General features: G+C 60.9%; 49 protein-coding genes and 2 tRNA genes (1 of these 51 cut by a window edge). 33 read left to right on the forward strand and 18 right to left on the reverse strand.

Annotated features, from left to right (window positions below):
* Positions 1-91: 91 nt before the first annotated feature.
* Positions 92-179 (reverse strand) — tRNA-Ser (locus HMPREF2605_RS01200).
* Between the two features lie 125 nt (positions 180-304).
* Between HMPREF2605_RS01200 and HMPREF2605_RS01205 the strand changes: the two genes are divergently transcribed.
* The 3 genes from HMPREF2605_RS01205 (at position 305) to HMPREF2605_RS01215 (ending at position 3,197) form a co-directional block, all read left to right on the forward strand.
* Positions 305-1,315, forward strand: coding sequence for an NAD(P)H-quinone oxidoreductase (locus HMPREF2605_RS01205; RefSeq protein WP_049340389.1), 1,011 nt, complete (start codon positions 305-307; stop codon positions 1,313-1,315).
* Between the two features lie 248 nt (positions 1,316-1,563).
* On the forward strand, positions 1,564-2,103 hold the full coding sequence (locus tag HMPREF2605_RS01210; protein WP_049353202.1) for a hypothetical protein: 540 nt from the start codon (positions 1,564-1,566) through the stop codon (positions 2,101-2,103).
* Between the two features lie 218 nt (positions 2,104-2,321).
* Entirely contained in the window at positions 2,322-3,197 is an 876-nt protein-coding gene (locus HMPREF2605_RS01215) for an HpcH/HpaI aldolase/citrate lyase family protein (RefSeq protein WP_005504437.1), read from the forward strand.
* Between the two features lie 112 nt (positions 3,198-3,309).
* On the opposite strand, the gene HMPREF2605_RS01220 is transcribed toward HMPREF2605_RS01215, so the two are convergent.
* Together HMPREF2605_RS01220 and HMPREF2605_RS01225 are read right to left on the reverse strand one after the other, a co-directional pair.
* Positions 3,310-3,576: a hypothetical protein gene (locus HMPREF2605_RS01220; protein ID WP_070846706.1), complete on the reverse strand. Its 267-nt coding sequence runs from the start codon at positions 3,574-3,576 to the stop codon at positions 3,310-3,312.
* Between the two features lie 88 nt (positions 3,577-3,664).
* A tRNA-Thr gene (locus HMPREF2605_RS01225) sits at positions 3,665-3,739 on the reverse strand.
* 324 nt (positions 3,740-4,063) lie between these two features.
* On the opposite strand from HMPREF2605_RS01225, the gene HMPREF2605_RS01230 reads away from it, so the two are divergent.
* Both HMPREF2605_RS01230 and HMPREF2605_RS01235 read left to right on the forward strand, forming a co-directional pair.
* Positions 4,064-4,819 carry a DsbA family protein gene (locus HMPREF2605_RS01230; RefSeq protein ID WP_070846707.1) on the forward strand — a complete coding sequence of 252 codons (756 nt, stop codon included), beginning with the start codon at positions 4,064-4,066 and terminating at the stop codon, positions 4,817-4,819.
* Positions 4,819-5,607: a spermidine synthase gene (locus tag HMPREF2605_RS01235; protein ID WP_070846708.1), complete on the forward strand. Its 789-nt coding sequence runs from the start codon at positions 4,819-4,821 to the stop codon at positions 5,605-5,607. Before HMPREF2605_RS01230 ends, HMPREF2605_RS01235 begins: the two co-directional genes overlap by 1 nt.
* A 102-nt stretch (positions 5,608-5,709) precedes the next feature.
* Here the strand turns inward: HMPREF2605_RS01235 and HMPREF2605_RS01240 are convergent, their stop codons facing one another.
* Together HMPREF2605_RS01240 and HMPREF2605_RS01245 are read right to left on the reverse strand one after the other, a co-directional pair.
* The gene (locus tag HMPREF2605_RS01240; RefSeq protein ID WP_070846709.1) at positions 5,710-6,684 is read right to left on the reverse strand and encodes an EamA family transporter; all 975 of its coding nucleotides are present in this window, start codon (positions 6,682-6,684) and stop codon (positions 5,710-5,712) included.
* A gap of 185 nt (positions 6,685-6,869) precedes the next feature.
* Positions 6,870-7,931: an EamA family transporter gene (locus HMPREF2605_RS01245; protein ID WP_012902817.1), complete on the reverse strand. Its 1,062-nt coding sequence runs from the start codon at positions 7,929-7,931 to the stop codon at positions 6,870-6,872.
* Between the two features lie 271 nt (positions 7,932-8,202).
* Here HMPREF2605_RS01245 and HMPREF2605_RS01250 point away from each other — a divergent pair, with 271 nt between their 5' ends.
* Positions 8,203-9,084 (forward strand): hypothetical protein, encoded by an 882-nt coding sequence (locus tag HMPREF2605_RS01250; protein WP_049346152.1) that lies wholly within the window; start codon positions 8,203-8,205, stop codon positions 9,082-9,084.
* Positions 9,085-9,193: 109 nt separating this feature from the next.
* On the opposite strand, the gene purB is transcribed toward HMPREF2605_RS01250, so the two are convergent.
* The gene (purB, locus tag HMPREF2605_RS01255; RefSeq protein WP_049353985.1) at positions 9,194-10,627 is read right to left on the reverse strand and encodes an adenylosuccinate lyase; all 1,434 of its coding nucleotides are present in this window, start codon (positions 10,625-10,627) and stop codon (positions 9,194-9,196) included.
* 251 nt (positions 10,628-10,878) lie between these two features.
* On the opposite strand from purB, the gene HMPREF2605_RS01260 reads away from it, so the two are divergent.
* The 6 genes from HMPREF2605_RS01260 (at position 10,879) to HMPREF2605_RS01285 (ending at position 19,363) form a co-directional block, all read left to right on the forward strand.
* Positions 10,879-11,472: an ABC transporter substrate-binding protein gene (locus HMPREF2605_RS01260; protein ID WP_070846710.1), complete on the forward strand. Its 594-nt coding sequence runs from the start codon at positions 10,879-10,881 to the stop codon at positions 11,470-11,472.
* Positions 11,473-11,486: 14 nt separating this feature from the next.
* Positions 11,487-13,859 (forward strand): extensin, encoded by a 2,373-nt coding sequence (locus tag HMPREF2605_RS01265; RefSeq protein WP_070630038.1) that lies wholly within the window; start codon positions 11,487-11,489, stop codon positions 13,857-13,859.
* A gap of 232 nt (positions 13,860-14,091) precedes the next feature.
* On the forward strand, positions 14,092-15,219 hold the full coding sequence (locus HMPREF2605_RS01270; RefSeq protein WP_070630037.1) for a histidinol-phosphate transaminase: 1,128 nt from the start codon (positions 14,092-14,094) through the stop codon (positions 15,217-15,219).
* A gap of 413 nt (positions 15,220-15,632) precedes the next feature.
* Positions 15,633-16,799, forward strand: a complete 1,167-nt coding sequence (locus tag HMPREF2605_RS01275) for a thiamine pyrophosphate-dependent enzyme (protein ID WP_070846711.1) — start codon at positions 15,633-15,635, stop codon at positions 16,797-16,799.
* A gap of 2 nt (positions 16,800-16,801) precedes the next feature.
* Positions 16,802-17,788, forward strand: coding sequence for an alpha-ketoacid dehydrogenase subunit beta (locus HMPREF2605_RS01280; protein WP_049327015.1), 987 nt, complete (start codon positions 16,802-16,804; stop codon positions 17,786-17,788).
* A 99-nt stretch (positions 17,789-17,887) separates the two neighbouring features.
* Complete coding sequence (locus tag HMPREF2605_RS01285; protein ID WP_012902826.1) at positions 17,888-19,363, forward strand: dihydrolipoamide acetyltransferase family protein; 1,476 nt, start codon at positions 17,888-17,890, stop codon at positions 19,361-19,363.
* A gap of 154 nt (positions 19,364-19,517) precedes the next feature.
* Here HMPREF2605_RS01285 and HMPREF2605_RS01290 read toward each other — a convergent pair whose 3' ends face one another.
* From HMPREF2605_RS01290 to HMPREF2605_RS09460, 3 genes are read right to left on the reverse strand one after another with little or no spacing between them, the layout of a single operon-like run.
* On the reverse strand, positions 19,518-20,642 hold the full coding sequence (locus tag HMPREF2605_RS01290; protein ID WP_070846712.1) for a hypothetical protein: 1,125 nt from the start codon (positions 20,640-20,642) through the stop codon (positions 19,518-19,520).
* A gap of 33 nt (positions 20,643-20,675) precedes the next feature.
* Entirely contained in the window at positions 20,676-21,338 is a 663-nt protein-coding gene (locus HMPREF2605_RS01295; protein ID WP_070846713.1) for a sugar O-acetyltransferase, read from the reverse strand.
* On the reverse strand, positions 21,338-21,487 hold the full coding sequence (locus HMPREF2605_RS09460) for a hypothetical protein (protein WP_005504480.1): 150 nt from the start codon (positions 21,485-21,487) through the stop codon (positions 21,338-21,340). The genes HMPREF2605_RS01295 and HMPREF2605_RS09460 overlap by 1 nt, the downstream gene beginning before the upstream one ends.
* Before the next feature lie 147 nt (positions 21,488-21,634).
* Here HMPREF2605_RS09460 and HMPREF2605_RS01300 point away from each other — a divergent pair, with 147 nt between their 5' ends.
* From HMPREF2605_RS01300 to HMPREF2605_RS01315, 4 genes are all read left to right on the forward strand, one after another.
* Positions 21,635-23,413, forward strand: coding sequence for a long-chain-fatty-acid--CoA ligase (locus HMPREF2605_RS01300; protein WP_080974858.1), 1,779 nt, complete (start codon positions 21,635-21,637; stop codon positions 23,411-23,413).
* 328 nt (positions 23,414-23,741) lie between these two features.
* On the forward strand, positions 23,742-24,623 hold the full coding sequence (locus HMPREF2605_RS01305; RefSeq protein WP_070846714.1) for a MetQ/NlpA family ABC transporter substrate-binding protein: 882 nt from the start codon (positions 23,742-23,744) through the stop codon (positions 24,621-24,623).
* A gap of 145 nt (positions 24,624-24,768) precedes the next feature.
* Positions 24,769-25,824: a methionine ABC transporter ATP-binding protein gene (locus tag HMPREF2605_RS01310; RefSeq protein WP_070846715.1), complete on the forward strand. Its 1,056-nt coding sequence runs from the start codon at positions 24,769-24,771 to the stop codon at positions 25,822-25,824.
* Positions 25,825-26,520, forward strand: a complete 696-nt coding sequence (locus HMPREF2605_RS01315; protein WP_070832128.1) for a methionine ABC transporter permease — start codon at positions 25,825-25,827, stop codon at positions 26,518-26,520.
* A gap of 108 nt (positions 26,521-26,628) precedes the next feature.
* On the opposite strand, the gene HMPREF2605_RS01320 is transcribed toward HMPREF2605_RS01315, so the two are convergent.
* From HMPREF2605_RS01320 to HMPREF2605_RS01330, 3 genes are all read right to left on the reverse strand, one after another.
* Positions 26,629-27,393, reverse strand: coding sequence for an HAD family hydrolase (locus tag HMPREF2605_RS01320; protein ID WP_070846716.1), 765 nt, complete (start codon positions 27,391-27,393; stop codon positions 26,629-26,631).
* Positions 27,394-27,568: 175 nt separating this feature from the next.
* On the reverse strand, positions 27,569-28,987 hold the full coding sequence (locus HMPREF2605_RS01325; RefSeq protein ID WP_070846717.1) for an FtsX-like permease family protein: 1,419 nt from the start codon (positions 28,985-28,987) through the stop codon (positions 27,569-27,571).
* Positions 28,987-29,967: an ABC transporter ATP-binding protein gene (locus HMPREF2605_RS01330; RefSeq protein WP_083324841.1), complete on the reverse strand. Its 981-nt coding sequence runs from the start codon at positions 29,965-29,967 to the stop codon at positions 28,987-28,989. The genes HMPREF2605_RS01325 and HMPREF2605_RS01330 overlap by 1 nt, the downstream gene beginning before the upstream one ends.
* Before the next feature lie 265 nt (positions 29,968-30,232).
* Here HMPREF2605_RS01330 and HMPREF2605_RS01335 point away from each other — a divergent pair, with 265 nt between their 5' ends.
* From HMPREF2605_RS01335 to HMPREF2605_RS01370, 8 genes are all read left to right on the forward strand, one after another.
* Complete coding sequence (locus tag HMPREF2605_RS01335; RefSeq protein ID WP_070846718.1) at positions 30,233-31,522, forward strand: histidine phosphatase family protein; 1,290 nt, start codon at positions 30,233-30,235, stop codon at positions 31,520-31,522.
* Positions 31,512-31,976: a VanZ family protein gene (locus tag HMPREF2605_RS01340; protein WP_070604178.1), complete on the forward strand. Its 465-nt coding sequence runs from the start codon at positions 31,512-31,514 to the stop codon at positions 31,974-31,976. Before HMPREF2605_RS01335 ends, HMPREF2605_RS01340 begins: the two co-directional genes overlap by 11 nt.
* A gap of 400 nt (positions 31,977-32,376) precedes the next feature.
* Positions 32,377-33,168, forward strand: coding sequence for a DeoR/GlpR family DNA-binding transcription regulator (locus tag HMPREF2605_RS01345; protein ID WP_049357323.1), 792 nt, complete (start codon positions 32,377-32,379; stop codon positions 33,166-33,168).
* Complete coding sequence (locus HMPREF2605_RS01350) at positions 33,168-34,118, forward strand: 1-phosphofructokinase family hexose kinase (protein WP_070593162.1); 951 nt, start codon at positions 33,168-33,170, stop codon at positions 34,116-34,118. The genes HMPREF2605_RS01345 and HMPREF2605_RS01350 overlap by 1 nt, the downstream gene beginning before the upstream one ends.
* 191 nt (positions 34,119-34,309) lie before the next feature.
* On the forward strand, positions 34,310-36,316 hold the full coding sequence (locus HMPREF2605_RS01355) for a PTS fructose transporter subunit IIABC (RefSeq protein WP_070846719.1): 2,007 nt from the start codon (positions 34,310-34,312) through the stop codon (positions 36,314-36,316).
* 99 nt (positions 36,317-36,415) lie between these two features.
* Positions 36,416-38,110 (forward strand): phosphoenolpyruvate--protein phosphotransferase, encoded by a 1,695-nt coding sequence (gene ptsP / locus HMPREF2605_RS01360; protein WP_070633682.1) that lies wholly within the window; start codon positions 36,416-36,418, stop codon positions 38,108-38,110.
* 233 nt (positions 38,111-38,343) lie between these two features.
* Positions 38,344-38,622: an HPr family phosphocarrier protein gene (locus HMPREF2605_RS01365; protein WP_005504506.1), complete on the forward strand. Its 279-nt coding sequence runs from the start codon at positions 38,344-38,346 to the stop codon at positions 38,620-38,622.
* Positions 38,623-39,029: 407 nt separating this feature from the next.
* Positions 39,030-41,168, forward strand: a complete 2,139-nt coding sequence (locus HMPREF2605_RS01370; protein WP_070846720.1) for a threonine/serine exporter family protein — start codon at positions 39,030-39,032, stop codon at positions 41,166-41,168.
* A gap of 152 nt (positions 41,169-41,320) precedes the next feature.
* Here HMPREF2605_RS01370 and HMPREF2605_RS01375 read toward each other — a convergent pair whose 3' ends face one another.
* Positions 41,321-41,992, reverse strand: a complete 672-nt coding sequence (locus HMPREF2605_RS01375; RefSeq protein ID WP_070642327.1) for a uracil-DNA glycosylase — start codon at positions 41,990-41,992, stop codon at positions 41,321-41,323.
* A 204-nt stretch (positions 41,993-42,196) separates the two neighbouring features.
* Between HMPREF2605_RS01375 and HMPREF2605_RS01380 the strand changes: the two genes are divergently transcribed.
* From HMPREF2605_RS01380 to rlmC, 4 genes are all read left to right on the forward strand, one after another.
* The gene (locus HMPREF2605_RS01380) at positions 42,197-42,520 is read left to right on the forward strand and encodes a DUF3263 domain-containing protein (protein WP_070633685.1); all 324 of its coding nucleotides are present in this window, start codon (positions 42,197-42,199) and stop codon (positions 42,518-42,520) included.
* Between the two features lie 261 nt (positions 42,521-42,781).
* Complete coding sequence (locus tag HMPREF2605_RS01385; RefSeq protein ID WP_049357314.1) at positions 42,782-43,372, forward strand: LytR C-terminal domain-containing protein; 591 nt, start codon at positions 42,782-42,784, stop codon at positions 43,370-43,372.
* A gap of 425 nt (positions 43,373-43,797) precedes the next feature.
* Positions 43,798-45,420, forward strand: a complete 1,623-nt coding sequence (groL, locus tag HMPREF2605_RS01390; RefSeq protein ID WP_049346117.1) for a chaperonin GroEL — start codon at positions 43,798-43,800, stop codon at positions 45,418-45,420.
* Between the two features lie 208 nt (positions 45,421-45,628).
* Positions 45,629-46,762, forward strand: coding sequence for a 23S rRNA (uracil(747)-C(5))-methyltransferase RlmC (gene rlmC / locus HMPREF2605_RS01395; protein WP_049346116.1), 1,134 nt, complete (start codon positions 45,629-45,631; stop codon positions 46,760-46,762).
* A gap of 204 nt (positions 46,763-46,966) precedes the next feature.
* Here the strand turns inward: rlmC and HMPREF2605_RS01400 are convergent, their stop codons facing one another.
* Positions 46,967-48,328, reverse strand: a complete 1,362-nt coding sequence (locus HMPREF2605_RS01400; RefSeq protein ID WP_246824527.1) for an MFS transporter — start codon at positions 48,326-48,328, stop codon at positions 46,967-46,969.
* Positions 48,329-48,540: 212 nt separating this feature from the next.
* The gene (locus HMPREF2605_RS01405) at positions 48,541-49,068 is read right to left on the reverse strand and encodes a mycothiol transferase (RefSeq protein WP_070846721.1); all 528 of its coding nucleotides are present in this window, start codon (positions 49,066-49,068) and stop codon (positions 48,541-48,543) included.
* 194 nt (positions 49,069-49,262) lie between these two features.
* Between HMPREF2605_RS01405 and HMPREF2605_RS01410 the strand changes: the two genes are divergently transcribed.
* The 4 genes from HMPREF2605_RS01410 to HMPREF2605_RS01425 all read left to right on the forward strand — a co-directional run bounded on the left by HMPREF2605_RS01410 (position 49,263) and on the right by HMPREF2605_RS01425 (position 53,611).
* Positions 49,263-50,672 (forward strand): FAD-dependent oxidoreductase, encoded by a 1,410-nt coding sequence (locus HMPREF2605_RS01410; RefSeq protein WP_070846722.1) that lies wholly within the window; start codon positions 49,263-49,265, stop codon positions 50,670-50,672.
* Positions 50,673-50,978: 306 nt separating this feature from the next.
* The gene (locus tag HMPREF2605_RS01415) at positions 50,979-51,680 is read left to right on the forward strand and encodes an isochorismatase family protein (RefSeq protein WP_070846723.1); all 702 of its coding nucleotides are present in this window, start codon (positions 50,979-50,981) and stop codon (positions 51,678-51,680) included.
* Positions 51,677-52,444 (forward strand): SDR family oxidoreductase, encoded by a 768-nt coding sequence (locus tag HMPREF2605_RS01420; RefSeq protein WP_049347200.1) that lies wholly within the window; start codon positions 51,677-51,679, stop codon positions 52,442-52,444. Before HMPREF2605_RS01415 ends, HMPREF2605_RS01420 begins: the two co-directional genes overlap by 4 nt.
* 63 nt (positions 52,445-52,507) lie before the next feature.
* Positions 52,508-53,611, forward strand: a complete 1,104-nt coding sequence (locus HMPREF2605_RS01425) for an isochorismate synthase (RefSeq protein WP_070846724.1) — start codon at positions 52,508-52,510, stop codon at positions 53,609-53,611.
* A gap of 120 nt (positions 53,612-53,731) precedes the next feature.
* Here the strand turns inward: HMPREF2605_RS01425 and HMPREF2605_RS01430 are convergent, their stop codons facing one another.
* Positions 53,732-54,718 (reverse strand): 4'-phosphopantetheinyl transferase family protein, encoded by a 987-nt coding sequence (locus HMPREF2605_RS01430; RefSeq protein ID WP_070846725.1) that lies wholly within the window; start codon positions 54,716-54,718, stop codon positions 53,732-53,734.
* Positions 54,719-54,893: 175 nt separating this feature from the next.
* Here HMPREF2605_RS01430 and HMPREF2605_RS01435 point away from each other — a divergent pair, with 175 nt between their 5' ends.
* Positions 54,894-56,294: an RNase H family protein gene (locus HMPREF2605_RS01435; protein WP_070846726.1), complete on the forward strand. Its 1,401-nt coding sequence runs from the start codon at positions 54,894-54,896 to the stop codon at positions 56,292-56,294.
* A 219-nt stretch (positions 56,295-56,513) separates the two neighbouring features.
* On the opposite strand, the gene HMPREF2605_RS01440 is transcribed toward HMPREF2605_RS01435, so the two are convergent.
* Complete coding sequence (locus HMPREF2605_RS01440) at positions 56,514-56,804, reverse strand: WXG100 family type VII secretion target (RefSeq protein ID WP_005504526.1); 291 nt, start codon at positions 56,802-56,804, stop codon at positions 56,514-56,516.
* Between the two features lie 301 nt (positions 56,805-57,105).
* A protein-coding gene (locus HMPREF2605_RS01445; RefSeq protein WP_070846727.1) for a sensor histidine kinase crosses the window boundary here: on the reverse strand, positions 57,106-57,480 show its end. 1,125 nt of this gene lie beyond the right edge of the window; the window shows 375 of its 1,500 coding nt (coding positions 1,126-1,500); its start codon lies off the right edge, out of view — the gene reads right to left on this strand; the stop codon is at positions 57,106-57,108.

Consider the following 57,480-nt stretch of genomic DNA (forward strand, 5'->3'; position numbering starts at 1 on the left):
GTAACTCAAAACGGCGTATGCAAAGAGCCCCGTTCCTCAATACGAGGAACGGGGCTCTTTGCGCTCCACACGTGGAGCAGAAGCTAAAACGCGGATGGTAAGGGATTTGAACCCTTGAGACGGGGTCACCGCCTACTGGTTTTCAAGACCAGCTCCTTCGGCCGCTCGGACAACCATCCATACGCACCAGAGACCGGCATTTTATGGCAATACCGTGCCGCAGGGCACTACGAGATTATCTCATGCGATAAGCTTTCTGTAAATCGCGCACCAACGATGGTGCTTCCGGCAATGAGGAGGACTCATGAGAGCAATTATTGAGAACAGTCACGGCGGACCTGAGGCTCTGACAATCAGCGAAGTCCCCGCCCCCGTACCCCGATCCCACGAAGTTCTCGTCCGTGTTCACGCCGCCGGAATCAACCGCGCCGACGCCCTGCAGCGCCGCGGATTCTACCCGCCGCCCGCCGGCGCGAGCGCCATCTACGGCCTCGAAGTAGCCGGCGTCATTGAAGCGGTCGGTGAAGGCGCCTCCGTGGAGAACTGCGGCACCCCCGTCATGGCGCTCCTCGCTGGAGGCGGCTACGCCGACTACGTGACCGTACCGGTCGACCACGTGCTGCCCGTACCCGAACAGCTGAGTTTTGCCGAAGCCGCCGGTATTCCCGAAGTCGCGGCAACCGTCTACTCGAACCTGGTTCTCACCTGTGGTATGAGCATGAACCCCGCCGAAAACCTCAAGGAAGACGGTGAACCCGCGGTGGTGCTCGTGCACGGTGGTACCGGCGGTATCGGTGTGCACGCTATTCAGCTGGCGCTCGCCGTAGGTACCCGCGTGTTTGCAACCGTGGGAACCGAGGAAAAAGCAGAATATGTGCGCTTACTAGGTGCGGAACCCATTATTTATACAGAACATTCGTTCCGTGAAGTTCTGCTGGCTGAAACTGGCGGACGCGGCGCTGACTACATCCTCGACGTCGTGGGCGGAAAGTACCTGGACGACAATCTGCACACCCTCGCCGACGGCGGGCACCTGTGCATTATCGGTCTGATGGGCGGCGCCAAAGCAGAAGTGAACCTGGGGTATATGCTCTCCCGCCGCCTGTCGGTGCACGCTACGAGCCTGCGTACCCGTTCGGATCATCAGAAGGCTGAGATTCTGCGAGGTGTACGCGAACACGTGCTGCCGCTGATTGAATCCGGCAGGATTGGCGTGGGTCTGGACCGTATCTTCGACATGGAGGAGGCGGCTGCCGCCCACGAATACTTCGACTCCGGTCAGCATCGCGGCAAGATTGTGCTGCGCATGGTCTAGAAATCGCTGCGCCCCTGCGGTGCTATTTTAGGCCGGTGCCATTTTAGACTGGCGCTGCGGGGAGCGTCGCGTGAGCGGCGTGAAGAAAATCTGGGTTTGAAATAAACAGTTGACTGCTGACATCTCGTCACTAAAGGAGATTTAGGGTAACCTAAGTATAGGGAGGTTTGCGGGTCGCCGCAGAGCCCATCACCGGCAGCCTCCACCGACCAACAAACACGGCACACACACCACGCAGAGGAGGACATATGGGACTTAAAAGCTACCTGCAATCGCGCCGCGACGACGCCGAACTCGGCAAAGGCATCTGGCGCCGATCCCACGACCGGTTCATTCGCGGTATCGACCGCTTCCACCAGGTCCTCGAACGCTTGGCGGCAACCGATTCGTCCACCTCCATGATTGAGCTCATCGTGCCGGACGCAAACGAGCTCGCCGACCTCATCCCGCGCGTGCGTGCAGTCGCTATGGAAGCGCACCGCCTCGCCCCCAGCGACGGCGATATTCCCGCCTCCCCATTCGGCACCTACTCCGACCTGAACCGCGCCCTCTCCAAGGCGGGCAACGCCGTGGCACTCTGCGCCGAAGCGCTCGCCATGGCACGCTGCTTCGGTAATTGTGCGAGTGCATGCGACCGCCAGGTGAGCGTGCACCGCCGCGTGGAAACCGTCATCCAGCACATTGAAGACGCTGAGCGTCTGATTCAGCGCGCCCAGAAGGAAGCCGCCGGCAAGCTGACCTTCGACGATGGAATCCCCGTGGGCCGCACCCAGCTGATTGAGGCATAACACAGGGCCTAAATTGCGGTCAACAGGCGGGTTAGTTTGATGTGCACCTCAACAGGCGATACGCTTAAAGAAGAGGTGTAGGACACTTCTTATGCGGTTCCGTCACAATGGAGGTGACGACACAATGCGATGGTACGCGCGGAAGAACCGCAGGCTTTTTCCTGCCCCTCTACGGCACAACCCAATGCATATACAATTCACGGAAGAAGTCACACACCATGTTTGAATTCCACCGCAATGAGCGTGCGCGTCAGCTGCGCCCCAGCCTCTCACGCTCCTGGCTCCTCGTGCGCGCCAACTCCTCCGAAGAAGTCTTTGAAGAGGCCTTCGAATCCGAGGCCGACTCCATCATTATCGACCTCGAAGACGGCTGCCCCGCCGAAGAGAAGGACGCCGCTCGCGAACAGGTCGTCCGTATGCTCAACTCCGGCGTCGTCGCATGGGTGCGAATCAACGCCATCACCACCGAACACTGGTGGAAGGACGTCAAGGCCCTCAAGAACGTGAAGGGTCTGCGAGGCGTCATGCTCGCCACCGCAGAGCACGCTACCGACATTGACCGTACCGCAGCCGAGCTACCCCCCGGAACCCCCATCATCGCGCTGATTGAGTCCGCGCTCGGCGTGCACCACTCGGTGGATATTGCTCGCGCAATCGGCACTTTCCGCCTCGCATTCGGCGCAGGCGACTACCGCCGCGACACCGGCTCCTCCGCAACCCCCATGGCGCTCGCCTACGTGCGTTCGCAACTGGTGATTGCCTCCACCCTGGGCGGTCTGCCCGGCCCCATCGACGGCCCGACCCTCGGCGCATACGGCGCTGACCTCTCCAAGGCATGCGGCTACGCGAACGACCACGGCATGACCGGTAAGATCACCCTCGACATTCGCCAGGCTGAGACCATCAACGCGGCATTCTCCCCGAGCGAGCTCGAAATCGAAGAAGCACACCAGATGCTCGACGTGCCCCTCGACGGCCCCCGCGACGGCTCCTACCTGCCGCGCTACCTGCGTGCAAAGAAGGTCAAGGAACTCGCCAAGGTCTACGGCCTGTGGGGCAAGACCGACAGCGACTTCCAGCGCGCATCCAAGTAAGGCGCTGGTCTAAAGTACACACGTAAAAAGCCGCGCATCCGACCCCCGAGCGGGGAATCGGATGCGCGGCTTTCGTATGCCCTCAAAATGGCGGCGCGCCGTAGCTTAGCTGCTAGTTACGGGGCGACTTGCCGCCCGTTAACGCATGAGCACACACATACGAAGTCACCAAAGAAATCACAATCGGCACCAGGAACGAGGTGTCATCCTCATACACGGAACGGTAGAAGAACCACACCGCCAGGGAAACCACCAGCGCCAGCACGTACACCAGCGCAAAACGCATCGTGGGGCTCATCGAACGCGAAGAACCCGCAACGGTATGACCAGCCTGCGAACGGTTCTGCAAACGCTGAGTATTTGAGGAGTGAGAAGACATGAGAATCTCCTAAAAATCGACGGTGACATCTCGAAGATGCTAAAAACCGCCGCAACACACCGGAAACCGGCACGCGTTACGGCGGATGTGGAGCCCCCAGTGGGATTCGAACCCACGACCTTTTCTTTACGAGGGAAATGCTCTACCCCTGAGCTATAGAGGCACATATGCTGTCATCCGTAGCCGCCCGAAAGCAACTGACGAACAGTGCATACCCCGCAATAGTACCAAAAAGGCGGGGGAGAGGCTAATTACTTTCAACACCGCGACCGCAGCTGAGAGCAGGTGACAGGGTGCCTATGGCGTGCACTGCATTCACCCCGCAAACCCGCCCGCAGATAGGGAATGTTCAGGGCAGAGGCATACAATAAACCCTATACCCATGGCGGCTGACAGCGCCTCACCGCGCCCAACAACCGCTGGCACATCAACCACAGATGTATCTCAACCACAGACCAGCCCGCCACCCATAGAGAGAGGAACCACCATGACTTCACCCCTCAACCGCCGCACCCTTCTGCTGGGCGTAGTGCCCGCCGCCGCCCTGGGACTGAGCGCATGCGGTTCCAGCTCCTCCCAGTCTTCTTCGACTGCATCGGCATCTGCGAGCGCCTCGGCAAGTGGTTCGGCGAGCGCATCCGCGAGCGCTTCGGCATCCGCTGCCCCCTCGGGCTCGGCTACTGCTTCTGCAACCGCTGACGACGGCTACGTCGGCTACCGCTTCAACCGCGAAGTACCCGGCGCAGGCACCGCAACCCTGTACACCGACTACCAGTGCCCCTACTGCGCCAAGGCAGAACCCAAGTTCGAAGAAGCCGCCAAGAAGCTCGACGGCGTGCTGAACGTGACCGTGCGCCACATGCCGCTGAACATGCACGTCAACGCCGTACCCGCCGCCCTCGCAGTGGAAGCAGCCGAGGCGCAGGGCAAGCACCTCGAAATGGCGAACAAGCTCTTCGCCACCCAGAACGACTGGAAGGGCATCAGCGAACGCGACAAGCTGCGCACCCTCTTCAACGACTACGCCAAGGAACTGGGCCTGAACACCGAAGAATTCGACAAGGTCCTGCTCGCTTCCGATACCGTCAAGCCCATCCAGCGCGACTACGATCACGCCGTGAAGATTGGCGTGAAGGGCACCCCCACCTTCGTCGTGAACGACAAGGTCGTTGAGGGCCTGGATTCCTCCTCTTCGGTGGATGATTTGGTCAGCACCTTCAAGCGTGAAGCTGGCGTGAAGTAGTGGCGCACATTCAGCTCTCCGGCGGCCAGCGCGCCGAAATCCACCCGGACGGGTTCAGCGACCACGGCTACGTTCTCGAAATCGGTGGCGCTGAGCAGTCCCACGTGGATATTGCGGACCCCGGCTACGTGTTCTACGAGTACCTGCGCCGCATCGCAAACACGGTGGATGCGCTCGCGCCCGCCGGCGAACCCATTACCGCCGCACACCTGGGCGCCGGTGCGTTGACCCTCGTGCGCTATATTCAGGCGACCCGCCCCGGCTCCCGCCAGGTTGCCGTGGACATTGAGCCCGAGCTCATGGGCTTCGTAACGGACCGCCTGCCGCTGCCCGCCGGCACCGACTGCCAGCTCGTGGTGGGGGATGCCCGCGAGCAGCTGGAGAACCTGCCCGAACTGCTGGGTGTGCCCGGTTTCGACGCGATTATCCTCGATATTTTCACCGGCATGGACGCGCCCGCGCACCTGGCGAACCGCGACTTCTACCGCGAACTCAAGGACGCCCTGAGCGAGCGCGGCATGGTCGCCATCAACGTGGGCGACGACGCGGGTCTGCCCTTCTTCCAGCTGCAGGCAACCGCCATGCTCGAAGTCTTCGACCACGTGTGGTGCCTGTGCGAGAGCTCCATGCTCAGCGGGCAGAACGAAGGCAACCTCGTGCTGGTTGGCACCGCCCGCGAGCTGGACGAGGACACCCAGGACCGGCTGTACGCCCTGGGCCCGCATCCGGCGGAGGTGCTCACCACCGATGAGCTGCGCGACCTGCTGGACGAGCTGGCTGAGAGCTAAAACTGAAACATAAAACCGTTGAGACGGGTACCAACCAGGTACCCGCCTCAACGGTTTTGTTTATGGGTTTTCTATATGCCTCGCGCCGGCAGAATTTAGGTTTTACTCGGGTAGCGGCACGGGAACAGGATCCTCGCCGTCATCCTTCTGCTTGGGGGAGCCGCTCTGCGCGGTGGTCAGCGTAATGCCCACACTCGCGGTCATCAGCAGGCAGATCGCCAGCCAACGAATCGGGCCGGTCTCCTGATTCAGCAACGCCCAACCGGCAATCGCCGCAATAGCGGGCTCCATACTCATCAGCACGCTAAACACCTGCTGCGGCAGGTTGCGCAGCGCCATCAACTCCGCGCTATAGGGAATCACCGAAGCGAACATTGCGGTACCAAAAATCATGAGGAGCAGCATCGGATCCTGCGCCGCATTCCACAGCGGCTGAGGCGCCGGAACAACCGCCGCCACCGGGGCAATAAACGCGGCACCAACAAGCATCGCAACCGCCAGGCCGCTCGCACCCGGAACCAGGGCACCCACCTTCGCGCTCGAGCGAATATACAGCGCCCAGAACACGCCAGCAATCAGCGCGAACGTCAGACCCAGGTAGTCGGTATCCTTGCCGACCGCCGCCTCGTAGCCGAGCACCAGCATGCCCGCCAGGGCGCAGAGCACCCATACCGCGTCGCGGAGCCTGCGCGTCAGCATAGACGCCAAAGCCAGCGGCCCCAAGAACTCCACCGCAACCGCCAAACCAATCGGGATGCGGTCAATCGCGCAATAGAAGAAGCCGTTCATCAGACCAAACGTCATACCGAAAATGATGACGGCATGCCACTGCTCCTTCGACCACGACAGCGCACCCGGCGGCATTTCGCCGCCGCGGCGGGTATGCCAACGCGCCGCCAACCACACGGCGCTACCCACCACAATGGAAGCAATCGCCAGGCGGCTGACACTAATAGCCAGAGCGCCAAACAGCGGGAAAAGAGTAATCGCGAACGCGGCACCGAACTGCAGCGATGAGCAGGACATCAGCACAAACATAATGCCCAGTGCGGGGCGTTGAGATGAAGTATGCGGCATGATTCTCCTTCCTGCGCCTCACAAGGCGGTACTTCTCCACGTGTGCATGCTGTGCCGCTACGGGGCAGAACGAACGCTCCAATAGCGCCGTTTAAAGAGCGCGCCCCCCGGGCAACACGAGATACTATCCTACTCGTTACCCGGGGGGGGGCTAGAAGCCGTTGACACGGCTACAGTTCAGTAGATTAGAGGCCCTTCGCCTCACGGTCAGCCTTAATCTGTTCAGCCGACGGAATCGTAATAGAGTTAGTCGCCATCTGCGCAATATCCACCGCGTGCGCATCCACCGCACCCGGCAGGTAATGGTCCGCATCCTCCAGCGTGCCGTCCTCCTGCGCCTTCTTCTGCGCACGAGCGTGAGAAATCGAAATACCGATACTCGCCGCCACCAGCAGAGCAATAGCAACCCAACGAACCAGGCCGGTAGCTTCACCAAGCATCACAATACCCACAGCCGCCGCAATCGCAGGCTCCAGGGACAGCACCACGCTATAAATGTGCGCGGGCAGCAGACGCAGCGAAGAAACCTCACCCAGCGCCGGCAGGGCAGAAGCCAGCAGACCCATCAGGCAGCCAATAGCCAGCAGGTGCACATCCTGGGTGACCTTCAACAGGTTATTGCCGCTTATCAGGAACGGGAACGGCAGAACCAGCAGGGTAGAGACAACGTTACCCACGACCATGCCGCCCATACCCGGAATCAGAGCGCCAACCTTCTCAGTCGCCAGAATATAGGCGGCACGAGAAATAGCGGTCAGGATTGCGAAAACCACACCCATCAACGCGAAATCTTCAGGCTTCGCCTGGGACTCAGCAGTCAGAATCGCCATGCCCGTAAATGACAGAGCAATCCACACCAGGTCCAGCTTACGGCGCGACATAACCGTCGCCAGCACCAGCGGACCCATAAACTCAATAGCCACCGCAATTGCTAGCGGAACCTGCTCAATAGCCACATAGAAGAAGGCATTCGCACCGGTCAGGGCGACACCGAGGACAATGACCGCCATCCACTGCTGACGGGTCCACGAACGAATCTGCGGGCGGAAGAACACCCACAGCAGGATAGAAGATGTCAGCAGGCGCAGAGCGACCACGCCCCAGGGGCCCAAATCGCCCATGAGCTGCTTGGCAAGAGCCGCACCGAACTGCGCCGAAATAATCGCGCCGGTCGCGTACGCAACACCCAGCCCCTGAGTCGCCAGGGGAGAACGCGCAGCATTGGGCGTATGGGTGGAAGAAGTCATAGTATTCCTTAGGATTCAGAAGAGGTATTAGCCGCTATCTGTCATCAGGCGCAACCCGAATCTCCGTGAAGCAGGTCACGCACTATGCAAACAATGAATAGTGTGTAATCTACGACAATTTTACGCGCTTTAAAATTGGGCGCAAATAAAGACCAAAACACCCTAACAAGCGATCAAAAACCTCCACGCCCTCGGTGAAATTTCACCCCCCAAACCCCACCACAGGCCCCATATTCAGGAAAAATTCACCAAGCCGTGATTTACTGAGAGCATGCTTGACCCGAAGAAGTCTCTATTCGATGAAGACGGCAACCCCCGTCCCGCACTGACCACCACCCTCGACAACGTACTGCGCATGCAACGACCGCTCGCGCTGTCCATCGTCAAAAAACTGCGTGAAGCACACCCCGACGAAACCCCCGAACAAATCCACAAGCGCCTCGACCGCACCTACCTGCGTGACATCACCGCCATCGGCGGCGTCACCGGCGCATCCGCATTCGTGCCCGGCGTCGGCACCGTCACCTCCATGAGCCTGTCCGCGCTCGCAGTCGGCGGCTACCTCGAACGCACCGCACTCTACGCCCAGGCAGTCGCAGAACTGCACGGCGTGCACGTACACGACCCCGAAACCGCCCGCTCCATGGTCATGGCAATCATGCTCGGCGAAGAAGGCTCCCAGCTCATGAACACCGTGCTGCTGCAGACCGGCAAGGCAGGCGGTGTCTCCAACAAGTGGGGCATGCTGCTCGGCAACTCCTCCAGCGGCAAGATGTTCAGCGTCGAACGTACCATCCGAAACATGTTCATCCGCCGCTTCCTCACCCGCCAGACCGGTGCACTGCTCGGCCGTGCCCTGCCCTTCGGCGTGGGCGCAGTCGTTGGCGGTGGCGCGAACCTGACCCTCGGCAAGGACGTCGTGCGCAACACCCGCCGAGCCTTCGGCGACGCGCCCGCCTACTTCCCCGCAGAGCTCATGATTACCCCGCGTGCACCGCGCGTACAGGGCGGCGAAGGTTCGGACGGCTCCTCCGGCGTGGCTGGCTCCCTGCTCAAGGGCGTCAAGGACGCAGGTAAGGCTGTAGGCAAGGTCTTCACCCGCGACAAGGGCAACGACACCGAAACCGGTCACCACCGCATGCTCGGCCGCTAAAATCCTAGCCGGTCATAAAACCGGAACATAGCGAAGACCCAACACGCTAAAGACCCCGAATCCCTGAATGCAGGGACCCGGGGTCTTTTGTTTATATCTTTGCTACGGACTAAGCGTTCTTCGCATGGTCCAGCAGCTGAGCCGCAATACCGTTATAGGTGTGCGGAGTCAGAGCCGACAGACGCGCCTCAGCCTTGGGGGAGAGGCCCAGAGTAGCCACAAACTCCTTCAGACGAGCAGCATCCACGCGGTGACCGCGAGTCAGCTCCTTCAGACGCTCATACGGGTTCTCCATGCCGGGAACACCTGCGATAGCCTCAGCGCGCATCACCATCTGGATCGCCTCAGCCAGAACCTCCCAGTTCGCATCCAGATCAGCGGAAATAACCTCGGTCGCAATATCCAGACGCTCAAGGCCCTTCACCACATTGGAGATAGCCAGCACCGAGTGACCAAACGCCACACCAATATTGCGCTGCGCCGAGGAGTCAGTCAGGTCACGCTGCCAACGAGAAGTCACCAGGGTCGAACCCAGCGAATCCAGCAGAGCGTTAGAGAGCTCCAGGTTAGCCTCCGCATTCTCAAAGCGAATCGGGTTCACCTTGTGCGGCATAGTCGACGAACCGGTCGCACCAGCCACCGGAATCTGACGGAAGAAACCAATCGAAATGTAGCTCCACACATCGGTGCAGAGGTTGTGCAGCACACGGTTGAAGTGCGCGATATCCGAGTACAGCTCGGCCTGCCAGTCGTGCGACTCAATCTGGGTGGTCAGCGGGTTCCAGGTCAGGCCCAGGTGCTCCACAAAACCACGAGAAACAGCCTGCCAATCAGCGTCAGGAACCGACGCATAGTGAGCAGCGTAAGTGCCGGTCGCACCGTTAATCTTGCCGAGGAACTCGGTAGCAGCAGCGTGCTTCACCTGACGCTTCAGACGGTAGGCGAGAACACCCAACTCCTTACCCAGGGTGGAGGGAGTTGCAGGCTGACCGTGAGTGCGGCACAGCATCGGCACGTCGCGGCCTTCCTCAGCCAGCTTCAGCAGAACCTCAACCAGGTTCTCAGCAGCCGGAACCCACACGTTCTCAACAGCGTCCTTGATGCCCAACGCGTAGGCGAGGTTGTTAATGTCCTCGGAGGTGCAGCCGAAGTGAACCAGCGGCACCAGGTGACCCAGGCCCAGGCCCTCCAGGCGGCGACCAATGTAGTACTCAACCGCCTTCACGTCGTGAACGGTGACTGCCTCAATCTCAGCCAGCTCCGCCACAGAATCAGCGTTGAAATCGGTCACGATGGCGCGCAGGCCCTTCTTCTGCTCCTCGCTCAGCGGGGACAGACCCGGCAGCACCTCGTGCTCGCACAGGTAAATGAACCACTCAACCTCAACGTGGATGCGGTCGCGGTTCAGCGCCGCCTCAGAGAGGTAGTTGGTCAGGGGCGCGGTCACGGAAGCGTAGCGTCCGTCCAGGGGGCCCAGCGCAAGTTCGCCGGTGCCCAGGTCAATACGGCCAGAAGGCAAGAAGGTGTTATTGGTGTGAGACATAACTCTATTTTTGCATGAATTCGCCGAAAAAAAGAGGCGGGCAGAGCATATGGACGTGATGGGTGGCTGGGTTAGTTGCAGAAATATGACAAAACGAGGGGGTGCGGAGGGGGCATTTTTTGGGTTTTGAGGGGCAAAAACGTGCGAATTCTTCGAAACAAGCCTGAGTTATCCACAGGTTGGCGTACTCCGCCTGCACGGTCACCGCGGCAGATTTAGCCTAAAACAAACCCGCCGTGAAAGGACACACTATGAGCACCCTCGTCGACACCGCACCGCCTCCCGCACCCCAGCTGCCCCGCATCGAACCAACCGATATCCTCCGCGCAGCAGGACACATGGGCATCGGCACCGCCGCCGGCCACGCCCTCGCCACTCAGCTCATGGCAGCAGCCGCCCTCGCCCGCGCCAAAGGCGCAGAACTCGCTCACAGGATGCGCACCGAAGCCCAAGAAATCCGCACCGCACACCAACGCGCCAACGAACTCAACGGCGACCGCTGGGCATCCGAAGCCGGACGCGCCTACCGGCGACAACTCGAAGAGCACCGCGAAAAAATCCGCCACCAAGCCGAACAAGCCGAAGGCACCGCCGCCATGATCGCCGCCGCCGGAGAAGAACTCGCCAACGACCTCACCGGCAAAGCGCAGGCAATCAAAGTCGCCGCCTCCGCCGTAGATAACCTACTCGGCAAACTTGCCGACGGTGCCGCCGACGCCCTGGAAAAACTCAACCCCGGCGAAATCATCGCCCGCTCAGGCGTGCAAAAAGCCCAGTCAGCGCTCGATTCACTCATGCACGTGAACCTGCCCGACGGGCTGAGCTCGCTCATCCGAACCCACTAACCTCAGGAGAAACCATGCTTACCGGACCCACCGTTGCACCCATCGGTGACCTCTCCGGGCCCGTAGACCCCACTGGGCCTGGTGTGCTTACTGGGGGTACCATCAGCGTTACCCTCGAAGAAATGCCCGCCATCGCCGACGGGCTCGACACCGTCAGCCGCACCTGCGCCGACCGAACCATGCCGATTCTCGGCATCGCCGCCGAAACCCGGCTCTTCCTCGGCATCAACGGACGCGCCCAGCAGGCTGCTGGCCTCTGCGCCGGCCTCGCTACAGACCTCGGCGGAAGCGCGCTAAAGTTCGGTGCCACCGCAGCAGCCGTCCGCGCCGCCCACAGCTCCTACCTGCAGACCGAAAATATTGTCGCAGGCTGGTTTGAGTTCACAGGTAAGACGCACGGTGGAAAGCTACCCGACGGGCGCAGTAGCCAGGACTACATCCGCGGACTTATCGCAAGAGGATACGGAAATATCACCTATTTCGTTAAGCTCACCATTCCCGAGCTTGGGTATTTCGCGGCCTCTCGGACATTGCCTTTTTCGCCTCTAACCGCTCTCGCCCTCTTCGGCGTAGCCGCCTACTTCGACGCCAAATGGAACCCCGAGATTGCGCGTCCGCGTATTGCTAGCAGATTCTCCGCTATGACGGGACTGTCCCAGGAATTCATTGAGAAAGTACTGGAAAAGAATGGAGTTGGCATTGTAGGTCCCCTCCATGGCCCGGAGGCCGATAAGAGGGCGTATAGCGTGTCTACCACCTCAGCTGAAAAATACGGTGTTGCTGCACATCGTGGCGAGAAAAGCCAGCTCTCTGTAGGCGTCAGTTCGGACCGTCTGCAGGTGGCTGCCAAGGCACAGGACCAGGAGTTCGAACGTTCCCAGCAAGATGCGAGTAGGGGCGAGCGCGGTGCAGTGCTTGTTACCGTCATGTACGAAGCAGGACATGAAGGCGACCCAGCCCATGCACTGTATGTGGTGAGTATTCCGGGTACTAATTTTGCCTCATGGGGCGGTTCTCCCATTGATCCGGCAGGCGCTATGCGTGAAACGTTAGGTGAAGATACTCTGAAGAATCCCGCCTACCAGATGGTTTTGCAGGCCCTGCGTGATGCAGGGGCACCTCAGGGCGCACGCGTGTACATGGAGGGTTTCAGCCAGGGCGCCATGATTGCCTACAACATGGCTAATAGTCTCGAGGTTGCCAAAGAAATCAACATTATGGGTATCTATGCTCAAGGTACTCCGCTGCGGGGTTTGCCCGCCAAACGCCGTGGTTTCGCCGTGGACTACGTGGAAGGAGAAGGAGACTGGGTTCCTGACTCTGCATGGCGAGAAGATGGATGGCGTCCTGACGACCGTGATACGCCAATCACAGTCCAGAATCCTGAACATGATGGTGGAAAATATCGAGAAACCCTAGAACGCGAAGGATATAGTGGAGCGGTATTTGGTGGCATGCGTGCGGCAATGGACGGCAAAGAGTATGTGCTGGGGGAACAGAAGGTTACCTCGGGCTCTGCCATGCCAGACGGGTACAGCTCGGCTGAGCGAAAGGGCGTAACACTCGCACGTCTCGGAACTTACATAGACCAAGCCCATAAATCTGGAGTTAAGTTTGACGAGAAGGGTATAGACGAAGCGATTGAACAAGGAACGGGCGGTAAGTTTAAGGGCCTTCAAGATATTAGAGATCGGGTGGAACGGGTACAGCAAACAGCAGAATATGTAGGGGGGAAGTTCAGCGGGACACTCCCTGCCGTCATCGAGGGCGTCCAAAAGACCATCCCTCACCCCGAGCCGACTCCGCAGGAATCTCAGAACCCGCAGCCTGCATGGCCCGAAATGCCTGTGCCGCAGATGCCCAAGGTGCCCCTCCTGCAGGGATACAACCCGCAGCATCTGCCGCCCGCCATCAATATGCCGAGCGACCTGAGCCGCCCCGAGCCTGCCCCCATCAAGATGCCCGGGGACCTGAGTCGTCCGGAGCCTGGGCCCATCAAGATGCCCGATCGAATCGAGGCAGAGGGACAGCTACCCCCTGCAGGTCTGATTCCGCCGGACATTCTGCCCAAACCTGCAGATCTGCATACGCACATCGAAAAGGCTGTTACTCAGCCATTCATCGAGCAATTGCAGCTCCCTAGTGTGGGTTCTGCTCTCAAGAATCCTCCAATCTTCCAATCCGGACAGGGCGGAGATTACGACGGCGGTGAGTCGCTCATCCCCACTCTGCCGGACCTGAAACCTGCGCCCATGCTCCCGCCCAAGAGCATTGACCCGGGATTCCTCGCACCAACTCCGCCCGAGAATATCGATCCCGGGTTCCGCGCACCAGGCCCTCCCGAGGACCTGACTCCCCTCGAGGAGCGTGAACCCCTGATGGTCTAAAAGCCCAATCTCAAGAACCAATCTTGACGGCTCGGTGGAGGGTGGAGGGGACGAGTAGAGTAGAGAAGAGAAGAGGGGCGCCGCCGGTCCAATACCCGGCGGCGCCCCTCCATCTATGCGTACAGCGCTCGCGGCTAGTCTCTGCTACCTGCACAGGTACAGCTTGCTCGCGACCTGCTCTCCAGGTGAGAAGCGTTAGCCTCCGAGCCGCCCGCAGGCACATACTGGAAGCATGAGCCAGTCAGCTGAACACGCCAACATCCCGGTCCGCCCCGTCTTCAACACCCTGCCCAGCTACGCGGCAGGCAAGCCGCCCGCACCCGTTGAAGGCCTCACCCAGTACAAGCTCTCCTCCAACGAGAACCCGCTGGGCCCCGTACCCGAGGTTGCGCGCGTCCTCGCAGAATTTGCGACCGCGCACCGCTACCCCGACCCGCTCTCCACCGCCCTGCGACAGAAGCTCTCCGCACGACTGGGTGTGGACGCTGACGACATCGTCACCGGTGCCGGTAGTCTCGGCGCGCTCAACCAGATTCTCAAAACCTTCGCCGGCGTAAACGCCGACGGCGTTCAGGACGAAGTCATCTACGCCTGGCGTTCCTTCGAGGCGTACCCGATCCTTGTCGGCATCATGGGCGCTCGCAGCGTGCAGGTGCCGAACCTGCCCGACGGCTCGCACGACCTGGACGCCATGGCCGCCGCCATCACCGAGCGCACCCGCCTGATTCTGGTCTGCACCCCCAACAACCCGACCGGTCCCGCCGTCACCGAAAGCCAGATTCGTGCGTTCCTGGCGAAGGTGCCCTCCCACATTCCCGTGGTGATTGATGAGGCGTACTTCGAATTCTGCGCTGCCTCCACCGTGCAGGAGGGTGAAGAGCCTCCGCTGAACGGCCTGGATATCTACTGTGACTACGAGAACGTCATCATTCTGCGCACCTTCTCCAAGGCGCAGGGCCTGGCGGGTCTACGCGTGGGCTACTCGATTTCGCATCCGCAGATTACGCAGCACCTGCGCGTGGCGGCGACCCCGTTCGCGGTGACGGCGCTGGCGGAGGCGGCGGCTATCGCCTCCATCGAGCATGAGGATGCGGTGATGGAGCGCGTGAGCCACCTGGTGTCTGAGCGTGAGCGCGTGACCGCCCGCCTGTGCGAGCTGGGCTACGAGTTCCCGAGCACTTACGCGAACTTTGTGTGGCTGCCCCTGGGGGAGCGTACGGGTGAGTTTGTGCAGCTGATGGCTGAGCACGCGCTGTCGGTGCGTGCGTTCGGTACCGAGGGCGTGCGCGTGAGCATCGGTGAGGTGGAGGCGAACGACCGTTTCCTCTCGCTATGCGAGGTCTTCGCGAAGGGTCTCTAGAGCCTCTGGTAAAGGGGAGTGGGTGAGCACCTGACCCTAATTCAACCCTAATTGAACAATGTACTATTTTCCCTAGTCGAGGTTCGTTTAGGCTTTTCAAATGGTTCTCGCGTGGGAAAAATGGCGGCTCGAAAAAGCGCTTAATGGCTAAATTAAACCTCCCATATATTCCTGAAAAAGAATATATGGGAGGTTTAATTTAATGATGTTCAAATAGTGAATGACAGGGCACAATACACTGCGTTATCAGCGTAACTGCCGCGAGATAAAGCCGGAAAGAGTAGACTGGTAACTATATATGCCCAGACCCTCACAGGCCTACCGGAACAGCTCAAACCCTGCACCATCAGGTGAACGTTGAGACTAAAACCCAAGCCGCTGAGGGCCAAGCCCTCGTCACGTGTGGAGGTTAGATGCACGAGAACGACAAGTACCCGGGAGTGCCCGAACGCATCCAGCTCATGGATGAAAACGGCACCGTACACGAACACCCCACCTACAGCCGGTACATCGAAGACGTCAACGCAGACACCCTGCGCGAGGCATACCGCCTCATGTACACCACCCGCCGATTCGACGACGAGGCAACCGCCCTGCAGCGCCAGGGCCAGCTCGCCCTCTGGGTGCCCAGCCGAGGCCAGGAAGCCGCACAGGTCGGCTCCGCACTCGCCTACGCACCCAACGACTACATCTTCCCCTCCTACCGCGAGCACGCCGTCGCCTTGACGCGTGGCGTGGACTTCCGCGACCTGATCACCATCTTCCGCGGCTCCACCACCCACGGCTGGGACATGAAGGCACACAACTTCCACACCTACACCAAGGTGCTTGCGGCCCAGACCCTGCACGCAGTCGGCTACGCCATGGGTCTGAACTTCGACGCCGACATCGAGGCTGAAACCGGCACCCGTCGCACCGGTCAGGGTCAGGCAACCGACCCTGCCGAAGATACCCAGAAGCCCGCCGTGGCGGTCTACTTTGGTGACGGCTCCTCCACCGAGGGTGACGCACACGAATCCATGGTTTTCGCCGCCTCCTATAACGCGCCGGTGCTCTTCTTCGTGCAGAACAACCGCTGGGCTATCTCCGTGCCCTTCGAGGTGCAGTCCCGCGTTCCGGTGTCCACCCGCGCCGCAGGCTACGGCTTCGAGGGTATTCGCGTTGACGGCAACGACGTTCTCGCCGTACTGGCTGCAACCCGCTACGCCATGGAGAAGATCCGTGCCGGTGAAGGCCCCGTGCTGATTGAAGCTGAGACCTACCGCCTCGGCCCGCACACCACCGCGGACGACCCCACCAAGTACCGCACCGATGCCGACCTGGAAGGTCCCCTGCGCCGCGACCCCATGCTTCGCCTGGAGAAGCACCTGCGCGAGCAGGGTTACGCCGATGATGCCTTCTTTGAAGAGGTTGCAGAATCTGCGCAGCAGGTCGCGAACGGCGTGCGTGAGGCAGTGCTGAACTCCGAGGTTGCCGACTTTGAGTATTTCTTCGACCGCGTCTATGCGCAGGAGCATCAGCAGGTGGAAGACGACCGCGAGTTCTACCGTAACTACGTTGCAGGCTTTGAAGAGGAGTAAGCATGAGCGAGAAAATTGAACGTTTGACCCTCGCCAAGGCGATTACCCGCGGCCTGGAAGACGCCATGGAAGCCGACCGCACCGTCGTCATGCTCGGTGAGGATATCGGCAAGCTTGGTGGCGTGTACCGTGTGACCGAGGGCCTGCAGGCGCGCTTCGGCAACCGCCGCGTCATGGATGCGCCCCTGGGAGAGTCCGGCATTATCGGCACCTCCATCGGTATGGCCCTGCGTGGCTACCGCCCCGTGCCGGAGATTCAGTTCGACGGCTTCGTGTTCCCCGCCTACAACCAAATTACGAGCCAGCTGGCGAAGATTCACAACCGCACCGATAAGCAGTACACGGTGCCGGTGACCATCCGCATTCCGTACGGTGGCGTGATTGGTTCGGTGGAGCACCACTCCGAGTCCCCGGAGGCGCTGTTCGCCCACACCGCGGGTCTGCGTATTGTGACCCCCTCGACTCCGCACGAGGCGTACTGGATGACCCGCAAGGCGATTGAGTGCCCCGACCCGGTCATTATTTTTGAGCCGAAGCGCCGCTACTGGCTCAAGGGTGAAGTGGACTTTAGCGACACCTCCTTTGATCCGTTTAGCGCCCAGGTGGTGCGTGAGGGTACGGACGCGACCATCGTTGCGTACGGTCCGCTGGTGCCGGTTGCTCTGGCTGCTGCAGAGGCTGCCGTGGAGGATGGCCGCTCGATTGAGGTCATTGACCTGCGCTCGATTTCGCCGCTGGACGTGCCGACCGTTGCCGCTTCGGTGGCGAAGACTGGCCGCCTAATTGTCGCGCACGAGGCGCCGACCTTCGGTGGCATGGGCGGTGAGTTGGCTGCGGCGATTACGGAGCGTTGCTTCTACAGCCTGCAGGCGCCGGTGATTCGTGTGGGCGGCTACTACATGCCGTACCCGGTGTCCCGCGTTGAGGAAGAGTACGTGCCCGATATTGACCGTATTCTTGAGGCGGTTGACCGCGCTTTTGACTACTAGGCATTCCCTGATCTGACGTATCAGCGTGTTGCGCTATGGCGGGTTGCGAGCCCGCACAGAATATTCCGTATAGGGTATATGCCCTAGTGAGAGGTAAAAATGTCCCAGATTTTCCCGCTCCCTGACGTGGGCGAAGGCCTGACCGAAGCAGAAATCCTCAGCTGGAAGGTGGCAGTCGGTACCGAGGTCGCCATCAACGACGTCCTCGTCGAAATTGAAACCGCGAAGAGCGTCGTGGAACTTCCCTCGCCCTTCGCCGGCACCGTCGAGGCGCTGCTCGTTGCCGAAGGCGAAACCGTTGAGGTGGGCACCCCGATCATCAGCATCTCCGGCGGCGACAACGCACCCGCAACCCCGGCGGCACCCGCCGCGGCAGAGGCTGAGTCCGGCACCGCACTGGTCGGCTCCGGCCCCAAGGCGGACGCTGTGAAGCGCCGCGCCCGCAAACGCCCCGCCTCCGCGGCCCAGCCCGCACAGGCTGTTGCGGCACCGGTCGCACCGGCTGTTCAGGCACCCGTGGCGCACACCCCCGCCGACTCGGCGAACCGCAACCAGGGCCTGCTGAGCGAGCTGGCTGAGCGCGCCTCCCGCTTTGTGGAGAACACCCCGCTGAACTCGGTGGTGCAGCGTCTGGCACCCGAGCCCGCAGCGGCTCCCGCGCCGACTTTGGCTCCCGAGCAGGTTCCGCACCGCCCGACCCTCGCGCCGCCTCCGGTGCGTCTTGCCGCAAAGGAGCTGGGTGTTGACCTGGCGAACGTGACCGCTACCGGTGCGCGCGGCCAGGTGACCAAGCAGGACCTCATGAACTATGTGGCGCACCTGAGCGATGTGCAGCATAGCGGCGCCCGCCAGCCGTTCTGGCAGCCCGCAGCCACCCCCGGTGACCGCATTGAGCGCATCCCTGTGCGTGGCGTGCGTAAGGCTACCGCGAAGGCTATGGTTGCTTCGGCGTTTAGCGCCCCGCACGTGTCGATTTTCGTGGACGTTGATGCCTCCCGCACCATGGAGTTCGTGAAGCGTTTGAAGAAGTCCCGCCACTTTGAGGGTGTGAAGGTCACCCCGCTGCTGGTGCTTGCCGCCGCGGTCATTTGGGCTGCTGAGCGTAACCCGCAGGTCAACGCGACCTGGACCGATAGCGAAATCCAGATTAAGCACTTCATGAACCTGGGTATTGCTGCGGCGACCCCGCGCGGCCTGATGGTTCCGAACATTAAGGACGCTCAGGAGCTGTCTCTGCGTGAGCTGGCTATTGCGCTGAACAACCTGACCACTCGCGCCCGTGAGGGTAAGACTCAGCCCGCTGAGATGGCGAACGGCACCCTGACCATTACGAACATCGGTTCGCTGGGTATTGATACGGGTACCCCGATTATTAACCCCGGTGAGGTGGCGATTGTTGCCTTCGGTACGATCAAGCAGAAGCCGTGGGTGGTTGATGGTGAGGTCATTCCTCGCTGGGTGACGACCCTGGGTGGTTCCTTCGATCACCGTGTGGTGGATGGCGACCTGTCGGCTCGTTTCATGGCTGATGTGGCTGCGATTCTTGAGGAGCCTGCACTGCTGCTGGACCACTAAGCGGAACATTTTGGCTAGTCAGCGCCGTATTGCTGGGTAGCTGAGGCTGTTTAGGATACAGATATTTAGATACAGAAAACCTCCGGTACCTTACGCAAGGTACCGGAGGTTTTCTGTATTCTCTAACGCCGAGTTGCGCGCTTAGAAACCTAAGTTAGGCGTCCTCGCGTGCCACCTGATCGTTCGGATACTTGTCCACGCGGCGGTGGTACAGGCGTCCGCACAGGCCGCCGAGGATAGCGCCGAGGAAGCTCAACGCCAGAACCAGCAGAACCGCCAGCAGACCGTTCGCGAAGTCGCCCGCAATGAGCTTCTGCAGGGACAGGGACGCAACACCGTTCTGGAACAGCTGAGGCGCCAGGAAGGTCGCCAGGGATCCGAGGATGAGCGCCATAATCTGCCAGAGCCACACGGCAATGCCCTGCTTTGCGCCGGCGAATCGTGCCATACGACCCGCTGCGTAGCCGCCCACCAGGTAGGCAAAGAAGATGAGCACGCTCAGCGCGACCGCTACCGGTACGGCGTTTGATGTGCCGCTGAAGAGTCGGGAGACCACCGAGGCGTACTCGATGGACTCGCTCTGACCGGTCAGGGTCAGCCACGACTGGATAGCCCACAGGCCACCGTCCATGAGGGAGATGGTAATCAGCCAACCGAGCAGACCGGGCAACAGCTGCATGCGGGAGTATCGGCTCTTCTGCATGGACAGTGCGGTTGCTGCGGTGAGGACGGGCTCTGCGCCCGCCGCGCCTGCGGTACCGGCGGGGGTGGGGATGACGAAGTGGTCATCATCCGCCGGATTAGCCTGCGGGGCGCCGGGTGCCGCATGGGCGTTACCGGGTGCGGGCACCTCGTAGCTTGCCGCTGCGGTCGGTGCGGTAGCGGGGGCCGCAGAAGCATTACCGCGTACGTTGTCCGGGCTGGGGGCTGCGGGCTTGTCGAGCCAACTGAGGTTATCGGTAGCGGGTTCGCCCAAGTCAGCACCGGATTCTGCACTGTGAGCGGCACCGTTTGCAGAGACGACCGGCTGGGTTGCGGTAGCCGCGTCAGTGACGGAGAGAGGCTGGGTCGCATCCTGCGAGGACTGCGCAGAGGACTGCGCCGAGGCGCTCGACTCGCGCGCCTTTTCGTGCGCGCGGCGTGCCGCGTTTAGGTCCTCGTCGGTCAGGACCACGGTGGGGTCGTCGGAGGAGAATGCCGCTTCCCACAGGTCACTTTCGGTGGGGGTGGACGCCGCGGCGGCCGGACGCTGCTGCGGGGTGTTGTTCTGTGTGTTCATTAAATCCTTTGGATTCTAGTCCTGGGTGCTGATTTAGCGGTTGCGGTCAGCGTAGAAGGCGCGTGCTTCTTCCAGGGCTTCTGCGGAGTAGGTGTGCGGGTATGCCGGGCGTTCGTTCTCGTCCAGGGTGCGGATGACGCGGCCGGGGTTGCCTACCACGACGGAGTTTTCGGGTACATCCTCGGTGACGACGGTGCCTGCACCAATCACGGAGTTCTTGCCGATGGTCACGCCGCCCAGGATGATAGCGCCGCCGCCAATCCAGACGTTGTCTTCAACGGTGATGGGCTCGCCGCCTTCCCAGTATGCGGCGCGGTCGACCGGGTTGAGCGGGTGGGTGGGGGTGAGGAACTGTACGTTGTTGCCGACGAGCACGGTGGAGCCGATACGAATCGGGCAGACGTCCAGGAATACGCAGTCGAAGTTGAAGAAGGAGCCGTCGCCAATGTAGGTGTTCACGCCGTAGTCGAAGCGTGCGCCGGGGCGGATGTGGGAGTGCTCGCCCAGGTGGCCGAGGTGTTCACGGTAGACGTGCATTGCCTGCGCCTGCTCGCCGCGTGCGTAGTGTTCTTCGGCGAGGACGGTTGCAGCGTGGATGCGCTTGTACTGCGCGCCGCATTCGGCGTCGGGCATGTAGGCGGCGCCGGAGACCATGCGGTGGAAGATGTCGCCGTTGGGGCGCTGCGGGGTGTGCATTAGTGGGCTCCTCCCAGAAGGTAAGCAAGTGCGATGATGGCCATTCCGAACAGGATGACGACTCCTCCGGCGATGGCGAATCGCTTGGAAATTTCGCGGAGGAGCTTCTTGAACTGTTCGTCAGTGATGTCTTGCTGTCGTTTACTCATGCTTTAAGTATCCCAGAGTTGCTGGGTTCTGCCTTAGTGTTTCGGTGTTTATTGCGGTATCTGGGGCGGGTGTACCGTGTGATTTTCAGCGTGGAAAGAAACGGTGCTGAGTTGAAGCCTGCGGGTGCGGGAAGGCACAATCATTGCATGACTGAGGCTCAGAAGAACACGAACCTGCAGGATGCGGCGGCTCCTGCATCCCCCGCTGGCGCATCCGCTGGTGTAGCTGCTGGTGCGCATCCGTTGGCGCATCGCCCCTGGTTGAAGAACTATACGCCGTGGACTGCTCGCGATATTGAGCTGCCTGAAACCTCGCTGAGCCACCTCATTGACGAGGCGGTTCGCACCGTACCGCATAAGGTTGCGCTGGAGTTCTTTGGCGCGACCACGACCTACGCTGAGCTGGGGGACCAGATTGAGCGTGCGGCGGAGGGGCTGCGCGTGGCGGGTGTGCAGGCGGGTGACCGTGTGGCGCTGATTCTGCCGAACTGCCCTCAGCATATTGCGGCGTTTTACGCGATTCTGCGTTTGGGCGCGATTGTGGTGGAGCATAACCCGCTCTACACGGGCGCTGAGTTGCGTCACATGTTTGAGGATCACGGCGCGAAGGTCGCGATTGTGTGGGATAAGATCGCTTCGCATATTACGGGTCTTCCGGATGATATTCGCCCGAGCCATATTTATTCGGTGAACATGATTTCGGCGATGCCTGCGCTGATGCGTACCGCGCTGAAGCTGCCGTTGAAGAGTGCGCGTGCTTCGCGTGAGAAGCTGACCGGTCCCGCTCCGGGTACGGTGCCGTGGTCGCAGCTGCTCAAGAGTGAGCGTATTGATCCTGCGCATCGCCGCCCGACGGCGCACGATATTGCGCTGCTGCAGTACACCTCTGGCACGACCGGTCTGCCCAAGGGCGTGATGCTCACGCACCGCAACCTGGAGTCTAACGGCCGCATGGGTGAGGCGTGGATTAACCCGGGCGATGACGAGGTGATTTACTCGGTTCTGCCGCTGTTCCACGCGTACGGCATGACCCTGGGCGTGACGATTGCGTCGCTGTGCCGCGCCCGCCTGGTGCTGTTCCCGACCGTGGACATGGACCTGATTCTGAAGGCGATGAAGAAGACTCGCCCGACCATTCTGCCTGCGGTTCCGCCGGTGTACCGCCGCCTCATGGATGAGGCGAAGAAGCGCGGCGTGTCCCTGGAGGGTATCCGTTACGCGGTGTCTGGCGCGATGAACCTGCCGCCTGAGCTGGTTGCCGAGTGGGAGGAAGCCTCCGGCGGTTTCATGGTGGAGGGCTACGGCCTGACCGAGTGTGCGCCGCTGGTCTCCTGCAACCCGCTCAATGACACTCGCCGTGCCGGTTTCATTGGTGTTCCGTTCCCCTCCACCGATATTCGCGTGGTGGACCCGGAAACCGGCGAGGACGTGCCCGAGGGTGAAGAGGGCGAGCTGTGGGTGAAGGGTCCTCAGCGTTTTGCCGGCTACTGGAAGCGTGAAGACGAGACCGCGAAGACCATCACCCCCGATGGTTGGTTGCGTACCGGCGATATTGTGCGCCTGGACGAGGACTACTTCATTCAGATTGTGGACCGCATCAAGGAGGTCATCATCACCGGTGGCTTCAATGTCTCCCCGACGGAGGTTGAGGTCGCCCTCAAGCAGCACGACATGGTCGCGGATGCGGCAGTGGTCGGTATTCCGCTGCCCGCCGGTGGCGAGATGGTCGTTGCCGCCGTGGTTGCCGCCCCGGGACGCGTGGTGCAGGAACACACCCTGCGTGAGCACTGCTACTCGAAGGTGACCCGCTATAAGGTTCCGCGCCGCATCGTGGTGGTGGATGACCTGCCCCGTTCGATGCTGGGTAAGGTTCTGCGCCGTAAGGTGCGTGAGCAGCTGATTGCTTCGGGTGAGTTCGATCAGTAGTACTGGTTGATTCGCCGCCTGCTCGTAATGAGTGGGTTAGATGGACGCCGGCTTGGGTTTTTGTACCCTTGCCGGCGTTTTGTGTGCGCCTGAATACACCGGCAATGACATCGTCAATGACGCTTTGTGACCTGGAAATAATCACTGCATGACGAATTATGACAAAATATGACGACCTTGACGTTCTGTGTCTCATGAATAGCTCTTAACTTCCACACCCGCCCCCGCGCGTGCTGTAATTGTCCCATCATCATTCCCATCGGACGTGCTAATACCAACGTCAGCACCCGGCGGAACGCATCATCATTCAACAGAAAGATTCATAGCCGTGAAGAAGTTTGCTGCTGCACTCGCAGTTGTCCCCATGGTCTTTGGCCTGGCAGCCTGCGGTTCCACCAACTCCTCCTCCTCTTCCTCCAGCTCCAAGAAGGTCACCATCGGTGTGGTTGGCTCTGAGAAGTTCAACAAGACCCTGAAGGAAGAAGCTAAGAAGCAGGGTATCGACATTGAGTACAAGGAGTTCAGCGCTTACACCGAGCCGAACCCCGCACTGGACGCCGGTGACATCGACATGAACCGCTTCCAGCACATCGCGTACCTGTCTAACTACAACGTGAGCGCTAAAAAGGACCTGCAGATTGTCGGCCCGACCGTCATCTACCCGATGGCTCTGTTCTCCAAGAAGCACTCCAAGCTGGCTGACATCCCCCAGGGCGGCGAGATCGTTATCCCGAACGACACCGTGAACGAAGCACGCGCGCTGAAGCTGCTGAAGACCAACGGTCTGGTTACCTTCAAGAACGCTGACGTTGACGCACCCACCATCGACGACGTGGACACCGCTAACTCCAAGGTGAAGGTCACCCCCGTTGACGCAACCCAGACCGTGGTTGGCATGGAGTCCGCTGACGGCGCAGTCGTCAACAACGACTTCCTCAAGGATGCAGGCCTGAAGCCCGCAGACGCACTGGCTCAGGACGACCCCAAGACCGACCCCTCGGCAATCAAGTACGTGAACCTCTTCGTTGCTCAGAAGGACAAGGCTGACGACGAGACCTACAAGAAGATTGTTGAACTCTTCCACTCCAAGGCCGTCATGGACGTCGTTCAGGAAGAGACCCGCGGCACCGCCGTTGAGGTCAACGTGAGCACCGACGAGCTGCGTCAGTCCCTGGCTAACGAAGAAGCCAAGCTGCGCGCTAAGAAGTAATCTTCTCAATACACGCCTCCTCTAGGCATACGCAAAGGCGGTAAGTCTAAGAACCCGATGCGGGTCACGATAGGCTTACCGTCCTTTGCGTAACGGCGTTAAGGCCCTTTAGCGCCCCAACCACGACATTTACGGATACATATTTATGAGTGAACTGGCACAGAGCTTCGGCGACAGCACCTCGCCCATGGTGGTTCTGGACGGAGTCTCCAAGGTCTTCGGCAACGGCCCCAAGGCAGTAGTTGCTGTCGACAACGTCTCCCTCACCATTAACCGCGGTGAAATCTTTGCAATTATCGGCTACTCCGGCGCCGGTAAGTCCACCCTGGTCCGCCTCATTAACGGCCTGGAAACCACCACCAGTGGCACCCTGACCGTTGGCGGCTTCGAAATTTCCGGCAAGCGCGACTCCGAACTGCGCGAAGCACGCACCAACATCGGCATGATCTTCCAGCAGTTCAACCTGATGAACTCCCGCACCGTGCTCGGTAACGTTGAGTTCCCCCTGAAGATTGCCGGCTGGTCTAAGAAGGACCGCCGCGCCCGCGCCCTGGAAATGCTCGAGTTCGTGGGTCTTGCCGACCGTGCAGGCCACTACCCGAACCAGCTTTCGGGCGGTCAGAAGCAGCGTGTGGGTATTGCCCGTGCGCTCGCGACCAACCCCGCACTGCTGCTGGCGGACGAGTCCACCAGCGCGCTGGATCCGGAAACCACTCATGAAGTGCTTGCGCTCCTTAAGCGTGTGAACCGTGAACTGGGTGTGACCGTCGTGGTGATTACCCACGAGATGGACGTGGTCTCCAGCATCGCTGACCGTGTGGCGGTCATGGAGTCCGGTCGTGTGGTGGAGCAGGGCAACGTCTACGACGTCTTCTCCAACCCGCAGACCGATGTGGCGAAGCTGTTCGTGGCAACCACCGTCAAGCTTGCCCCCACCGGCAAGGAGGCGGCTGAGCTGCGCGCAAACCACAAGGGTTACCTCATCAACGTTGAAATCGTGGAGGGTAACCAGGAGCTCGGTAAGGTGCTGTCCTACCTGGGTGCCCGTAACGTCCGCTTCAACATTGTGGGCGGCGGTATTGAGACCCTGCAGGGCAAGGCGTACGGTACCCTCACCCTGGAACTTCTCGGCGAAATCACCAGCATTGATGCCGCTGTTGCTGAACTGAAGACCGTTGCTCGCGTGCAGGAGGTGCGCTAAATGTTTGCTACTACTCTTCCGCTGGCTGCGTCTAAGACTGACTGGTCTGAGTTCCTGCCCGAGAAGCTGCTCCCGGCTATCGGCGATACGTTCTACATGGTGTCTATCACCATGCTGTGTGCCGGTCTGGTTGGCCTGATTGTGGGTGCTCTGCTGTACACCACCCGTGCAGGTAATATTTTCCAGAACCGCTTCGTGTACACGATCCTGAACATTCTGGTGAACGTGATTCGCCCGATTCCGTTCATTATCCTGATTGCGGCGCTTGGCCCGCTGACGAGCGCCGTGGTGGGTACCCGCCTGGGCGTGAACGCTGCGGTTTTCGCGATGAGCTTCGGTGCTGCGTTCGCAATTGCCCGTATCGTGGAGCAGAACATGGTCTCCATTGACCCGGGTGTGATTGAGGCGGCCCGCGCGATGGGCGCTTCGAAGCTGACCATCCTGTTCACCGTGATGATTCCCGAGGCACTTGGCCCGCTAATCCTGGGTTACACCTTCCTCGTTATCGGCGTGGTGGATATGTCCGCTATGGCCGGTTACGTGGGTGCCGGTGGTCTGGGTAAGATCGCGATTGTGGACGGCTACCAGCGCTTCAACGATGAGATCACCTGGGCTGTTGTGGCGATTATTATCGTCCTGGTTCAGCTGGTTCAGTTCATCGGTAACGCACTGGCGAAGAAGGTTATGCGCCGATAAACTCGTACCGCTTAGGTACAAGCTGATAAAGCATAGAAGACCCCCGGTCTGCTCTTCAGGAGCGGGCCGGGGGTCTTTCTTCATACCGGGGGAGGGGGCGCTAATTACTTAGCCCTGCGCCGCCTCAGACTGCTGTGCCGCCTCAAGCTTGGCGATCCAGGTGCGTGCCGCCTCCCAGAGCTGCGGGTCATTGAACGAATCGAAGCGCCCAAAACCGGTCGGTGCCTTTGCCGGGTCGGTGCCTTCCGGAACGTAAATCATGACCTTTGTACCGGCGTCACGTGCCGCCTGCGCGCCCGCGGGGGAGTCCTCGAACGCCAGCGCCTCGTGGCCTTCAAAGCCGAGGCGACGTGCCGCCTCCAGGTACATGTCCGGGGCGGGCTTACCGGTGGGAACGTCGTTGCTGCTGACCCAGGTGCGCACCAGCGGGGCGTAACCGTAGCTTTCCATCTTCAGGGTCAGAATGTTCGCGGTGGAGTTCGACGCCACCGCAACCGGCATGTGCTCGCTCAGGAAGCCCAGGAACTTCTGCGCACCCTCAATCAGGTCCACGCCGGAGCTGATGACCTCGTGCTCGGTGGTGAGCAGGTCCTTCATCACGTGTTCATGGTGTTCGGCGTACTCTGCGGAGGCGGTGTCCGGCTTCTGGCCGTTCTGCGCCTCGTAAGAGAGCAGTGCAAGCTCCTGCGCGACGTCGGCTGCCGCCAGGCCGGTGAGGCGGTGCTCCACCTCTTCGGTGAAGGGAACAGACCAGCGGGCGAAAAGCTCACGCTGCACATCGTTCCAGACGGTCTCGGAGTCGAGGAGGATGCCGTCGCAGTCGAAGATTGCGCAGCGGGGGAACCAATCGGAGGGTACTGTGTGTTCAAACATAATGTCAGTCTCTCACAGGGCTTGAGGCTATGGAAGCGGTGGCCCGGTGCGTGAGAAAACATGCGGGGCTCAAACCGGGTGAGGGCACAAACGCACGCAGCACCTCAGCAGACATGGACAAACCCTCCCGCCGCATCCAGAACGGACGCAACGGGAGGGCAGAAGCTAAAACAGCTTAGAGAGCGGACACCGGCTTATGGGTCACCTGACGCATAAACGGAATGGTCGCCAACAGGCCCACATAGACCAGCGCCAGACCCAGTGCAATAGCGCCGAAGGTCATACCGAACATCTTTGCCAGAATCTCACCGGAAAGCCCCTGCGCCGCAATCAACGCCGTCAGCGGCAGACCCAGCAGCGCAGAAACCACGCTAATGAGCACCAGCGGACCGAAAACCACGGTAAGGCGCGAAGCCTGCAACATCCTCGTGGGGGTACCCATCATATTCAGCGAAGAATACAGCGAACCACGCTCGTAAATGGCGGCGCTCTGATTCAGCACTGCGGAGAGGGTGACCAGCAGGTACGAGAAGAACAGCATGAGCAGCATGCCCTGGAACATGTCCGACATGATGGTCATGAAGGGGCCGGCGGCGGGGCCTACCTCCTTCGCTGTTTTGTTCATCTCACCCGCCAGAATCAGGATGGGGCCGAAGAAGGTCACCAAGAAGGTCGACAGTGCCACACCCGAAACCTGACGCCACGCCCCGCGCGGGGACTCTAGCACCGCACGATAACCCAGCAGAACCGACGCCTTCTGGGTCATGCGCACACGAATCTTTGCGTATGCCCACACGAGGAAGGTGCCAAGCAGGTCGATAGCAAACATCATGCCCAGACCCGGCAGAGAAATGTAGACGGCGAGGTTCTTGATCGCGCTATCAGCACCGCCGTCCTGGAAGGGCGAGAACATGCTAAAACCCTTCGAGGTCGATGCCAGAATCATCACGGCAATGACCAGAACAACACCGATACCCAGGGAAATGTAACCGGCGGAACCAGCCTTCGCGCGGGTACGCACACCCAGCGGGCTGATGCTAACCTTCGCCAAACCGAACAGGGAGCTAAGAGCCGCCAGAACCATACAGCCCAGGAAGCAGTAGAAAATCACGCTCACCGGCAGGAGCATATTCTCAGCACCCAGCGGAACATTCATGAAGTGCAGGGCGCCAAAGGGGAAAATCAGCACCAGGTAAAGCAACAGACCAATGATGAAACCCACAAGAGAGTACACCAGCGCGTCCGCAACAGACAGACCCACAATCAGGGTCGTGGAGGCACCAATCAGGCGCAGGGACGCCAGACGCTCATCACGGCGGCGGGCACTCAAACGAGCAGCCGAAGCGCCCAAGGTAAAGAGCGGAACAATCAGCACCAGAGCGGCAACCCACGCCAAACCCATGTAGAGCTTCTGAATGCCCATCAGGTTGATCATTTCGTGGTCAACGTTGGCGTGCTCAAGCCAAGTACTCAGCGCCTGAACACCACCGGCAACCGTCAAAAACAGCGCCGAGGAGGCGGCAAAAGCCAGCACGGGAAGAATCGCCTGCGAACTCCATAGGGTTCGCTTGGCGAGTAGAGCATAGATTTGCATTATGCACCTGCCTGAGACTGAGCGCCGAAGCTCTGAGCGTGGTTCTGGGAAGCGGGAACACCGCCCTGGCTATTGCGCTGGTCGCTCACGATCTGACCGTCCTGCAGGTACACCACGCGGGAGCACGCCGCCGCCACGTTCGGGTCGTGAGTAACCACCAGCAGAGTCTTACCCTGCTGCGGAATCATGGTCAGCAGCAGAGCCATCACCTCACGCGCGGTCTTCGAATCCAGCGCACCGGTCGGCTCATCCGCGAAAGTCACGGGGGCACCGTTCACCTGGGAGCGGGCAATCGCCACACGCTGCGCCTGACCACCGGACATCTCACCCATACGGCGGTCCAGCATCTGCCCCAGACCCAGGCGGTTCAGCAAATCAATCGAAACGGAGCGTGCCTGCTGGCGCGGCACACCGGCAATCATCGCGGCGAGGGAGACGTTCTCCTCCGCAGTCAGCTCGGGCACCAGCAGACCCTGCTGGAACACGAAACCAAACGAGTTAGCGCGCAGGGAGGTGCGCTCACGCTCGCTGAGGGACTCCACCGCCACCTGACCGGTGGGGCCATTGAACAGCACGGAACCGGCATCGAGCTTGATAATGCCCGAGAGCGCGTGCAACAGGGTGGTCTTACCCGAACCGGAAGGACCCATAATCGCCACGGACTCGCCGGGGAAAATATCGAGGCTCACGTTACGTAGCACCGGGTTATTGCCGTACGACTTGTGCAGGTTACGGGCAGAAATAATCGCGCCGCGTGCGAAGGGCGCCTGCTGCATCTGCTGAGGAGCCTGAGCGGGGTAGCCCTGCGGCTGACCCTGATAGTAGCCCGCCTGGCTCTGCTGGCTCTGCTGGTTAGGCTGACCGGAATACTGACCGGCAGGCTGCGCTGCCTGCGGAGGGGTCATTGAGTACGGGTTCTGAGCCTGGAACTGCGGGTTCTGGGTTTGAGGATGGTTCTGGGATTGAGGATTCTGCGTCATGACAACCTTCATTGGGTATGAACTAACGGAAGTACACTTCTATCATCTCAGCTTCTTGGCGGCTCACCCCTCCGTCTGGAGGCTGAAAAATATGGGAAAACCCTGAAAAAATTTGCCCGACCGGGTGCTCAACCACCCCGCACCTCATACCGCGGTATGAGCACGCCTCAGCAGAAAGGATAAGCCGCGCACCCCTTGAACTGCCCCGAGGCCTTGAACCGCACGGAAGCCTTGAACTACACGGAGGCAGTGCCATACTAGAAGGATGACCGACGCACAGAACACCCCCATCATCACTCCGGTACCCGACCCCGAGGCAGGAACTCGCATCATCTTCCTGCGCCACGGCCAGACCGACTGGAACATCGACCACCGATTCCAGGGCGGCACCGACATCCCGCTGAACGACACCGGCCGCGAGCAGGTACGTACCGCCATCGGCGCCCTGAAGCAGGCAGAAGCCGACGGAACCACCGTGGACGCTATCGTCTCCTCGCCCCTGTCCCGCGCAGTAGAAAGCGCTGAAATCATTGCCGAAGGCATGGGCGTACCCTACCGCGGCGCCGTTGACGGCTTCCAGGAACGCTCCTTCGGCGACCTGGAGGGGCAGATTGCGACCCGCGAGCTGATTCTCGCCTCCCGCCAGTCCAACAACGCATACAACGTGGAACCCAAGAAGGACTTCCTCGCCCGCTCCCTCGCGGCGCTGAACCGCGTCCGCCGCGAATACGAGGGTCAGACCGTCGTGGTCGCCGCGCACGGCATGCTGATTGCCCTGAGCATGACCGCCCTGGTCGCTGAGCGCCACCCCGAACTGCTCAACGAGGACGGCATCTACCCGATCCCGGTGAACGCCTCCTTGACCGAGGTGCCCCTGCAGTACCTGGACAACGCGATCGACCGCCTGGTCGTGCAGCACCTCGAGCCCGAGCTGGGCCCCGAGCAGATTCCGGCGGGCGCCCAGAACACGACCCTCACCCTGATTCGTCACGGCCAGACCGACTGGAACAAGGCGAACCTGATGCAGGGCATCACCGACATTCCGCTCAACGACACCGGCCGCGAGCAGGCACGCACCACCGGCAAGAAGCTCGCCGACATGGGCCTGGAGTTCACCGTGCTGGTGTCCTCGCCGCTCTCCCGCGCCCACGAGACCGCGCAGCTGGTCGGTGAGCACTTCGACCTGCAGGTGCACAAGACCTACCCCGAGCTGGTGGAACGCGCCTACGGTGCCGGTGAGGGCCTGGACATTCCCGCCCCCGAACGCCGCGCCCCCGAACGCTACTACCCGAATGTGGAATCCGAACGTGACGTGTACATTCGTGCGGTGCGTACCCTGCGCAATATCGTGCGTGAACTCTCTGAAGCCTCGGGCGACCAGAAGATTATTGCTGTCAGCCACGGCAGCTTTATCCGCCGCGCCCTCTCCGCCGCAGCTGGTGAAGAATGGACCGTGACCGTGCCGAACGCCGAACCGCTCACGATTGACGTACCGGGCCTGTTCGCGTGGGATTCGACCAAGCAGTTCGACGAGGTGGGTCGCCTTGTCTGGTAAAGAATGGTCTGGCGCTCGCGTGTGGCGGCTGATTCTCTGGCCCGTCACGGCGCTGTACTGCGCGGTGGTGGCGAGTATCGTGTTCGCCCCCGTGCACGTGGACGATAACGAGATGGGCGGCCGCCTGGCGCAGCTACTGGATACCGGCCACGCCGAGGGGTGGCTGCCTGCGTTCATCACCTATTCGAGCATTGAGCAGCTTTCGAACGTCATCATGTTCATTCCGGGCGGTTTTCTTTTCGCCCTGCTACTCAAACCGAAGGCTCGCCCGCACGTGCTGTACTCGGGATTTTTGGTCAGCGCCTGCATTGAGACAATCCAGAGTTTCATGCCTGATCGTACCGGCGATCCGGTGGATGTGCTGATGAACGGTTCGGGTGCACTGCTGGGTGCGGCGGGTGCTTTGGGTGTACATCGTTGGCGTCGCGTGCGTCGTGAACGTCAAGGTAAATAAGGTTCTGTGCCCGGTGGAGGCGCTGGTTTCGAGGGTTCTCGGCGAGGGTTCTCGGGGCCGGCGCCTCCACTTTTTGCCGTGTTAGGGCGCTGTGTAGGTGTTTGACACTGTGCGGATGGTGGGGGAGTGGGAAAACCCAACAGTTCATTAGGTCAAACAGACATAAACAGGCAGTGACCTCCGATATGGTGTGGTTTCGGTAGGGAACATTCGGGTAATATTCCGGCAAATACAGCGTTTTATATTGACTTGCCCACAAAAACCCACATAAAATCAAGTATTACCCTAAAGCGTTCTGTCGGTTCGCTGAAACCATGTCTCTCACGGTCCTGAAAGCCGAGCAGAACGCAGAAAAGAACGCACAGATTTCCTCCCACTAGCCCAAAGGAACACCAGATTTATGTTCGCAGAAGAACGCCGTGCCGAAATTGCAAAGCTTGTTGCCTCCGCACGTCGTGTCAACGGCGCTGACCTTGCGCGCCGTTACGATGTGACCATGGAGACCGTGCGTCGTGACCTCGCCGCACTGGAAGAGGCAGGTAAGCTCCGCCGTGTTCACGGTGGTGCTGTCACCATTGAGCAGTCCACCTCCCTGGAGTCCTCCATCTCCTCCCGACAGGGCATGAACACCCCCGAGAAGCGCCGTATCGCCACCAAGGCATACCAGATGCTGCGCGACTCCGAGGCAGGCTCCATCGTCCTGGACGCAGGCTCCACCATCGAGATTCTCGCCGACCACATCGGCGCCGAGAACTTCAGCCTCAAGACCGGCAACGACCGCATCATCATCACCCACGCACTGCACATTGCAGTCAAGCTCGCCGAAGCCGAGGGTGTCACCCTTGAACTGGTTGGCGGCCAGCTGCGCAAGATGACCTGGGCTGCTGTTGGTGCACGCGCCGCAGAGCACTTCGGTACCATGCGCCCCGATATTGCTTTCATCGGTGCCAACGGCATTGAAGCCCACTTCGGCATCTCCACCCCCGGCATGAACGAAGCTATCGTCAAGACCGCAATTTGCAAGGCAGCCCGCCGCGTGGTCTTGCTTTGTGACTCCGCGAAGTTCGGTCAGGAATCCCTGGTCCGCTTCGCCGGATTTGAGGATATTGACACCCTCATTACTGATCGCGAGCCCGAAGGTGCCCTCCGCCAGGCACTCGAGGCCGCAAATGTTGAGATTGTGATTGCCTAATGATTATTACTTTGACCGCCAACCCCAGCCTGGACCGCACCATTGAACTCGGTGCACCCCTGGCTCACGGTGCCGTGCAGCGTGCTGTCGGTGCCGTACAGGATCCCGGTGGTAAGGGTGTGAATATTTCCCGCGCCCTGCAGGTTTCCGGCGTACCGACCCTCGCCATTGTGCCCGGTGAAGCCAGCGACCCGGTGCTGACCGCACTGCAGGCGGTGGACGTCGAGTTCGCTAACCTGCCCACCGGTGAGCCGATTCGCTCAAACATCACCGTGGTTGATCCGGATGGTACCACCACCAAGCTGAATGCCCCCGGCACCGTTTTTGATGCCGAACTGCGTCAGAAGCTGGACGAGCTGGTGGTTGAGCGTTCCAAGGGTGCCGACTGGGTGGTTTTGGCTGGTTCGTTGCCTCCGGGCCTGGAACCGACCTACTACTCCGAGCTGGTGGCGGCACTGCGCGCCTCCGGCTACGAGGGCAAGATCGCTATCGATACCTCTGAGGCGCCGCTGATTGCGACCGTCGCCGGTGAGCACAAGCCCACCCTGATTAAGCCCAACTCGGAGGAGCTGGCTCAGCTGACCGGTAGCGATAACTGGGAGGAGCTGGAGGCTAGCCCCGAGCTGACCGCCCGCACCGCCCAGAAGCTGCTCGGCGACGGCATCGAGTACGTGCTTGCCACCCTCGGCGGCGGCGGCGCAGTGCTGGTCACTGAGCAGGGTATCTGGCACGCTGTGCACGAGCCGATTCAGGTTCGTAGCACTGTGGGTGCCGGTGACTCGTCGCTGTCCGGTTTCTTGATTGCTCATACTCGTGGTGAGGATGCCCCCGGTTGCCTGGTTCAGGCGGTAGCTCACGGTTCGGCTGCTGCTGCTCTGCCCGGTACCCGCATGCCTTCGCTGGAGCAGACCACTCCTGAGAAGGTCACTGTTCGTCAGCTGCAGCTCTAATTCGGGCTGTTTTCGCACCTCCAGCTTTTATTCTCAGAAGGGAATATAAGATGGGGTGCTGTGCGCATATGTACACACATATCCGCACGCTGCACACTCAACACACACTGCGCACACTTTGAACTCATATAGGGGAGAAGCCCGGCACCGCTGAGCGAATCCCCGCCCCAACACATACCCGAGGAGGGAATATGTCTGATCTGATCACCGCAGATCTCGTCCTGCTGGACGAGAACCTCGGCGAGACCCGATTCGACGTAATTGCCAAGCTCGCCCAGGCAGTCGTAAATGCCGGACGCGCTACCGACTTCGAGCAGCTCTACGCGGCTGCCGAGGCACGCGAATCCAAGACTGACACCGGCATCCCCGGCGGTATTGCGATTCCTCACTGCCGTAGCGCCGCCGTCACCGAGCCGACCCTGGCAATGGCACGCCCCAACCCGGCAGTTTCCTTCGGTGCAAAGGACGGCCCCGCCGACCTGATTTTCTTCATCGCTGCACCCGATGGCGCTGACCAGGCTCACCTGAAGCTGCTCTCCACTCTGGCACGTTCCCTGATGAAGAAGAGCTTCACCGCATCCTTGCGCGAAGCCTCCTCGGCTGAAGAGATTGTTGAACTGGTCAACGGTGCGCTCGGCGTGGGCGAGAAGAAGGCAGAGGCTAAGCCCGCCGAGGCTGCGCCCGCCGCATCTGCCGCCTCCGCTCAGGAAACCCCCGCTGCTTCGGCTCCGGTGAAGAAGATTGTTGCTGTGACCGCATGCCCCACCGGTATCGCTCACACCTACATGGCTGCGGACGCCCTCAAGTACGCTGCTGAAGAGCTCGGCTACGACCTGAAGGTTGAAACCCAGGGCTCCTCGGGTAACGAGAAGCTGACTCAGGCTGATATTGACGCCGCAGACGCCGTGATTTTCGCGGTGTCCGTGAACGTGCGTGAGCGTAACCGCTTCGCAGGTAAGCCCTTTATTGAGTCTCCCGTCAAGCGCGGTATTGACGAGCCTAAGGAAATGATTGCGGAGGCTCTGGCTGAGGCCGAGAACCCCAACGGTGCACGCGTTGCCGCTGCCGCATCCAGCGGTGAGGACAGCGCAGGCGCTACCGAAGGCGCTTGGGGCTCGCGCATCTACAAGGCTGTGATGACCGGTATCTCCTACATGATTCCGTTCGTTGCCGCCGGCGGTATTCTGGTCGCCCTGGGCTTCGTTTTCGAGGCAATTACGGTGCCGAACCTTGGCGATGTGAACACCAAGGCGATTCTCGACTCGGCAACCCTGTTCAATCTCGGTGACGTGCACTGGACCCTGTACCTGGGTGCTGTTCTGCAGACCATCGGTGGTTTCGGTCTGAGCCTGATGGTTCCGGCTCTTGCCGCGTACATTGCGTACGGTTTGGCTCAGCGTCCCGGTATTGCTCCGGGCTTCATCGCCGGTTCGGTGGCTCTTGCGGTAAACGCGGGCTTCCTTGGCGGTATTGTTGGCGGTATTCTCGCCGGTCTGATTGCGTACGCTCTGGGTACCCTGAAGCTGCCCCGCTGGCTTGGCTCGATGATGCCCGTGGTCATCACCCCGCTGGTGACTTCTCTGGTTGCCGGCCTGGCAATGTACCTGCTGCTCGGTGCGCCCCTGGCTTGGGTTATGACCACCCTGCAGGATTGGCTGACCTCCATGTCTGGTGGTTCCGCTCTGCTGCTGGGTCTGATCCTGGGCGCCATGATGGCTTCTGACCTGGGTGGCCCTATCAACAAGGCTGCTTACCTCTTCGCAACTGCTGGCCTGTCCTCGGGTGCGACCGTGAACCAGGAAATCATGGCTGCCGTCATTATTTCAGGTATGGTTCCGCCGCTGGCTATGGCTCTGGCAACCACCCTGCGTCCCAAGCTGTTCAACGAGAACGAGCGTGAGAACGGTAAGGCTGCGTGGCTGCTGGGTGCTTCCTTCATCTCTGAGGGTGCTATTCCCTTCGCTTCGGCTGACCCGGCTCGCGTGATTCCTTCGACCATTGTTGGTGGCGCTATTGCCGGTGCAATCTCCATGGGTGCGCACGTGGCTTCCCCGGCTCCGCACGGTGGTATTTGGATTATTGGTCTGGCGCAGAACCCGCTGATGTTCCTGGCGGCTGTTGTTGCCGGTACCGTTGTTTCGGCGCTACTGTACGTGGTGCTGAAGTCCCTGGGTGCCCGCTCTAAGGCATCCGCGTAAAGGCCGTATAACCTCACCTTCATTTGATCGTCTGTTTGCAGGCGTGAGCGTGAAAAAACACGTTACACTGTAGACAAACCACAGATAGGACATGAATTTATGACTACCTACAAGGGCGTCGGCGTATACGCCGGCCGCGTTATTGGCCCCGTTCTTCAGATGCCTAAGCCCATCGAGGAACCCAAGGATGGTCTGCGTCTGAGCGGCGAGACCGCTGAGGCTGCAGCGCAGCGCATTAAGGACGCATCGGTCCGCGTCAAGGAAGACCTGCTGGCTCGCGCAGAGAACGCAAGCCGCGACGGTAAGGCTGTTCTGAAGTCCACCTCTCAGATGGCTACCGACCGTGCACTCATCAAGAGTGCTATCAAGCTGGTTGAGAGCCAGGAGATGGCTCCCGAGCGCGCAATTTGGGAGGCTGCAACCTCCTTCGCAGACCAGATGGCTGCCCTGGGTGGCTACATGGCTGAGCGCGTCACCGACATCCACGACGTGCGTGCCCGCATCGTTGCTGAGCTGACCGGCCAGCAGGCTCCCGGCATCCCCGTTTCTGATGAGCCGTTCATCCTGGCTGCTATTGACCTGGCACCGGCTGATACCGCGACTCTGGATCCCGAGAAGGTTATCGCCCTGATCACCTCTGACGGTGGCCCCCAGGCACACACCGCTATTCTGGCTCGCGGCCTGGGCCTGCCCGCTATTGTGGCTGCTAAGGGCGTGACCGACATTGCTGACGGCACCATCGTCTACGTGGACTCCAACGAAGGCATCGTTGACACCGAGCCCACCGACGCTGACCGCGAAGCAGCAATCAAGTACGCAAACCGCAAGCCGGTCGCTGACTTTGACGGTCAGGGTGTGCTGGCTGACGGCACCCGCGTTCCGCTGTACGCAAACGTTGGTGACGGCAAGTCCGCTGAGAAGGCTGCAAGCCTGAAGGCTGAGGGCGTTGGCCTGTTGCGCACCGAGTTCGGCTTCCTGGGCCACGACGCTGAGCCTTCCATCGAGACTCAGGCTAAGACCTACAAGTCCGTGTTTGACGCATTCCCCGGCAAGCACATTGTGGTTCGTACCCTGGACGCTGGCGCTGACAAGCCCCTGCCGTTCCTGAACGTGAACCCCGAGGAGAACCCCGCACTGGGTGTTCGCGGTTTCCGTACCGACTGGACCGTTCCGGGCGTTCTGACCCGCCAGCTGGAGGCTATTAAGGCTGCTTCGGAGAACTCTGACGCTGACATCTGGGTTATGGCTCCGATGATTTCGACCACCTCCGAGGCACGCAACTTCGCGAACATGCTCAAGGAGATCGGCCTGCCCGTTCACGGTGTGATGGTTGAGACCCCCGCAGCTGTGATGAACGCTGAGGCTATCCTGGGCGAGGTCGACTTCGTATCCATTGGTACCAACGACCTGACCCAGTACACCATGGCGGCTGACCGCCTGCTGGGCGACCTGGCGCACCTGAACAACCCCTGGCAGCCTGCAGTGCTGAAGATGATCAAGATGACCGTTGAGGGTGCTCAGCGTGCATCGGTCACCGCGGGTAAGAAGAAGTACGTGAGCGTCTGTGGTGAGGCTGCGGCTGACCCGGCTCTGGCTGTTGTTCTGATTGGTCTGGGTGTTGACACCCTGTCCATGAACGCTGGCGCTATTCCCGCTGTGGCTGCGGTTCTGAAGTCTGTGACCAAGGAGAAGGCACAGCAGATTGCGGCTATCGCTCTGCAGCAGATTTCTTCTGCTGAGGCGAAGGAGAGCGCACGCCAGGCTCTGCCGATTCTGGACGAGCTGGGCCTCTAAGCCTTAAAACGATTTCGGGGCTGCCTGCCGCTCCTTGGTGGGGTGTGCTGGGCGGTGCCCGGGTCCATGAAAATGCCGGGTGCGGAGTTTTATTTCTGCATCCGGCATTTTTGTACTTGTTAGCGTACGGCTGAACGGTACAATTTATAGAGTAAGGGCGGGTCCTGAAGCGCCCCGTTCATTTAGAATAGGGACTGATATATTTTTGGTTCCTTGATCAAAGGAGAAACATAATGGCAGAGCGCGAAGCCACTATTGCAAGCCGTGTTGGCCTGCACGCACGTCCGGCAGCTATCTTCGCTGAGGCAGCTGGCGACCTCCCCGTTGAGGTGACCATCGCTGCTAAGGGTGAGCCCGCAGATGAGGCTATGGACGCTGCATCGATTCTGTCCCTGATGTCCCTGGGTGCAAAGCACGGCGACGTTGTTGTCCTGCGCGCTGAGGGCGAAGGTGCTGAAGAGGCTCTGGACTCGCTGGTTAAGATCCTCGAGACCGACCACGACGCTGAGTAATTGACTTTCGCCTCTGAGGTGACCCCGAGCGGTACGCTTCAGATGCTGTGAAGGCTAATAGCCTTAAGGCGTGAATATCCCGTCACTTCGGTGGCGGGATATTTTTTGTTATGAATAATTCATTTTTTTATTGAGGTGCGAGTGGGAGATATTTCTCTGCAAATCTTAATGTATATATAACCTTTATTTTTCCTCGAAAATAGCTCTAGAAATATCTCACAAAATATCTTCTGTACAGTAGTGACCTGGATTTCTCTTCATATCAATGAACCTTTCTGCCCTAAGTTCCGCAGAGCGCTTTTGCTCACAAAATCACGGGTCAGAAAAGTGATATTTCTGCTCTCCAGTGCTACCGCAGAATCGTGCCCTTGTTAGACTAAAAAGGCACTGTCTATCTGGGAGGGACATTGGCAGAATCGAGGAACACCCCCGCGACCCCCACATCGCGGGAAGCTTCGCATGCAGACGAAGTGAACACTGCCGCAACGGAAGGAAGCGAGCAGAATACCACCGCGGGCTACATCGCCGGTAAACGCGGTTTTCCCCTGGTTTCACTAGACCAGGTCACCGACGAGAAATTGCGCCGCGTGCTGGCTCAGCATGCTACCTCCGCGACAAGCCAGGAGGGTACCGTCTCTGCAGAAGCTGTCAGCGAGGTACTGCAGGAGGCCGCAGCGGATATGGGTATCACCGCGCAGGAGCCGGTTGAGCCCACCTGCGACCCCGAACTGACCCCTAACGGCCACGGCGCGCGTACCGTCATTGACCCCTCCCTTGTGCCTGATTATGAGCTGGACGCGTACCGTGAGGACCCGACTCCCGTCACCTCCAGCAATATGGTGACCGAGGAGGCGCTGACCCGCCCCTCCCAGCCGGTGCCCATGACCGGCATGATTCCGCAGGTGCCCAACTCTCACGCAGCCCGACGCTACGGTGCGGAACCTACCGCAATGCCGAAGACCGGGCCTGTCTCGATGCCCACCACCTCCGTACCGCTGGTTGAGGGCGGCTCTCGCGGCCTATTTGGGCGCGGTAGCGGTGGTCGCTGGGGTTCACGTCGCTTCCGCTCCTTCGTGCGCACTGAGGAGGCGGCACCCGCCGCCCCGCGCGGTGCCCAGCGCATTGCGCAGCGCCAGTTCGTGCCGACTATCCGGTCTGACGAGCATGAGCGTCGTGAGGCGTTCCGCCGTGAGAAGGAGTACGCACGCGATACCCTGAACTTCACCCTGCGCCTGGCGGAGGCGATGTTCCACTACGGTGCGGACGCAATGGATGTGGACTCGGCGATTATTGCGGTGTCTTCGGCGTACGGGCTGGATTCGGTGGAAGTCGACATTACGAACCAGTCGGTGACCATCAACTACACTTCGGACCCCGATATTTACATGGAGTCCCGCATCGCCAAGCGCAATGCGAACGCTGAGGAGCGCTTCACCCATACCCTGGTGCGTGTGGTGCGTTCCTCCACGGAGAACTATGAGGCGCTCTCCGAGGTGTACGGCCTGATCTATAAGATCACTCGGGGCGGTATGACCCTGGAAATTGCCGATTTGAAGCTGAACCAGATTACGCACCGACCCAAGCCGTTCCCGCCTCTGGTGGTGTGGTTGGCGAACCTGGCGTGTGCCGGAACCCTGACGGCGGCGCTGGGTGCAAGCTTTGCGACGGCGTTGAGCGCGGCGATTATTTTTATTCCCGTGTACCTGCTGATTCAGTGGTTGAGTTCGATTGGTATTCCGGCGTTCTTCCGTATGGCTGCTAGTGCCGGTCTGATGACCTTCTTGGCGATTTGGCTGGGCGGTGAGGGATCCATTCTTTCGGTGTTGCAGCGTCAGGGGGAGGCGATTTCGGCGCCTCTGGTGGTGGCTGCGGGCATGATTATGTTCTTGCCAACGCCGCGTCTGGTGGGTGCCGTGCAGGACGCGATTAATGGCTTCCCGGTGACGGCTGCGGGTCGTTTCGTGTCTACGGGCATGAGCTTCTTGGGGCTGGTGGTTGGTATTGCGACCGCGGTGAGTGCGATCAATATTTTCAACGGCCCGACCCTGGATATTGAGCAGCTGCGTTTTGAGCCGACGACCCCGCTGGTGGCGTCGTTCTTCTTCCTGGTGGCGATTGCGACCTTTGCGATTACCTTGCAGACGAAGCTGGTGAAGGTCGGGTGGCTGATGGTCATTACGGGCTGCGGTCTGGCGGCGTATTACGGTTATGAGCTGCTTGCTGGCCCGAGTACTGGTCGCGGTCCGACGGCGTGTGCGGCGGTTGTGATTGGTGCGTTGAGCACATATTTTGCGTACCGTCTGCATGTGCCCCAGGCTATTTTCTCGATTCCTGCGATTACGTTCTTGCTGCCGGGTCTGTCGTTCTTCCGCGGCATGTATTTGTTGACGGTTGAGACGGACGTGATTCTGGGTATGCAGAATATGATTACGGCGGTTTCGATTGTGGTGGCGATGGCTTCGGGTGTTGCGTTGGGTAATTACACGATGCAGTATGCGCTACAGCGTTTTACGACTCCGCGAAATGTGGAACCGGCTGATTCTTAGCCGTTTTTCAAGGGTATATAGCCGATATTGCATATATTGGATGTTGGGAGGGGGCGGTAGCCTGCGAGGTGAACTCACAAGCTACCGCCCCTTCACTATGCCTATTGCGCCAGCTCTCATACTGGCTCTTATGTTGCGCCTAGCGGACCGTCCTAGCGAACCGTCCAATCCACCGGCTCCGCGCCCTGCTGTACCAGCAAAGAATTCACCGTCGAAAACGGGCGCGACCCAAAGAAACCACGACGAGCAGATAGCGGCGAAGGATGCGCCGACTCCACGCTCGGGTACGGCTGCAACATGGGTGCGCACTTGCGCGCATCCGCACCCCACAGCAGACCCACCAGCGGCTGGTTACGCGCCACCAGTGCACGGATAGCGCACTCGGTAATCTCCTCCCAACCCTTGCCGCGGTGCGAACCCGCATCAGACTCGCGCACCGTCAAAACCCTGTTGAGCAGCATGACGCCCTCATCAGCCCAACAGGACAGGTCGCCGTGATCAGCCGGGGCGATACCCAAATCGTCCTGCAGCTCCTTGTAAATATTGTTCAGTGAACGAGGCAACGGCATACCGCGGTGCACCGAGAACGACAGACCCATCGCATTGCCCGGAGTAGGGTAGGGGTCCTGGCCAATAATGAGGACCTTCACCTGGCTCATCGGGCGGCGGAACGCATTGAAAATATCGGCGGCAGGCGGGAAAGTACGGTACCCCGCCGCGTGCTCTTCACGCAGGAAAGCGCCCATGGCGTGAATCTGCTCTTCGACGGGGGCGAGTGCTGCCGCCCAATCCTCGCTCATAATGCTGCTGAGGGGCTGGTTCATGAATCTCCTCGGGAATCTCCTGATGCTGATGCGACCCGGACGGTGACGGAACCGGGCGCGGGATGAACGTTTCTCCTCTAGACTGAGTTTCTCTTCTAGGCTAGGTTCTCTTCTAGACTGAGTTTCTCTTCTAGACTAGGGGATGACGGATACACGCGCTAGGAGACGCCAGCCGCGGCAGGCGAGCTGCAGACAGGAGGGAACGTGTCAGAACGGGAACGAGCTGAAACCGCGCAGACCCAGCCGGAACAGCAGACCCAGCCGGAAGCACAGAACCAGCCGGAAGCACAGAACCAGCCGGAAGTAGGGAGCCAACCCGGTGGCCTGACCCCGGTGGAGCGCCGCATCCTTGAGGTGGAGCGCCGCCGCTTCAAGCACCAGGGCTCCAAAGAGAAGGCGATTATCGCCGCCGGATTCACGCCCATTGCCTACTACCAGCGCCTGAACGTGATGCTGGACGATGAGCGGGTACGCGCCGCAGCGCCGCAGATAATCGACGTTCTGCGCGCCCGCCGAGACACTGACTAGGGGCTCAAACTGGGAGAGCCGTGCGAGCTTTCCAACTCCTGCTTTTAGCCCTGCGCACCTCAAGTTCAACCAGAGATTGAACACTGTGCGGTGTCCGTCTCTTTCACAGCCGGTTGCGGGGCGTTCACGTTGGTTCTCGCTAGTTGAGACGGTACTCTAGGTACTAGAACACCAAGACCGCACCTTCCGCAGCCGCGCCCGCGCGCCCGGTAGGGCGGTACGGTACCAGCCGGTAAACAGAGACCCGTGAAATGAGGATAAATGAGCTACCCCCGCGACGAATTTGACGAGGTAGACGAAAACACCGCCCGCCGCGGAACCTACCGCGCGGTCAACGCTGACCCGGCAAAGAGCCCCAAGGGCGCTATCCCCCTGGTAGCTGCAGGCGTAGTTGGTCTGCTCATCGGCGGCGCAATGTACGTGTACGCGCCGCGCACCGCCTCCCCGCAGTATTCGGCGTCCACCGCGAAAAGTAGCTCCGCCCCCGCAAGCGCCTCTGCGTCCTCTGCGCCGGCTAAGGCTTCCGCTTCGGCAAGTGCTACGAAGACCGGTCTGGCTGAGTCCATCTCTGTGGCGGTCTACAATGCGGCGGCTCCTGCGGGTAGTGCATCCCGTGCGGCGGCTCTGCTGACCGGCTACACCATCAACGAGACGGCAAACTACACGGGTGTGGCACCGGCAACCAGCGTGGTCTACTACGCTGAGGGCTACCAGTCGCAGGCGCAGAGCATCGCCTCGAAGCTGGGTATTACTCAGGTGCGTCAGGCAACTTCCGATGTACAGATGGGCAACCACGAGGTCATCGTGATTCTGTCGTCGGATTACACCGGCTCCGCTACTGCCGCGGAATAGGTTCAGGCGGTTGCCCGGGTGATCCTAAGCCCGCGAGTCTAAGCCCTCGAATCTAAGCCCGCGCCAGCTGTTTCAACCATAACGACTTCTGTTCAACCCCATCCGCGCAATTCCACTGATGCGCCGGGCGGGGTTGATGCTTTTAACACCCCTCTCGCACTCCCGGCGGGCACACCGGTAACGCCCCTTTTGACGGGGTTGATGAGCGCAGATTAAGCACTGGGCGATTAACCCTTCAACCTTGGGCATAAACGTTTGCTCCATGCCGGTACGGGTGCCACAATTGATGTAGCGTTCGGGTGTTTTATGTCCTGCTCTGCCCGCGCCTCCGTAACGGGGGCGTTGTGGAGGGGTAGCCACCCGATTTTAGATGTACCGCACCCGCAGGGGTGAAGGAAAAAATCCGATCGTCCAGGAGGACACTTATGGCAAAGCTCATTGCTTTTGACGAAGAGGCACGCCGCGGCCTTGAGCGCGGTTTGAACACCCTCGCCGATGCAGTGAAGGTGACCCTCGGCCCCCGCGGCCGCAACGTTGTGCTGGAGAAGGCGTGGGGCGCCCCCACCATCACCAACGACGGTGTCTCGATCGCGAAGGAAATCGAGCTGGAGGATCCGTACGAGAAGATTGGTGCGGAGCTCGTCAAGGAAGTTGCTAAGAAGACTGACGACATCGCAGGTGACGGTACCACCACCGCTACCGTTCTGGCTCAGGCACTGGTCCGCGAGGGCCTGCGCAACGTGGCTGCTGGCGCTGACCCGCTGAGCCTCAAGCGCGGCATTGAGAAGGCTGTTGAGGCTGTGACCGAGGCTCTGCTCTCCTCCGCAAAGGAAGTTGAGACCGAGGAAGAGATCGCTGCAACCGCGTCTATTTCCGCTGGCGACGCTGAGATTGGCAAGCTCATTGCTGAGGCAATGGAGAAGGTCGGCAAGGAAGGCGTCATCACCGTTGAGGACTCCAACACTTTCGGTCTACACCTCGAACTGACTGAGGGTATGCGCTTCGACAAGGGCTTCCTGTCCGGTTACTTTGTGACCGACCCGGAGCGTCAGGAAGCAGTCCTGGAGGACCCCTACATCCTGGTTGTGAACCAGAAGATTTCGAACGTTAAGGACCTCGTCCCCGTCCTGGAGAAGGTCATGCAGTCCGGCAAGCCGCTGCTGATCGTTGCTGAGGACGTTGAGGGTGAGGCTCTGGCTCTGTTGGTGCTGAACAAGATGCGCGGCTCCATCAAGTCTGTGGCTGTGAAGGCTCCGGGCTTCGGTGACCGCCGTAAGGCTCAGATGGCTGATATCGCTATCCTGACCGGTGGCCAGGTCATTACCGAAGAGGTTGGCCTGTCCCTGGACGCAGCAACCCTGGACATGCTCGGTTCCGCTCGCAAGGTCGTTGTGACCAAGGACGAGACCACCATCATCGAGGGTGCAGGCGACGCAGCAGCTATCGAGGGTCGCGTGGCTCAGATTCGCGCAGAGATCGCTAACTCTGACTCCGACTACGACCGTGAGAAGTTGCAGGAGCGCCTGGCTAAGCTTGCCGGTGGCGTAGCCGTGCTGAAGGCTGGTGCCGCAACCGAGGTTGAGCTGAAGGAACGCAAGCACCGCATTGAGGATGCTGTGCGTAACGCTAAGGCTGCTGTTGAGGAGGGTATCGTCCCCGGTGGTGGCGTTGCTCTGATTCAGGCCGGCGTGAAGGTCTTCGACAAGCTGGAGCTGACCGGCGATGAGGCGACCGGCGCGAACATTGTGCGCGTGGCTATTGACGCACCGCTGAAGCAGATCGCTGCTAACGCTGGCCTGGAGCCGGGCGTTGTGGTTGACCGCGTTCGTTCCCTGCCTGCTGGTACCGGCCTGAACGCTGCAACCGGCGAGTACGAGGACCTGATGGCTGCCGGTATTGCTGACCCGGTGAAGGTGACCCGTTCGGCTCTGCAGAACGCTGCGTCGATTGCTGGTCTGTTCCTGACCACTGAGGCTGTTGTTGCGAACAAGCCGGAGCCCGCTGGCGCGGCTGCTCCCGGTGCGGACGCAATGGGCGGAATGATGTAATAACTTTTTGTCCCTGATGGGGCAAAAAGTTATGGAATCCGAAGGGCACGAAGTGACCTTCGGTGGTGAGATGCCGCTGGAAACTAACCCGGCATAATCACACCGCATCCGTATGAGGCGGGGGCGGCTACCCATGAAGGGTGGCCGCCCCCGCTTTTGTGTGCCCGTGCGTCCTGTCCCGGCGGTGGAGGCGGTAGAATGGCTCCTTATGGAATGCGCCTATTTTCGTGATGACCTCTGCTCCTCCTGCCCCAGCATTGAGACCGCCTACACCGCGCAGGTGCAGGCGAAGCAGGAGCATGCCCGCGCCCTGCTCGCTAACTACCCGCAGCTACAGTGGCTGGACCCGGTGACCAGTGCGGAGGCGGGCTTCCGCAACAAGGCGAAGCTCGTGGTGGGCGGTTCGGCGAAGAACCCGACCCTCGGCATCGTGGATTACCGCACGGGTGCCTCCACTGATCTTGGCGAATGCCCGCTCTATATGGAGCCGATTCAGGCGGCTATACCGGTGCTGCGTGAGCTGATTCAGCGTGCAGACCTGACCCCTTATGACATTCCGAACCGTCGCGGTGAGCTGAAGAATATTCTGGTGACTGCTTCGGCGGCGGGTGAGCTGATGGTGCGTTTCGTGCTGCGTTCGAAGAAGCTTCTGGTGCCGATTCGCCGCCAGATGGGCTGGCTACAGGAGCGGCTGCCGAACCTGGCAGTGCTGTCGGTGAACCTGCTGCGTGAGCCGGTGGCGCGCGTTGAGGGTGATGAGGAGATTATTCTCTCGGAGCGTCAGACCCTGCCGATGCAGGTGAATGACCTGACCCTGCATTTGCGTCCGCAGAGCTTCTTCCAGACGAACACGAAGGTCGCTGAGGCGATGTATGCGCAGGGCCGTGAGTGGGTGCGTGAGGTGGCTCCGCGCTCGCTGTGGGATCTGTACTGCGGTGTGGGCGGTTTTGCCCTGCATGCCGCTTCGGTGATGGATGGCGGCTCGGTGACGGGCATTGAGATTAGTGCGGAGGCGGTTGCTTCGGCACAGCGCACGGTCGCTGAGTACGGTCTGGAGGGCGTGGACTTTTCGGCTCAGGATGCGCCGGAGTTCGCGGTGTCTTCGGGCGCGGTGCCGCAGATGCTGGTGGTGAATCCGCCGCGCCGCGGTATTGGTGAGAGCTTGTGTGCGTGGATTGAGGGTTCGGGTATTGACCGTGTGGTGTATTCGAGCTGTAACGCGGTGACTTTGGCGAAGGATCTGGAGCGTATGCCCTCGTATGCGCCGGTGCAGGGCCGTGTGCTGGACATGTTCCCGCATACGGACCACTATGAGGTTATGACGTTGCTGAAGCGCGGGTAGGTTTCTCGGGTCAAGCGCTCATTCCTATCCCAAGTCCGCGAGCAGATACATAACACTAGGGCGCGAGCAGGTGATTTTTGGCCGAGCAGGTAGTATTTTTCCTGCATGCTCGGCCAAAAATCACCTGCTCGCGGTGTTATCAGGGTTGCCCGCAACGTGGCGGAGGTGAGGCGATGATGCCCCGAGGCGATATACAGAGCACAGTCATGCACCCGCACGGCTCTTTGCCTCATTCCGCGATTCCTGCGCCCGTATCGCTCGCGCAGTCGGGCCGAGAATGAACGTGAATACGGTGGCGATGATGAAGAGTGCCCCTCCGGTAACAATGGTGTTGATCGCGCCGAACGCTGGTACCGCCCATCCGGTGATGAGGTACCCGACCATACCCGCTAGGGAGAAAACCACACCCATGAAGCTGTAGACGCGCCCGCGCATGTGTTCGTCGATAGCGTCTGCGAAGAGGACTTGCCCGAGCACTTCTTCGGGTCCGTAGAACATGCCCCAGATGAACCAGAGCACGAGTACCGCCCACAGCGCCGGGTGTAGTCCCATACTCAGACAAACGGCGCCGTAGCCGAGTCCGGAGATGCACATCCACCCGCGTTTGGTCATACGCACCCGCCCGGCGCCTGTACCGACGCCGAGTTTGGCTGAAAGCCAGGAGCTGATCACGCATCCGGCGGCGTAGACGGAAGTTGCGATTCCGAAGGCGGTGTAGTCGTGCCCGAGGCCGCGGGTGAGGTATTCGAGCATGGGCAGGGTGGTGATGGGTACGGCGGCGATGGAGAGGAACCAGAAGGTGAGCATACCGCGCACGATGGGGTTGTGTGCGGTGTAGGCGGCGCCTTCGCGCAGGAGTCTGCCGGTGTGGTGTTCCTGCACGGTGGCGGTGCGTTCGGCGTGGGTGAGGTCGTAGTTGCGTATGGTGGCGACGGTGAGGGCAGCGAGCAGGTTGAGGGTGCCTGCGAATCCGACGGCGAGGGCTGGGGTGGTGAAGGATGCGACGGCGGCTGCGATGGTGGGGCCGAGGGTTTGGGCGAGGAAGATGAGGCTGCCGCGGCGTGCCATGTATTTTTGGTAGTCGTCGCCGAGCAGGGAGGGCATGGCGGCGGAGGCTGCGGGGGATGAGAAGGTGCCGAAGGTTGAGACGAGGAATGCGATGGTGAGGAAGGCGGGTAGTCCTGCGGCGGCGTAGAGGGCTGGGGATGCGATGAGTAGGGCGGCGCTGGCGAGCCTGAAGCTGACGGTGAGGGTTTTGCGGTTGAATTTGTCGGCGATAGCGCCTGCGAATGGTGCGAAGAGGATGACGGGGACTGCCTCGACGACCATGACGATAGCGGAGTGGGCGAGGTCGCCGGTGGCGCCGTAGGTCAGCAGGGGCATGGCGATAGCTTGGATACTGGACGCAAGAGCATCAGAAACCTGCGCGGTCAGGAGCGTGAGCTGCCCGCGTGCGTTCAGCGGCGTTGCTGATGTGGGTTTTGCGGTCGCGTCTGGTGTGTTTGTTGGAATGCGCGACGCAGGTGATTCAGGGTGCTCAGGCGAAGGGTCTGTGGTGCGTCTCATAATACTGTGGATTCTATCACGGGTAAGAACGCTGTAACCGAGGCGAAACAAGACACAAGATGCGCGAGCAGATAACAGTCCGTTATCTTCTCGCCGAAATATTATCTGCTCGCGGTGTTATCGGGGTTGCCCGCAACCGGGCGGTGGCGTCTCGGGCTGGTTGTGTCCGAGGCGCCACCGCTTTTTCGTTCCCCTCTAGCGGGCGTGAAATTCTATCCCTGCGCCGCGAAATCCTGTGCCGCGAGAATACCCGCCGCGTACGCCGCCTGGCCTACGTGCTGGGCTGCGTCGTCAATCAGGCTGACCAGGCGCACACCGCGGGTCACCGGCGGAGTCCAGGAGCGGTCAATAATCTCACTCAAATCAGCCTCGCTGAGCGTCGCCGCGTAGTCCGCGAGCGCCTCGCCGGTCGCCACAAGGTACTCCACCAGTAGCGCGGAATCCTCCACCACGATGGAGCGTGCCTGCTCGGCGGTGTGGCCGTAGCCCATGGTGTCGCCGAGCTCGCCCAGGTTGAAACGCTCCCTGAAACCCCGGGTCTCCCAGATCTGCGGCTGACCGTTCAGGGCGGAAAGCTGCATGTCCATCTGGCGTCCGGCGTGCCAGAGCAGCCAGGCGATAGAGTTCGGGTGCCCGCCCGGGTGGGCGTTGAGCGCCTCAGCTGATAGCCCCTTGACGGCTACGGCGGCTTCGATGCCGGGGCGGCTGGCGGCGTCACGCAGAATGTCGTGGGTTTTCATGGAATCCTCCTGAAGATGCTGGCTCCTCGCAGGGAGCCGGGTAGTTTCAGTCTACGCCCGCGTGTTCGCTGCCTTGAAAGAGTCGCCTTGAAAGAGCCGGTTTGAAAGAAAAATGTGGCGCTCGGGAATAATACTCATTTCTTCCCGTTGAACTCTGCGAAGACATCATCATCTAAATTCCACAGGAGAACACTATGACCACCCCCGCTCAGCTACACTTTGACATGGTAGTCATCGGTTTCGGTAAGGGCGGCAAGACCCTCGCCGGCGCATACGCCAAGACCGGCAAGAACGTTGCCCTCATCGAGCAGTCCACCGGCATGTACGGCGGCACCTGCATCAACATCGGTTGCGTGCCCACCAAGGCGCTGGTTCACCGCGCCGACGAGTTCCGCGCCAGCGGCGAGCGCAGCCTTGAAGAAGCAAACGCCGCCTACGAGTCCGCCGTGGTCTTCCGTGACAAGCTGACCGGCATGATGCGCGCCAAGAACCGCGAGATCCTGCTGTCCAACGAGACCGCTAAGCTCATTGACGGTCACGCACGTTTCATCTCCGACACCGAGGTTGAGGTCACCGCGGGCGAGGACACCCTGCGCGTTACCGCCGACTACTTCATTGTCAATACCGGTGCCGTGTCGGTTATCCCGCCGATTGAGGGTATCCGCGAATCTGAGCGTGTGCTCACCTCCACCGAGCTGCAGAAGCTCACCCCGCGCCCCAAGCGTCTGGGCATTATCGGTGGCGGCCCCATCGGTGTTGAGTTTGCCGGTATTTTCTCCTCCTACGGTACCGAGGTGACCATTCTGGATGGTGCACCCGCCCTCTTCGGCCGCTACGACGAGGACGTTGCCCAGGTTGCCCGCGAGATTATCGCAGATCAGGATATTGCCGCTCATACCGGCGTGCGCGTGCAGTCCTTCAAGGACGGCGCTGACTCGGTGACCGTGACCTACCTCGACTCCGAGGGCGCTACCCGGGAGCTGGAGGTGGACTACGTGATGGTTGCGACCGGCCGCAAGCCCGCCACCGAGGGTCTGGGTCTGGAGAATACCAGCATCGAAACCAACGACCGCGGCGCAATTGTCGTGGATGAGCACCTGCGTAGCACCGTGCCGAACATTTTCGCACTCGGTGACGTGAACGGCGGCCCGCAGTTCACCTACATCTCCATGGATGACTACCGCGTGGTGCTCTCCCAGCTGGTCGGTGACGGTTCCCGCTCCACCAAGGACCGCAAGGCAGTGGCTTCGACCATTTACATGAACCCGCCGCTGTCTTCCGTGGGCCTGACCGAGCGTGAGGCAATCGAGGCTGGCCACAAGGTGAAGGTCGCTTCGAAGCCGGTTGCCGCGGTTGCCGCGATGCCGCGTGCGAAGACCCAGGAGAACCCGCGCGGCATCATGAAGTTCGTGATTGACGCGCAGACCGACCAGATTCTGGGTGCCCAGCTGCTGGTAATCGAGTCCATGGAGGTTATTAACCTGGTGGCTCTGGCGATGCGCCACGGCATTACTGCTTCGCAGCTACGCGATGAGATTTACACTCACCCCTCGATCACTGAGGGCCTGAATGAGGTTCTTGCCGTCGCGGCGCCCGTGAACTAGTTGAACTAGAATCGCGTCTGGATTCGCGGTTCGTATAGCGTTTCTGCTTGTCCGAGTGCTTCCCTGCCCGTTCCTCCCGTTGTGCTATCAACGGGGGTGCGGGTGGGGAAGCATTTTTGTTAAGGCTCATATATACCTAGTAGCTAAGCATGCCCTAAGATTGTTATGAGATAAGCGCAAGCTCACCGATTGGGTGGTCAGCGCGAGAGGGCTCGGAGGAGGCACCCACTCGCTGCTACACCCACCACAGCGCACCGCCTGCGCCGCGCATACAACCGAAAACCAAAGGCACGAACCGGGAGAATCATGGCACTGCCCAAAATTAAGCCCTACACCTACGTCGACCGTGAACACAGCAACCGCGTGAGCTGGCCCGTGGACCCCTCCCGCGCTGTACTGCTCGTGCACGACATGCAGGTACACTTCGTCCAGGCTTTCGAAGGCGCCAACCTGGGTGAGAGCAACGGCAACCCGGACGCCCAGATTAACATCGCCATTCGGAACCTGCGCCGCCTCATTGACGCCGCCCACGCCGCCGGAATCCCGGTCTACTACACCGCGCAGCCGCCGCGCCAGAACCCCGAAGACCGCCGCCTGCTCATCGACTTCTGGGGCGACGGCCTGCAGAACGACGAATCCGCCCGCGTGCTCGACGAACTGGCACCCACCGACCGCGACACCGTGCTGACCAAGTGGCGCTACTCCGCGTTCGTGCGCAGCCCCTTCGAGGACCTGCTCAAGGAGACCGGTCGCGATCAGCTCATCATCGGCGGCGTGTACGCGCACATTGGCTGCCTAACCACCGCCCTGGAGGCGTTCATGCGCGACATTCAGCCGTTCATGGTTGCCGATGCGCTCGCCGACTTTTCGGAGGAGGAGCACCGCATAGCGTGCGAGTACGCTTCGGGTCGTTGCGCTCGCGTGCTGAACACCGCCGATGTGCTCGCAGACCTGCAGGCTGCAGAAGATGCTGAGAAGGCTGAGACTGCTGAGGAGGCGCGCGCATGAGCTGGGTCATTGTGACCGGCGCGAACGGCGGTATTGGTGAGGCAACCGTCCACCAGCTCATTAAGAACGGCTATTCGGTGTTTGCGGCTGACCTTGCGGAGCAGCCCATTGCCTCCTTCGGTACCTACGGGGACGCAATCTTCCGCTACCGCGCCGTAGACGTTACGAGCGAAGAGTCCGTCACCGCCCTCGCCAACGCTGTAGCGGCACTCGACGAACCCATCACCGGCGCGGTACTCGCCGCGGGTATCGCCCACAGCCAGCCGCTGCTGGAAACCAGTTTCGATACCTGGAAGCGCCTGCACGCGGTCAACTCCGACGGCGTGTTCCTGTGCCTGCGCGAATTCGCGCGCATCATGATTGACCAGCAGGAAACCGACCCGGCGAACAGCCGCTCCCTGGTGACGGTCGCCTCCAATGCGGCGCGTGTGCCCCGCGCGGAGTTTGGTGCCTACGGTGCATCGAAGGCCTCGGCGGTGCGCGTGAGTTCCAGCTTCGGTCTGCAGCTTGCCGCGCACGGTATTCGCGTGAACTCGGTCTGCCCCGGCACCACCCGAACCCCCATGGTGACTGACGCTTGGGAGGGTGAGGACCGCTCCGCCCTGCCGGTTGCCGGTAACCCGGAAGCGTTCCGCCTGGGCATTCCGCTGCGCCGTATTGCCGACCCGGCGGATATTGCGGCGGTCAACGCTTTCCTGATTTCTGAGGCGGCGCGCCACATCACCATGCAGGAGATTGTCGCCGACGGCGGCGCGACCCTCTAACGGCACCCCGCGTCCGGCGTTTAGATGCCCGGCGCGAACCCACACACCACTGATAGAAGTACGATGACGAACCTTCCCGATTTTATCTTTGCCACCGGCACCCGCGTTCTGCGCGCATCCGGTGCAATGACCCCTGTCACCTTCGATAATGCCTTGGACGAGGCGAAACGTGCCGGTAGCGCCGTCGTGGGCCTGATTCCTTTTGACCCTGATATGCCCGCCTACCTTTTCGTGCCTGAACGCCTGGAGGAGCAGCAGGTGCCGGTCCCCGAGCACACCGTGGCGCTTGCCGAGCCGGTATCGGTCACCGGCCGGCAGAACGACCGGTTCCGTGCCGCCGTGGCGACCGCCGTGGAGCGCATGAAGGCGGGTGAGCTGAGCAAGATCGTGCTTTCGCGTGTGCTCACCGCCCGCTACGCACCCGGCGCTCTCAACCTGGAGGCGCTGTACAACAACCTGCGCGCCCAGCAGCGTTCCGCGTTCAACTTTGCGGTGCGACTGCCCGACGGCGAGCGCGGCATGAGCGGAAGCTACCTGATGGGTGCCTCCCCGGAGCTGGTGTTCCGCACCGAGGGCCGCGCCTTCAAGACCCACCCGCTTGCCGGTAGCGCCCCGCGCATTGCCGAGCCCGGTAGCGCCGAGGACGAGGCGATTCGTGACCGCCTGTTCGCCTCGCCGAAGGACCGCCACGAGCACGCCTACGTCATTAACGATATTGCCAAGCGCCTGGCACCCATTGCCGAGGAGCTGAACGTGCCGCAGGTGCCCTCGCTGCTGCAGACCCCGCAGCTTTGGCACCTGGCGACCCCCATCGAGGGCGTGCTGAAGGAGGGCCTGACCTGCCTGGACGGTGCCCGCGCGATTCACCCGACCCCCGCGATTTGTGGTGCACCCACTGAGAAGGCGCTGGAACTGATTCGTCAGCTGGAGTCTTTTGAGCGCCGCTACTTTGGCGGCCTGGTCGGCTACATGGATGCTGAGGGTAACGGCGAGTGGGCGCTGGTGCTGCGTTGCGCCCAGGTGAGCCCGGATGAGGCGGTGCTGTACGCCGGTGCGGGTATTGTGGCTGAGTCCGACCCGGAGCTGGAGCACACCGAGACCGGTACGAAGCTCGGCAGCTTCGGCCGTGCCCTGGGCGTGGAGACCCTGGGCGAAGACACCCCTTAGGCTCTGCCACGAACGCCTTGACGAGGCAGAATACAACGACTGAATAAAACGACGGAACGCGCTCGCTGGCATGGCGGGCGCGTTCCGTCGTTGTATCAGGTGTTAGGGGATTGAGCGCGACTAATCGGTGAGCAGGCGCTTGAGCTCCAGGGGAGTAGCCACCGGCAGAAGCTGAGCCTCAACCTGCGCGGGCTCACCCTCGGCAGGGTTCTCCACTGCCAGGGCGATGAGCATCTTCTGGGCGTGCTCGGGGTTCTCCGCATCGGGCAGTGCCACGGGTACCCACTGCAGGCTAAAGCTCCGCTCGATAGCTTCGCCGCCCTGAGCCGCGGGCGCGCTAAAGGTCGCTTGGGCGGTCAAGCTGTCCTGAGTCAGTACGCGCAGGGCGGTCGGCTCGGGAGCGTTGCTGCTCAGAAGGTCACCCGGGACCTCCTCGTTCATGGCAAGTTCGAGCGCATCCAGCAGTGCATCGGTGAGCTGCACCCGAACCAGGGAAGGCACCACGCTCAGACCGTGGCCGGTCGCCTTGAGTACCGCCTCCTTAGCGGTCCACAGCGCCACAGAGAGCAGGTGCAGTACGGGCGCGGGGCGTTCCTGCGCGACCCGCTCATAGAATGCACGTTCTTCATTGGAGAGGGCCAGACGCGCAAAACCGGAGAACAAGCGCGCATCCAGGGTCTCAACATCCACGCCGAGCACCGCCGAAGAATTACGGCTAAACGCACCCACCACCAGCGGATTCACCTGCGACATATTGAAATTCACGCCCGCAATACGCGGCTTGCCGTGCTTCTTACCGCTGGTGCACAGGGCGCAGGAACGATCCACCTCAATCTCAGAAGCGGCACTGGAGGGCACATCCAGACGCGCCGCCGCCATGGCGCGCATGAGCGCCTGAGTGCTCAGGTAGCTGACCGCCGCCGTGGAGGTCGGCAACTGCGCCGCATGCTGCTGCTCAGCAAGCCCCAGGTAGCTCAACCAGCTAAAACGCAGGGAACCGTACATCGTGCGGGTGGGAAGAGCGAAAATCTGCACGCACTCGCTCGGACGGGCGGTAGGGCGCTCCGGGCGCTGTGCGCTGGGTGTTTCGGGGGCAGAATAGCTCATAGGTTTAGTGTACCCGCCCGGCATTACGGCAATGAGCGTGTCCGAGGCTGCTTGAGGTTGTCCACAGCTGCGACCGTGCGCTACACACCCTCGCCGCCGGTGCGGTAAAGTCATCACAGACATCATTACGGACAGCCGCCCGCACAATAGAGTGGCGGCACAGAAAGAAGGTACCGTGAACAGCACGCAAGAGATCATTGCCGCCGCAGACGGCTCGGCGCTGGGCAACCCCGGACCGGCGGGCTGGGCATGGTATATCGACGACGACCACTGGGCGAGCGGGGGCTGGGCGCACGGCACTAACAACATGGGTGAGCTCAAGGCTGTCCTGGATCTGTTCGAGGCGACCGCATCGCGCCCGGAGGCGAAGCTGCGCGTGTACTGCGATAGCCAGTACGTCATTAACTCGCTGACCAAGTGGATGCCCGGCTGGAAGAAGAAGGGCTGGAAGAAGTCCGACGGCAAGCCCGTGCTCAACCGCGACCTGCTGGAGGCGCTAGATAAGGCGCTGACCGGCCGCGACTACGAGTTTATTTGGGTCAAGGGCCACGCGGGTCACGAGCTCAACGAGAAGGCGGACTCCCTGGCGAATGGTGCTGCGCGCGCCTACCAGGAGGGTCGCGAGCCCGCGCACGGTCCCGGCTTCGGTGTCTCTGCTGAACCTGTCGCTGAGCCTGCGGCGGCTCCGGTTGTTGAGGCGCCGATTGTGAACGCTCCCGCGGCTGAACCGGCACTCTCTGAGTCTTCCGCGGATGCCCACCTGCCCGTGCAGGAATTTACCGCCGCCGAGATTGAGAACGCCCAGCGCGGCGTGGAGAGCCTGCGCCTGGCCGGTCTGCTGCGCCCCGCCTCCGCGGTGAACGCCCCCGACCCGGAGGCGGTTCGCACCCGCAAGGAGCAGCTGGCGCTCGCGGCGGAGCGCGCCGCCGAGCGTGATGCAAAGGCGCTGGCACGCCAGCAGGAGACCGCTCAGCAGGCATCCAGCGCCGCACAGGCGGAAGAAGAGGATGACCTGATCGGTCTGGAAGAGTTCGCGGGTCTGGACCCGAACGATGTTGACCCGGCGGAACTGCTGGGTGAGACGGAAGAACACGCAGAAGAGCAGGTGACAGAACCCGCTGTAGCACCCGTGGAGGAAGCGCCCGCTCAGCCTGTTGCACCTGTTCAGACTGCTACGCCTACCCAGCCCGCTGAACCTGCACCGGTGGCACCCGCGCCTGCCGCACCTTCCCTGAACCCCGAGGAAGCCGCCTCCGCTGAGCAGCTGCTGGAGAGCCGCGGCTCCGTCATGGAAGCGGCGCAGCTGGAATCCATGCTGCACGAGCGTCTGGTGTGGGTGACCGCCACCGGCAAGTCGGTGTCGCGCTCCTCGGTACTGCAGTACCGCGAACGCGCCTTCACGCAGCAGGGCGCCCCGCTCAAGCAGGGCGTGCAGGTGCTGGATTCCTCCAGCGTGCTGGTCATGGCGGCGGTTGCCACCGCACGCGGTCGCGTGAGCCGTTCGAGCATCTGGCATTACGACGCTGAGCGCGGCCTGTGGCGTCTGCGTTTCCGCCAGGAGACCCCCGCAGTATAAGGTTCAATCGCCTGATTCACAGGCTTCCGAGCTCTCAAAATTCTCATGCAATAAACCCCGCCGCATCCTTGAAATTCAAGGATGCGGCGGGGTTTTTCTCAATAGATGTTCGCCGCCTTCTGGCGAGCCTGGCAGGCGGTATGCCGTGCGGCCGGGACCTTTACCGCCCGGTCTGCCGCCTGCCTGCGGGTGGGGTTCTGGGCTTGCTGCCCTGACTCCTTAGCCGACGAACATGGAGGCGTTAGCCTGCTCGGTGTCTGCGTAGTTCACACCAGCGCGGGTGAGCGCCTCGTTGATCTGGGTGATGGATGCTTCGACCTGGCGCTGGGTTGCGTGCCACTGGTCCAGCACGCCCTGGAAGTTCGCGGATGCGGAGCCGGTCCAGGAGCTCTGCAGGTCGTGCAGGGAGGCGGTCATACCGTTGACGTCTGCGGTGATGGATGCGACGTAGGATCGTGCCTGTGCGCTCTTGGCTGCGATGACTTCGGAATCGACATTGAACTGTGCCATGGTTTTTCTCCTTTGAGATTAGGTGAGGTGGGGCGGTTGCCCCGGGTGGCGCTTGGGGTTTGGATCTCGGGAAGGGTTGAGTTCCTGACCGGAAGCTTGTTATCACTATATCTTTCAAAATGCATCAAATAAGCTAAAAAATGATGAATTGATAAATCTGTGGATAAAACCGCCAGGTTGGCTCCACCATCTCGAAAAAATCGAAAACCAGCCTGAAAATGACGCCGCCATGACGCGCACAGCAAAACCCCCGAACCGTAGAACACTCAAGTTCCACAATCCGGGGGTTTATGCATCAGTGCTACTTCATCAGCTGATCGTCCGAGACGGGCGGCGGGTAGAACGGCAAAGAAATCACGAAGGTAGCGCCGCCACCGTCGGTCTCTTCAATGTGGATCCTCCCCTCGTGCTGCTCAATAATCGCAGCCACAATGGACAGACCCAGACCCGTACCGCCGGTCTCACGCGAACGCGAGGTGTCGGTGCGGTAGAAGCGCTCGAACACGCGCTCGCGGTCCTCGCCGTGAATGCCGGGGCCGTGGTCGCGCACCTCCAGCACGGAGAGCGGGAAGCCGGGAACCTCTTCGCGCACGCCCACCGCAATCTCCAGGGGAGAGCCGTCGGGGGTGTAACGCATGGCGTTGGTCAGCAGGTTCGCCACGACCTGACGCAGGCG

It is taken from the genome of Rothia sp. HMSC065C03 (genome assembly GCF_001837295.1).
In the GTDB taxonomy this organism is placed as follows: domain Bacteria; phylum Actinomycetota; class Actinomycetes; order Actinomycetales; family Micrococcaceae; genus Rothia.

Excerpts from the sequence above, each read along its gene's own strand:
- HMPREF2605_RS01205 (WP_049340389.1), top strand. The coding sequence starts at position 305 with ATGAGAGCAATTATTGAGAACAGTCACGGCGGACCTGAGGCTCTGACA.
- HMPREF2605_RS01210 (WP_049353202.1), top strand. The coding sequence starts at position 1,564 with ATGGGACTTAAAAGCTACCTGCAATCGCGCCGCGACGACGCCGAACTC.
- HMPREF2605_RS01215 (WP_005504437.1), top strand. The coding sequence starts at position 2,322 with ATGTTTGAATTCCACCGCAATGAGCGTGCGCGTCAGCTGCGCCCCAGC.
- HMPREF2605_RS01220 (WP_070846706.1), bottom strand. The coding sequence starts at position 3,576 with ATGTCTTCTCACTCCTCAAATACTCAGCGTTTGCAGAACCGTTCGCAG.
- HMPREF2605_RS01230 (WP_070846707.1), top strand. The coding sequence starts at position 4,064 with ATGACTTCACCCCTCAACCGCCGCACCCTTCTGCTGGGCGTAGTGCCC.
- HMPREF2605_RS01240 (WP_070846709.1), bottom strand. The coding sequence starts at position 6,684 with ATGCCGCATACTTCATCTCAACGCCCCGCACTGGGCATTATGTTTGTG.
- HMPREF2605_RS01245 (WP_012902817.1), bottom strand. The coding sequence starts at position 7,931 with ATGACTTCTTCCACCCATACGCCCAATGCTGCGCGTTCTCCCCTGGCG.
- HMPREF2605_RS01250 (WP_049346152.1), top strand. The coding sequence starts at position 8,203 with ATGCTTGACCCGAAGAAGTCTCTATTCGATGAAGACGGCAACCCCCGT.
- purB (WP_049353985.1), bottom strand. The coding sequence starts at position 10,627 with ATGTCTCACACCAATAACACCTTCTTGCCTTCTGGCCGTATTGACCTG.
- HMPREF2605_RS01260 (WP_070846710.1), top strand. The coding sequence starts at position 10,879 with ATGAGCACCCTCGTCGACACCGCACCGCCTCCCGCACCCCAGCTGCCC.
- HMPREF2605_RS01265 (WP_070630038.1), top strand. The coding sequence starts at position 11,487 with ATGCTTACCGGACCCACCGTTGCACCCATCGGTGACCTCTCCGGGCCC.
- HMPREF2605_RS01270 (WP_070630037.1), top strand. The coding sequence starts at position 14,092 with ATGAGCCAGTCAGCTGAACACGCCAACATCCCGGTCCGCCCCGTCTTC.
- HMPREF2605_RS01275 (WP_070846711.1), top strand. The coding sequence starts at position 15,633 with ATGCACGAGAACGACAAGTACCCGGGAGTGCCCGAACGCATCCAGCTC.
- HMPREF2605_RS01280 (WP_049327015.1), top strand. The coding sequence starts at position 16,802 with ATGAGCGAGAAAATTGAACGTTTGACCCTCGCCAAGGCGATTACCCGC.
- HMPREF2605_RS01285 (WP_012902826.1), top strand. The coding sequence starts at position 17,888 with ATGTCCCAGATTTTCCCGCTCCCTGACGTGGGCGAAGGCCTGACCGAA.
- HMPREF2605_RS01290 (WP_070846712.1), bottom strand. The coding sequence starts at position 20,642 with ATGAACACACAGAACAACACCCCGCAGCAGCGTCCGGCCGCCGCGGCG.
- HMPREF2605_RS01295 (WP_070846713.1), bottom strand. The coding sequence starts at position 21,338 with ATGCACACCCCGCAGCGCCCCAACGGCGACATCTTCCACCGCATGGTC.
- HMPREF2605_RS09460 (WP_005504480.1), bottom strand. The coding sequence starts at position 21,487 with ATGAGTAAACGACAGCAAGACATCACTGACGAACAGTTCAAGAAGCTC.
- HMPREF2605_RS01300 (WP_080974858.1), top strand. The coding sequence starts at position 21,635 with ATGACTGAGGCTCAGAAGAACACGAACCTGCAGGATGCGGCGGCTCCT.
- HMPREF2605_RS01310 (WP_070846715.1), top strand. The coding sequence starts at position 24,769 with ATGAGTGAACTGGCACAGAGCTTCGGCGACAGCACCTCGCCCATGGTG.
- HMPREF2605_RS01315 (WP_070832128.1), top strand. The coding sequence starts at position 25,825 with ATGTTTGCTACTACTCTTCCGCTGGCTGCGTCTAAGACTGACTGGTCT.
- HMPREF2605_RS01320 (WP_070846716.1), bottom strand. The coding sequence starts at position 27,393 with ATGTTTGAACACACAGTACCCTCCGATTGGTTCCCCCGCTGCGCAATC.
- HMPREF2605_RS01325 (WP_070846717.1), bottom strand. The coding sequence starts at position 28,987 with ATGCAAATCTATGCTCTACTCGCCAAGCGAACCCTATGGAGTTCGCAG.
- HMPREF2605_RS01330 (WP_083324841.1), bottom strand. The coding sequence starts at position 29,967 with ATGACGCAGAATCCTCAATCCCAGAACCATCCTCAAACCCAGAACCCG.
- HMPREF2605_RS01335 (WP_070846718.1), top strand. The coding sequence starts at position 30,233 with ATGACCGACGCACAGAACACCCCCATCATCACTCCGGTACCCGACCCC.
- HMPREF2605_RS01345 (WP_049357323.1), top strand. The coding sequence starts at position 32,377 with ATGTTCGCAGAAGAACGCCGTGCCGAAATTGCAAAGCTTGTTGCCTCC.
- HMPREF2605_RS01350 (WP_070593162.1), top strand. The coding sequence starts at position 33,168 with ATGATTATTACTTTGACCGCCAACCCCAGCCTGGACCGCACCATTGAA.
- HMPREF2605_RS01355 (WP_070846719.1), top strand. The coding sequence starts at position 34,310 with ATGTCTGATCTGATCACCGCAGATCTCGTCCTGCTGGACGAGAACCTC.
- ptsP (WP_070633682.1), top strand. The coding sequence starts at position 36,416 with ATGACTACCTACAAGGGCGTCGGCGTATACGCCGGCCGCGTTATTGGC.
- HMPREF2605_RS01365 (WP_005504506.1), top strand. The coding sequence starts at position 38,344 with ATGGCAGAGCGCGAAGCCACTATTGCAAGCCGTGTTGGCCTGCACGCA.
- HMPREF2605_RS01375 (WP_070642327.1), bottom strand. The coding sequence starts at position 41,992 with ATGAACCAGCCCCTCAGCAGCATTATGAGCGAGGATTGGGCGGCAGCA.
- HMPREF2605_RS01385 (WP_049357314.1), top strand. The coding sequence starts at position 42,782 with ATGAGCTACCCCCGCGACGAATTTGACGAGGTAGACGAAAACACCGCC.
- groL (WP_049346117.1), top strand. The coding sequence starts at position 43,798 with ATGGCAAAGCTCATTGCTTTTGACGAAGAGGCACGCCGCGGCCTTGAG.
- rlmC (WP_049346116.1), top strand. The coding sequence starts at position 45,629 with ATGGAATGCGCCTATTTTCGTGATGACCTCTGCTCCTCCTGCCCCAGC.
- HMPREF2605_RS01400 (WP_246824527.1), bottom strand. The coding sequence starts at position 48,328 with ATGAGACGCACCACAGACCCTTCGCCTGAGCACCCTGAATCACCTGCG.
- HMPREF2605_RS01405 (WP_070846721.1), bottom strand. The coding sequence starts at position 49,068 with ATGAAAACCCACGACATTCTGCGTGACGCCGCCAGCCGCCCCGGCATC.
- HMPREF2605_RS01410 (WP_070846722.1), top strand. The coding sequence starts at position 49,263 with ATGACCACCCCCGCTCAGCTACACTTTGACATGGTAGTCATCGGTTTC.
- HMPREF2605_RS01415 (WP_070846723.1), top strand. The coding sequence starts at position 50,979 with ATGGCACTGCCCAAAATTAAGCCCTACACCTACGTCGACCGTGAACAC.
- HMPREF2605_RS01420 (WP_049347200.1), top strand. The coding sequence starts at position 51,677 with ATGAGCTGGGTCATTGTGACCGGCGCGAACGGCGGTATTGGTGAGGCA.
- HMPREF2605_RS01425 (WP_070846724.1), top strand. The coding sequence starts at position 52,508 with ATGACGAACCTTCCCGATTTTATCTTTGCCACCGGCACCCGCGTTCTG.
- HMPREF2605_RS01430 (WP_070846725.1), bottom strand. The coding sequence starts at position 54,718 with ATGAGCTATTCTGCCCCCGAAACACCCAGCGCACAGCGCCCGGAGCGC.
- HMPREF2605_RS01440 (WP_005504526.1), bottom strand. The coding sequence starts at position 56,804 with ATGGCACAGTTCAATGTCGATTCCGAAGTCATCGCAGCCAAGAGCGCA.